56 protein-coding genes and 1 riboswitch (1 of these 57 running past the window's edge) are annotated in these 57,671 nt (G+C 45.2%); of the genes, 35 read left to right on the top strand and 21 right to left on the bottom strand.

All coding sequences use genetic code 11. The features are described 5' to 3' along the window. The 3 genes in view from mreD to KIH43_RS05305 are tightly spaced (at most 24 nt apart) and all read right to left on the bottom strand, a layout consistent with a single transcriptional unit that may run on beyond the window. Positions 1–415 carry the 5' portion of a rod shape-determining protein MreD gene (mreD, locus tag KIH43_RS05315; RefSeq protein WP_297718491.1) on the bottom strand. It extends 110 nt beyond the left edge of the window, so 415 of the gene's 525 nt are visible here — the first part of the coding sequence; it begins with the start codon at positions 413–415; its stop codon lies beyond the left edge, outside the window. After that, positions 412–1,344 (bottom strand): rod shape-determining protein MreC, encoded by a 933-nt coding sequence (mreC, locus tag KIH43_RS05310; RefSeq protein WP_296967941.1) that lies wholly within the window; start codon positions 1,342–1,344, stop codon positions 412–414. The genes mreD and mreC overlap by 4 nt, the downstream gene beginning before the upstream one ends. 24 nt (positions 1,345–1,368) lie before the next feature. After that, complete coding sequence (locus KIH43_RS05305) at positions 1,369–2,412, bottom strand: rod shape-determining protein (RefSeq protein ID WP_297718488.1); 1,044 nt, start codon at positions 2,410–2,412, stop codon at positions 1,369–1,371. A gap of 61 nt (positions 2,413–2,473) precedes the next feature. Here KIH43_RS05305 and gatC point away from each other — a divergent pair, with 61 nt between their 5' ends. From gatC to KIH43_RS05245, 12 genes are all read left to right on the top strand, one after another. Then, positions 2,474–2,767 carry an Asp-tRNA(Asn)/Glu-tRNA(Gln) amidotransferase subunit GatC gene (gene gatC, locus KIH43_RS05300; RefSeq protein ID WP_297718485.1) on the top strand — a complete coding sequence of 98 codons (294 nt, stop codon included), beginning with the start codon at positions 2,474–2,476 and terminating at the stop codon, positions 2,765–2,767. Then, complete coding sequence (gene gatA, locus KIH43_RS05295) at positions 2,764–4,281, top strand: Asp-tRNA(Asn)/Glu-tRNA(Gln) amidotransferase subunit GatA (RefSeq protein WP_297718482.1); 1,518 nt, start codon at positions 2,764–2,766, stop codon at positions 4,279–4,281. Before gatC ends, gatA begins: the two co-directional genes overlap by 4 nt. Further along, entirely contained in the window at positions 4,281–5,750 is a 1,470-nt protein-coding gene (gene gatB, locus KIH43_RS05290; RefSeq protein WP_297718512.1) for an Asp-tRNA(Asn)/Glu-tRNA(Gln) amidotransferase subunit GatB, read from the top strand. Before gatA ends, gatB begins: the two co-directional genes overlap by 1 nt. A gap of 38 nt (positions 5,751–5,788) precedes the next feature. Continuing rightward, positions 5,789–6,463 (top strand): DUF484 family protein, encoded by a 675-nt coding sequence (locus tag KIH43_RS05285; protein ID WP_297718479.1) that lies wholly within the window; start codon positions 5,789–5,791, stop codon positions 6,461–6,463. Beyond that, positions 6,444–7,445, top strand: coding sequence for a tyrosine recombinase XerC (locus tag KIH43_RS05280; RefSeq protein WP_297718476.1), 1,002 nt, complete (start codon positions 6,444–6,446; stop codon positions 7,443–7,445). The genes KIH43_RS05285 and KIH43_RS05280 overlap by 20 nt, the downstream gene beginning before the upstream one ends. A gap of 69 nt (positions 7,446–7,514) precedes the next feature. Continuing rightward, on the top strand, positions 7,515–8,576 hold the full coding sequence (locus KIH43_RS05275; protein ID WP_297718474.1) for a GTP-binding protein: 1,062 nt from the start codon (positions 7,515–7,517) through the stop codon (positions 8,574–8,576). Between the two features lie 247 nt (positions 8,577–8,823). After that, on the top strand, positions 8,824–9,201 hold the full coding sequence (dksA, locus tag KIH43_RS05270; protein WP_071466393.1) for an RNA polymerase-binding protein DksA: 378 nt from the start codon (positions 8,824–8,826) through the stop codon (positions 9,199–9,201). Between the two features lie 12 nt (positions 9,202–9,213). Continuing rightward, a complete protein-coding gene (gene argB / locus KIH43_RS05265; RefSeq protein ID WP_296967927.1) occupies positions 9,214–10,116 on the top strand; it encodes an acetylglutamate kinase in 903 nt (300 codons plus the stop codon). A gap of 10 nt (positions 10,117–10,126) precedes the next feature. Then, positions 10,127–10,777 (top strand): nucleoid occlusion factor SlmA, encoded by a 651-nt coding sequence (gene slmA, locus KIH43_RS05260; RefSeq protein ID WP_297718471.1) that lies wholly within the window; start codon positions 10,127–10,129, stop codon positions 10,775–10,777. Continuing rightward, positions 10,774–11,913 (top strand): homoserine O-acetyltransferase, encoded by a 1,140-nt coding sequence (locus tag KIH43_RS05255; RefSeq protein ID WP_296967923.1) that lies wholly within the window; start codon positions 10,774–10,776, stop codon positions 11,911–11,913. The genes slmA and KIH43_RS05255 overlap by 4 nt, the downstream gene beginning before the upstream one ends. Then, positions 11,913–12,500: a methionine biosynthesis protein MetW gene (metW, locus tag KIH43_RS05250; protein ID WP_297718468.1), complete on the top strand. Its 588-nt coding sequence runs from the start codon at positions 11,913–11,915 to the stop codon at positions 12,498–12,500. The genes KIH43_RS05255 and metW overlap by 1 nt, the downstream gene beginning before the upstream one ends. Positions 12,501–12,515: 15 nt before the next feature. After that, positions 12,516–13,835: an MFS transporter gene (locus KIH43_RS05245; protein ID WP_297718467.1), complete on the top strand. Its 1,320-nt coding sequence runs from the start codon at positions 12,516–12,518 to the stop codon at positions 13,833–13,835. 18 nt (positions 13,836–13,853) lie between these two features. On the opposite strand, the gene KIH43_RS05240 is transcribed toward KIH43_RS05245, so the two are convergent. Next, positions 13,854–14,636 (bottom strand): exodeoxyribonuclease III, encoded by a 783-nt coding sequence (locus tag KIH43_RS05240; protein WP_296967919.1) that lies wholly within the window; start codon positions 14,634–14,636, stop codon positions 13,854–13,856. Between the two features lie 8 nt (positions 14,637–14,644). Here KIH43_RS05240 and pyrE point away from each other — a divergent pair, with 8 nt between their 5' ends. Beyond that, positions 14,645–15,313, top strand: a complete 669-nt coding sequence (gene pyrE / locus KIH43_RS05235) for an orotate phosphoribosyltransferase (protein WP_296967917.1) — start codon at positions 14,645–14,647, stop codon at positions 15,311–15,313. A 4-nt stretch (positions 15,314–15,317) separates the two neighbouring features. Here the strand turns inward: pyrE and dapF are convergent, their stop codons facing one another. From dapF to KIH43_RS05220, 3 genes are read right to left on the bottom strand one after another with little or no spacing between them, the layout of a single operon-like run. After that, complete coding sequence (dapF, locus tag KIH43_RS05230) at positions 15,318–16,205, bottom strand: diaminopimelate epimerase (RefSeq protein ID WP_297718509.1); 888 nt, start codon at positions 16,203–16,205, stop codon at positions 15,318–15,320. Positions 16,206–16,229: 24 nt separating this feature from the next. Then, a complete protein-coding gene (locus KIH43_RS05225) occupies positions 16,230–17,129 on the bottom strand; it encodes a lipid A biosynthesis acyltransferase (protein ID WP_297718464.1) in 900 nt (299 codons plus the stop codon). A 16-nt stretch (positions 17,130–17,145) separates the two neighbouring features. After that, entirely contained in the window at positions 17,146–18,009 is an 864-nt protein-coding gene (locus tag KIH43_RS05220; RefSeq protein WP_297718462.1) for a lysophospholipid acyltransferase family protein, read from the bottom strand. A gap of 202 nt (positions 18,010–18,211) precedes the next feature. On the opposite strand from KIH43_RS05220, the gene metK reads away from it, so the two are divergent. From metK to metF, 3 genes are all read left to right on the top strand, one after another. After that, positions 18,212–19,378: a methionine adenosyltransferase gene (gene metK, locus KIH43_RS05215; protein ID WP_173956573.1), complete on the top strand. Its 1,167-nt coding sequence runs from the start codon at positions 18,212–18,214 to the stop codon at positions 19,376–19,378. Positions 19,379–19,462: 84 nt separating this feature from the next. Continuing rightward, a riboswitch (S-adenosyl-L-homocysteine riboswitch) is annotated at positions 19,463–19,568 on the top strand. A 61-nt stretch (positions 19,569–19,629) separates the two neighbouring features. Further along, positions 19,630–21,075, top strand: coding sequence for an adenosylhomocysteinase (ahcY, locus tag KIH43_RS05210; protein WP_296967909.1), 1,446 nt, complete (start codon positions 19,630–19,632; stop codon positions 21,073–21,075). Positions 21,076–21,105: 30 nt separating this feature from the next. Next, positions 21,106–21,933 carry a methylenetetrahydrofolate reductase [NAD(P)H] gene (gene metF, locus KIH43_RS05205; protein ID WP_297718457.1) on the top strand — a complete coding sequence of 276 codons (828 nt, stop codon included), beginning with the start codon at positions 21,106–21,108 and terminating at the stop codon, positions 21,931–21,933. Here metF and KIH43_RS05200 read toward each other — a convergent pair. After that, positions 21,925–22,542, bottom strand: a complete 618-nt coding sequence (locus KIH43_RS05200) for a 5-formyltetrahydrofolate cyclo-ligase (protein WP_296967904.1) — start codon at positions 22,540–22,542, stop codon at positions 21,925–21,927. The genes metF and KIH43_RS05200 overlap by 9 nt on opposite strands. Positions 22,543–22,637: 95 nt before the next feature. Here KIH43_RS05200 and KIH43_RS05195 point away from each other — a divergent pair, with 95 nt between their 5' ends. From KIH43_RS05195 to KIH43_RS05185, 3 genes are read left to right on the top strand one after another with little or no spacing between them, the layout of a single operon-like run. Continuing rightward, positions 22,638–24,596: a lytic transglycosylase domain-containing protein gene (locus KIH43_RS05195; protein WP_297718454.1), complete on the top strand. Its 1,959-nt coding sequence runs from the start codon at positions 22,638–22,640 to the stop codon at positions 24,594–24,596. A 19-nt stretch (positions 24,597–24,615) separates the two neighbouring features. Next, positions 24,616–25,521, top strand: a complete 906-nt coding sequence (locus KIH43_RS05190) for a complex I NDUFA9 subunit family protein (RefSeq protein ID WP_297718451.1) — start codon at positions 24,616–24,618, stop codon at positions 25,519–25,521. A gap of 2 nt (positions 25,522–25,523) precedes the next feature. Continuing rightward, the gene (locus KIH43_RS05185) at positions 25,524–26,648 is read left to right on the top strand and encodes a polynucleotide adenylyltransferase (RefSeq protein ID WP_297718447.1); all 1,125 of its coding nucleotides are present in this window, start codon (positions 25,524–25,526) and stop codon (positions 26,646–26,648) included. A 3-nt stretch (positions 26,649–26,651) separates the two neighbouring features. Here KIH43_RS05185 and KIH43_RS05180 read toward each other — a convergent pair whose 3' ends face one another. Continuing rightward, positions 26,652–27,839, bottom strand: coding sequence for an SAM-dependent methyltransferase (locus KIH43_RS05180; RefSeq protein ID WP_297718445.1), 1,188 nt, complete (start codon positions 27,837–27,839; stop codon positions 26,652–26,654). Positions 27,840–27,864: 25 nt separating this feature from the next. Between KIH43_RS05180 and KIH43_RS05175 the strand changes: the two genes are divergently transcribed. From KIH43_RS05175 to KIH43_RS05140, 8 genes are all read left to right on the top strand, one after another. Further along, the gene (locus tag KIH43_RS05175) at positions 27,865–28,674 is read left to right on the top strand and encodes an SDR family oxidoreductase (RefSeq protein WP_297718442.1); all 810 of its coding nucleotides are present in this window, start codon (positions 27,865–27,867) and stop codon (positions 28,672–28,674) included. Between the two features lie 16 nt (positions 28,675–28,690). Next, entirely contained in the window at positions 28,691–29,086 is a 396-nt protein-coding gene (locus KIH43_RS05170; protein WP_296967894.1) for a dihydroneopterin aldolase, read from the top strand. Positions 29,087–29,110: 24 nt separating this feature from the next. Continuing rightward, a complete protein-coding gene (gene ttcA / locus KIH43_RS05165; RefSeq protein WP_297718438.1) occupies positions 29,111–30,019 on the top strand; it encodes a tRNA 2-thiocytidine(32) synthetase TtcA in 909 nt (302 codons plus the stop codon). Next, positions 30,016–31,542: a bifunctional UDP-N-acetylglucosamine diphosphorylase/glucosamine-1-phosphate N-acetyltransferase GlmU gene (gene glmU, locus KIH43_RS05160; RefSeq protein WP_297718435.1), complete on the top strand. Its 1,527-nt coding sequence runs from the start codon at positions 30,016–30,018 to the stop codon at positions 31,540–31,542. The genes ttcA and glmU overlap by 4 nt, the downstream gene beginning before the upstream one ends. Continuing rightward, complete coding sequence (gene glmS / locus KIH43_RS05155; RefSeq protein WP_296967888.1) at positions 31,542–33,374, top strand: glutamine--fructose-6-phosphate transaminase (isomerizing); 1,833 nt, start codon at positions 31,542–31,544, stop codon at positions 33,372–33,374. The genes glmU and glmS overlap by 1 nt, the downstream gene beginning before the upstream one ends. Positions 33,375–33,507: 133 nt before the next feature. Beyond that, positions 33,508–35,049 carry an efflux transporter outer membrane subunit gene (locus KIH43_RS05150; RefSeq protein WP_297718432.1) on the top strand — a complete coding sequence of 514 codons (1,542 nt, stop codon included), beginning with the start codon at positions 33,508–33,510 and terminating at the stop codon, positions 35,047–35,049. Positions 35,050–35,218: 169 nt separating this feature from the next. Next, a complete protein-coding gene (locus tag KIH43_RS05145; RefSeq protein WP_296967973.1) occupies positions 35,219–36,358 on the top strand; it encodes an efflux RND transporter periplasmic adaptor subunit in 1,140 nt (379 codons plus the stop codon). A 7-nt stretch (positions 36,359–36,365) separates the two neighbouring features. Beyond that, positions 36,366–39,401, top strand: coding sequence for an efflux RND transporter permease subunit (locus KIH43_RS05140; protein WP_296967885.1), 3,036 nt, complete (start codon positions 36,366–36,368; stop codon positions 39,399–39,401). Between the two features lie 19 nt (positions 39,402–39,420). On the opposite strand, the gene KIH43_RS05135 is transcribed toward KIH43_RS05140, so the two are convergent. The 3 genes from KIH43_RS05135 to KIH43_RS05125 are packed head-to-tail and all read right to left on the bottom strand — an operon-like array spanning position 39,421 to position 40,910. After that, complete coding sequence (locus tag KIH43_RS05135; RefSeq protein WP_297718429.1) at positions 39,421–40,086, bottom strand: glutathione S-transferase N-terminal domain-containing protein; 666 nt, start codon at positions 40,084–40,086, stop codon at positions 39,421–39,423. A gap of 19 nt (positions 40,087–40,105) precedes the next feature. Beyond that, entirely contained in the window at positions 40,106–40,606 is a 501-nt protein-coding gene (locus KIH43_RS05130) for a flavin reductase family protein (protein ID WP_297718426.1), read from the bottom strand. 7 nt (positions 40,607–40,613) lie between these two features. Then, entirely contained in the window at positions 40,614–40,910 is a 297-nt protein-coding gene (locus tag KIH43_RS05125) for a hypothetical protein (RefSeq protein WP_296967882.1), read from the bottom strand. Between the two features lie 96 nt (positions 40,911–41,006). Here KIH43_RS05125 and KIH43_RS05120 point away from each other — a divergent pair, with 96 nt between their 5' ends. Together KIH43_RS05120 and KIH43_RS05115 are read left to right on the top strand one after the other, a co-directional pair. Next, the gene (locus KIH43_RS05120) at positions 41,007–41,990 is read left to right on the top strand and encodes an MDR family oxidoreductase (RefSeq protein ID WP_296967880.1); all 984 of its coding nucleotides are present in this window, start codon (positions 41,007–41,009) and stop codon (positions 41,988–41,990) included. 4 nt (positions 41,991–41,994) lie between these two features. Continuing rightward, complete coding sequence (locus KIH43_RS05115; protein WP_297718423.1) at positions 41,995–43,080, top strand: MBL fold metallo-hydrolase; 1,086 nt, start codon at positions 41,995–41,997, stop codon at positions 43,078–43,080. Here the strand turns inward: KIH43_RS05115 and KIH43_RS05110 are convergent. Beyond that, entirely contained in the window at positions 42,992–43,459 is a 468-nt protein-coding gene (locus tag KIH43_RS05110; protein ID WP_297718523.1) for a PhaM family polyhydroxyalkanoate granule multifunctional regulatory protein, read from the bottom strand. The genes KIH43_RS05115 and KIH43_RS05110 overlap by 89 nt on opposite strands. A gap of 73 nt (positions 43,460–43,532) precedes the next feature. Here KIH43_RS05110 and KIH43_RS05105 point away from each other — a divergent pair, with 73 nt between their 5' ends. After that, positions 43,533–44,597, top strand: a complete 1,065-nt coding sequence (locus KIH43_RS05105; RefSeq protein WP_297718420.1) for a homocysteine S-methyltransferase family protein — start codon at positions 43,533–43,535, stop codon at positions 44,595–44,597. Further along, the gene (metH, locus tag KIH43_RS05100; RefSeq protein ID WP_297718417.1) at positions 44,594–47,344 is read left to right on the top strand and encodes a methionine synthase; all 2,751 of its coding nucleotides are present in this window, start codon (positions 44,594–44,596) and stop codon (positions 47,342–47,344) included. Before KIH43_RS05105 ends, metH begins: the two co-directional genes overlap by 4 nt. Here metH and KIH43_RS05095 read toward each other — a convergent pair. Beyond that, positions 47,341–47,658: a DUF1840 domain-containing protein gene (locus KIH43_RS05095; protein ID WP_297718414.1), complete on the bottom strand. Its 318-nt coding sequence runs from the start codon at positions 47,656–47,658 to the stop codon at positions 47,341–47,343. The two genes, metH and KIH43_RS05095, sit on opposite strands and share 4 nt — an antisense overlap. Positions 47,659–47,693: 35 nt before the next feature. Here KIH43_RS05095 and argS point away from each other — a divergent pair, with 35 nt between their 5' ends. The 3 genes from argS to KIH43_RS05080 are packed head-to-tail and all read left to right on the top strand — an operon-like array spanning position 47,694 to position 50,722. After that, complete coding sequence (gene argS, locus KIH43_RS05090) at positions 47,694–49,421, top strand: arginine--tRNA ligase (RefSeq protein WP_297718411.1); 1,728 nt, start codon at positions 47,694–47,696, stop codon at positions 49,419–49,421. Between the two features lie 35 nt (positions 49,422–49,456). Continuing rightward, positions 49,457–50,068: an SPOR domain-containing protein gene (locus KIH43_RS05085; RefSeq protein WP_296967871.1), complete on the top strand. Its 612-nt coding sequence runs from the start codon at positions 49,457–49,459 to the stop codon at positions 50,066–50,068. Between the two features lie 9 nt (positions 50,069–50,077). After that, on the top strand, positions 50,078–50,722 hold the full coding sequence (locus tag KIH43_RS05080) for a thiol:disulfide interchange protein DsbA/DsbL (RefSeq protein ID WP_296967869.1): 645 nt from the start codon (positions 50,078–50,080) through the stop codon (positions 50,720–50,722). Between the two features lie 32 nt (positions 50,723–50,754). Here KIH43_RS05080 and KIH43_RS05075 read toward each other — a convergent pair whose 3' ends face one another. Genes KIH43_RS05075 through KIH43_RS05055 form a run of 5 tightly spaced genes read right to left on the bottom strand, consistent with a single transcriptional unit; the run spans position 50,755 to position 55,572 of the window. Further along, positions 50,755–51,531 (bottom strand): SDR family NAD(P)-dependent oxidoreductase, encoded by a 777-nt coding sequence (locus KIH43_RS05075; RefSeq protein ID WP_297718407.1) that lies wholly within the window; start codon positions 51,529–51,531, stop codon positions 50,755–50,757. A 14-nt stretch (positions 51,532–51,545) separates the two neighbouring features. After that, positions 51,546–52,823 (bottom strand): cyclopropane-fatty-acyl-phospholipid synthase family protein, encoded by a 1,278-nt coding sequence (locus KIH43_RS05070; protein ID WP_297718404.1) that lies wholly within the window; start codon positions 52,821–52,823, stop codon positions 51,546–51,548. Next, the gene (locus tag KIH43_RS05065) at positions 52,820–53,605 is read right to left on the bottom strand and encodes a DUF1365 domain-containing protein (RefSeq protein ID WP_297718401.1); all 786 of its coding nucleotides are present in this window, start codon (positions 53,603–53,605) and stop codon (positions 52,820–52,822) included. The genes KIH43_RS05070 and KIH43_RS05065 overlap by 4 nt, the downstream gene beginning before the upstream one ends. Next, the gene (locus KIH43_RS05060) at positions 53,606–54,994 is read right to left on the bottom strand and encodes an FAD-dependent oxidoreductase (protein ID WP_296967862.1); all 1,389 of its coding nucleotides are present in this window, start codon (positions 54,992–54,994) and stop codon (positions 53,606–53,608) included. Further along, positions 54,991–55,572, bottom strand: a complete 582-nt coding sequence (locus KIH43_RS05055) for a glutathione peroxidase (RefSeq protein ID WP_297718399.1) — start codon at positions 55,570–55,572, stop codon at positions 54,991–54,993. The genes KIH43_RS05060 and KIH43_RS05055 overlap by 4 nt, the downstream gene beginning before the upstream one ends. 92 nt (positions 55,573–55,664) lie before the next feature. Here KIH43_RS05055 and rfaE2 point away from each other — a divergent pair, with 92 nt between their 5' ends. After that, positions 55,665–56,153 carry a D-glycero-beta-D-manno-heptose 1-phosphate adenylyltransferase gene (gene rfaE2, locus KIH43_RS05050; RefSeq protein WP_296967859.1) on the top strand — a complete coding sequence of 163 codons (489 nt, stop codon included), beginning with the start codon at positions 55,665–55,667 and terminating at the stop codon, positions 56,151–56,153. Between the two features lie 18 nt (positions 56,154–56,171). Here rfaE2 and KIH43_RS05045 read toward each other — a convergent pair whose 3' ends face one another. Together KIH43_RS05045 and KIH43_RS05040 are read right to left on the bottom strand one after the other, a co-directional pair. Continuing rightward, positions 56,172–56,984, bottom strand: coding sequence for a type III pantothenate kinase (locus KIH43_RS05045; RefSeq protein WP_297718396.1), 813 nt, complete (start codon positions 56,982–56,984; stop codon positions 56,172–56,174). Further along, a partial coding sequence (locus tag KIH43_RS05040; protein ID WP_297718394.1) for a biotin--[acetyl-CoA-carboxylase] ligase occupies positions 56,981–57,671 on the bottom strand: 691 nt, incomplete at its 5' end. The genes KIH43_RS05040 and KIH43_RS05045, both read right to left, overlap by 4 nt.

The raw sequence follows: 57,671 nt of genomic DNA, 5'->3' as shown, positions 1-57,671 counted from the left end.
TTAATGCCCACCAGTACAGCTCACCACTCAATATCCAATGAACTAGCACGGGGAATAAGGAGACTAGCAAAAAGATTGGCAGTAAATGTAAAGCTTGCGAAACCACTGTAAGAGCTACTATGCGTCGGTGCCACGAGATTGCAATATAGGCAACCAGTGAGTAGGTAAAGGCATGCAGCCCTAATAGATCAGAGTTATGCACATCCATCAACAAGCCAAATACAAAAGCCCAAATAACTCCGACATATCGATGCTGATGAATATTCCAAAACACTATACAAAGAATTAGCCAGTCTGGAACCCAACCATAATTACCAATGGGTAAGAGGTTGAGCATGAGTGCGCAAAATAGGCTGAAATAAATAAACAGCGGATTGACTGGCCGCAGAATATATCCACTTTGAAAGTCGATCATTGCATACCTCGAGATCGAGTTTGGCGACGGCCCGGAGTATTAGTAAGTGGCGCGCCATTGGCAGATTTATTCAGAGTAGGTGCCTTTGCGTCAAATTGAGGGTCATACAACAATGCTAGCGCTTGACGATAGCGATTGACCGCGGCTACTGGCACACAAAATACGTTAGAGGAGTTTTTGTCTATATTGCGCTCTATTTTGCTAATCACTGCTACAGCAAAGCCTGGAGGGTAAACACCGTCAATTCCTGAGGTCAATAAAATATCTCCGACCTCTAGATCACTTGCCACGGGCAGGTAGCGTAACTCAAGAGGGTTTCCTCGCCCAGTTCCAAAAACGGCTGCTCTCAACCCATTTCGAGCGACTTGAACAGGGACGGCAAAATCGCGATCCTCTAAAAGAGATACTTCCGCAGACCGCTCATACAAGCGCACGACCTGTCCCAAAATACCAGCATCGTTAGCGATGGGGTTACCCAACTTTAAACCATCATTACTGCCACGATTAATGACGATTCGTTGTGAAATGGGGTTGGGTGGATTGAACAGAATCTCTACTGGTAGAGTTTTGAACGGCACTTGTTTTTGTAGGGCCATTAACTCGCGCAAGTTTTGATTTTCAACCATTAAAAATTCAGATTGATTGGCGAGCAATGAAAGTTCAGCTTGGCGAACTTTCATGATTTGATTTTCCTGATCAAGAGTTGCGCGTGTGGTGAAGTAATCTGACAATGCTTCAAATGCATTGCGCGGCGCCATCATGACATATTCGAGTGGGCGCAAAATCCAATTCACATTACTGCGAATAGGATCGAGTGCTTTAAAACGAAAATCGATCAGCATCAGAGCGATGCTGATCGACAGACAGACAATCAGTTTAAGTAAGGCCGGAATGCCCTGTCTGAAAAGTGGTGGAGCGCTATGTTGCAATTCCCTAATCGACGTGTATGTCGCTTACTCGTGCGAGAACACTCCGCCCAACTTATCCATGCGCTCAAGTGCAATTCCGCAGCCACGAGCGACGCAAGTTAAAGGATCCTCAGCCACATGGATAGGCAAACCTGTTTCTTCTAGTAATAGACGATCTAGGTCGCGTAGTAAGGCTCCGCCGCCGGTAAGCATCATGCCGCGCTCTGCAATATCCGATGCCAACTCGGGTGGAATCTGCTCAAGCGCTGCTTTAACAGCCGTAACAATTTGATTTAATGGATCAGTGAGCGCTTCCAAAATTTCATTGCTAGTAACAGTAAAGCTACGTGGAATGCCTTCAGATAGATTGCGCCCTTTTACTTCAAGTTCGCGCACTTCAGTACCAGGGAAAGCGGAGCCAATCGTTTTCTTAATTAATTCTGCAGTTTGTTCACCAATCAGCATGCCGTAGTTACGACGGATGTAGTTGGTAATCGCTTCATCAAATTTGTCGCCGCCAACGCGCACAGAGCCTTTGTAAACCATGCCACCCAATGACATGACGCCTACTTCAGTTGTGCCGCCACCAATATCAACAACCATTGAACCAGCTGCTTCAGAAACAGGTAAGCCAGAACCAATTGCAGCAGCCATTGGTTCTTCAATGAGAAATACTTGTGATGCACCAGCGCCTAATGCTGATTCGCGAATGGCGCGACGCTCAACTTGAGTTGAACCGCATGGGACACAAATGATGATGCGTGGACTTGGCTTTAAAAGCTTACTTTCATGCACAAGCTTAATAAATTGCTTGAGCATTTGTTCGGTGATTGTGAAGTCGGCAATCACGCCATCCTTCATTGGGCGGATCGCTTCAATATTTCCTGGAACGCGTCCCAACATCGCTTTTGCTTCTTTTCCAACGGCCAAAATGGTCTTTTTGGCGTTTGGGCCGCCTTCTTGGCGAATCGCCACTACTGAAGGCTCATCGAGGACAATACCCCGCTCACGCATATAAATTAAGGTGTTGGCGGTTCCTAGGTCGATGGCTAGGTCATTAGAAAAGTAGCTACGGAAAAAACCAAACATGATGTAATGGGAAAATAGAAAGTGTTAATGAAAATATATGAGAATGATACTCTAGCGCCCCATGAAACTTGATGATGTCCAGCGCATTGCGCACCTTTCCAGGCTTGAATTAAGTCAGGCAGAAGCCGAGGCAGTTTTGCCTCAATTACAGGCCGTTTTTTCCCTTGTTGAAGAAATGCAAGCTGTTGATACCAGCGGTTTAGAGCCGCTTGCACACCCTATTTTGTTTTTACGCGAATTGGCCCAGCCTATGCGTGTCGATCAAGTCACTGAGTCTGATCAGCGTGCTGCAAATATGCAATCAGCCCCTGCAAAGCAGGATGGTTACTTCCTAGTACCTAGGGTGATCGAATGAGTTGGCACAATACCCCAATAGCTTTGATGGCTAAAGCGCTGGCCGCTAAAGAGGTCTCCAGCAAGGAGCTTACCCAGTACTTTTTGGACCGTATTGAGGCAGGCAAACAGTGGAATGCATACATTGATGTGAATGCTCACTTAAGCTTAGAGCAAGCAAATAAAGCGGATGCACTCATTTCATCTGGTAATGCTGGCAAATTGACCGGCATCCCTGTGGCCCATAAGGATGTGTTCGTTACCAAGGGATGGAAGTCCACTGCAGCCTCCAAAATCTTATCTGGATATCAGAGTCCGTTTGATGCAACGGTGGTGGCTAATCTAGGTATCCCAGACGAAAACCATCCTAATGGCGCCGGTATGGTTTGCTTGGGCAAAACCAATATGGATGAATTTGCCATGGGGTCTTCAAATGAGAATTCTGCCTATGGTCCTGTTTTAAATCCATGGAACAGGGCTCATGTTGCTGGCGGATCTTCTGGCGGTTCAGCCGCTGCAGTTGCTGCTGGCTTAGCCCCCATTGCAACCGGTACAGATACTGGCGGCTCTATTCGGCAACCTGCAGCATTCTGTGGGCTCACTGGCATCAAGCCCACATATGGACGGGTTTCTCGTTACGGCATGATTGCTTACGCCTCCTCTTTGGATCAAGCCGGCCCGATGGGTAAAACGGCCGAAGATTGCGCTTTGTTACTTTCGGCAATGTCGTCACATGATCCAAAAGATTCCACTTCGCTTGCAGACTCTGGTGAAGATTTCGGGCGCTATCTTCATCAAGCGTGGCAGACAGACAATGCAAATCCTGCAAAACCACTAGAGGGCTTGCGCATTGGACTGCCTAAAGAATTTTTTGCAGAAGGTTTGGCTAATGATGTTGCGGCATCCGTCAATGAGGCTGCTAAAACTTTAGAAAGTTTGGGTGCAAAGTTGGTTGAAGTCAGCTTGCCTAAAACCAAGCTTTCTATTCCGGTGTATTACGTTTTAGCTCCAGCCGAAGCTTCAAGTAACTTAAGTCGATTTGATGGTGTGCGATATGGCCATCGTGCAAGTGAATACAAAGATCTTGGCGATATGTATCAAAAATCTCGCACACAAGGATTCGGTGCTGAAGTTAGAAGGCGTATTTTGATTGGTACTTATGTGCTTTGTCATGGCTATTACGACGCATACTACTTACAAGCACAAAAAATTCGCCGCATTATTGCCTCCGATTTTCAAGCAGCGTTTAAAGAGTGTGATGTCATTCTAGGCCCCGTTGCCCCTGATGTGGCCTGGCGCCTAGGTGAGAAATCAAATGATCCTGTGCAAATGTATTTAGAAGATATTTATACCCTCTCTACCAATTTAGCGGGTTTACCTGCAATGAGTGCGCCTTGCGGTTTTAGTGCAAACAATTTACCGATTGGTATGCAACTCATTGGGAACTATTTCTCTGAAGCGCGTTTGTTACAAGTTGCCCATCAGTATCAGCAGGCAACCGATTGGCATTTGCGTTCAGCAAGTGAGGTGGCATGATGCAATGGGAAGTCGTTATTGGTCTTGAGACCCACGCACAACTGCAAACACAATCAAAAATTTTTAGCGGTGCTAGTACACGTTTTGGTGCAGAGCCTAATACACAAGCTTGCGCTGTTGATCTAGCATTGCCTGGTGTATTGCCGGTATTAAATCGTCAAGCCGTTGAGCATGCAATTCGCTTTGGATTGGCGGTTGGGGCAAAAATATCTCCAGCAAGTATTTTTGCGCGTAAAAATTATTTCTACCCAGACTTACCTAAGGGTTATCAAATTAGTCAGTTTGAAATCCCAGTAGTTGTTGGCGGAAAAATTGACATTCTTGTTGGAGATGAAGTTAAGACGGTTGAACTAACGCGTGCGCACATGGAAGAGGATGCCGGCAAGTCTGTTCACGAAGAGGGTTTTATTGGACCTCATGGTGAGCCTTCTAGTGGTATTGATCTGAATCGTGCAGGAACGCCGCTTTTGGAGATTGTTACCGAGCCAGTGATGCGTAGTGCTGCGGAGGCAGTGGCTTATGCCAAAGCACTTCATACATTGGTAGTCTGGTTAGGAGTTTGCGACGGCAATATGCAAGAGGGATCTTTCCGCTGTGATGCCAACGTTTCAGTTCGCCCCAAAGGTCAGACTGAATTTGGTACACGCTGCGAGATTAAGAATTTGAATTCATTCCGCTTCTTAGAAGAGGCTATTCAATATGAAGTGCGACGTCAAATCGAGTTGATTGAAGATGGCGGTACGGTGGTGCAAGAAACACGTCTCTATGATCCCGATCGACAAGAGACCCGCAGCATGCGCAGTAAAGAAGATGCCAACGATTACCGCTATTTTCCTGACCCCGATCTGCTGCCGGTCGTGATTGATGACGCCTGGATCGCCCAGGTTCGAGGCGGGATGCCCGCCCTTCCCGCGCAGCTAAGAGAGCAATGGCAGGGAGAGTTTGGTTTAAGTGCCTACGATACGCAGTTGCTTACTCAAGATCGCGATACTGCCAAAGTATTTGAAGAGCTTTTGGCCATTGTAGGAAAGCCCTTGGCAAAAGCAGCTGCTAATCTGATTGCAGGAGAATTTGCTTCTTCATTAAATCGCGCTGGAATTGCAGCAGCGAATGCACCGCTGAAGGCAACGCATTTGGCTCCCTTATTAACGCGCGTTGCAGATGGCACTATTTCAAACAAGATTGCCAAAGATATTTTTGCAATCCTTTGGGATGAGGCAGTTTCTGGCAAAACCATCAGCACGGTTGATCAAATTATTGACGCTAAGGGACTTAAACAAATTAGCGATAGTGGTGCTCTTGAGGCCATCATTGATCAGGTATTGGCCGCTAATCAAAAGTCCGTTGAGGAGTTTCGCTCTGGTAAAGAAAAAGCTTTTAATGCCTTGGTGGGTCAGATCATGAAGGCCTCACAGGGCAAAGCGAATCCAGGGCAGGTTAATGAGCTCTTGCGCAAAAAGTTGGGCTGAGCAATTAATCTATTAATGAACAGAGTGGAAAGAACGAGATGAGCGCTATTGATCCAAAACAGGCAGAGCAAGAAGAGCTGGTTGCTGAATGGTTGCGTGCAACCCCTGGCTTCTTTGAGCGCTACGCTAGTCTCTTTAATGAGATTCGGATTAAGCATCCCCATGAAGATCGCGCCATCTCTTTGCAAGAGCGTCAGATGACGGTGCTACGCAATCAAAATCAAGAGCTCAATCGTCGTTTAAGCGAAATGTTGCACTTTGGTAGTCGCAACGATAAAACGCAGCAAAGTTTAGTCGCATGGCTATTGCGCTTAATGAAGGCTAACAATAAATCTGATGTTGAGGCAGCCATTACCACGGGCTTGGCAGAAGTCTTTGAAGTCGAGGCAGCGCAGCTGCTCTCGCCTAATTCTGCATTTGGTCCTTGGGTGGATACGCCTTTGTGCGGCTCTGCAAAAGAGTTGGCGGCTGCCAGCTTAGAGCTGCTGGCAAGCCAAACTGATATCTCGCCCGAGTGGCAAAGTATGGTGGCAATCGGTTTGCCATTAGGAAAAAGTGTTGGATTAAGTCAGTCACCAGCAGTGCTGTTGCTTGCGAGTAATGATGAAACTCGTTTTACTGCTGACATGGGTGCGTTTTACCTGCGCCAAATTGCAGAACTCACCGCAGCAGCTTTGGATCGCATCCAGGCTTATGAAGCTAAAGCCGACTGAGCTTCATTCACTCATGCAAGAGTATTTGCATGAGCTTCATGTGTTGCGACAACTTTCAAAACATACGCTGAAAGCGTATGGCATGGATTTGAGCGATTTACAAAATTTTGCGCTTGAGGATGGCGTCGATTTATTGAAAGTGAGTAATGCACACGTACGTCGCTGGGCTGGCCGCTTGCACTCTCAAGAGAAGTCTTCAAGAAGCATCGCTAGAGCACTCTCTGCCTGGCGCGGTTGGTATGAGTGGTTGACTGAAAAAGATGCGCGGCGTGGTGCCGGTGCAGCGAAAGTGGCCAGTCATCTAGTGGCTAATCCGGTGGATGATGTCAAGGCACCTAAGCGACTGAAATCACTGCCTAAAGCGCTCTCTGTTGAGCAGGCTCTAGCTCTGGTTAATCAAGCAGTCAAAGAGGCGGAAGAAAAAAAGGATGATGAGTCTATTCGAGATGCGGCCATTATCGATTTGCTCTATTCCTCTGGCCTACGTTTATCGGAGTTGCTTGGTATCGATGCGATGCAGAGTAAAGAGCGTCAATATGAATCTGCGGGCTGGTTCGATTGGGATGCTGGCGAGGTTACAGTGCTTGGCAAAGGGGGCAAAAGACGCTCAGTACCAGTTGGTGCGCCAGCAATGAAATCTTTGCTGGCTTGGCGCGCAGTACGTGATGCGAAGTCATATGATGAAAAATCTCAGGCCCTATTTTTATCTGCCTCTGGCAAACGACTATCTCCTAGGACTGTGCAGGCGCGCCTTCGTTCTTTAGCAATACGTGCTGGACTACCAACCCACGTGCATCCTCATATGATGCGTCATAGTTTCGCTAGCCACGTTTTGCAATCTTCGCAGGATTTGCGTGCTGTGCAAGAGATGTTGGGGCATGCCAGTATCGCCAGCACCCAAATTTACACATCCCTAGATTTTCAACATTTAGCCCAGGCATACGATAAAGCCCATCCCCGCGCAAAGGCTGGCAAAGACTAAGGAACTAGGTAAGATAGAAGGTTTCCCGCTGGGGAAACGCATGATCAATAGATTTGGATTGGATTATTTATGGCATTAATTCCCGTAACCATTTTGACCGGTTTTTTAGGAAGCGGAAAAACGACTTTGCTAAAACACATCCTCACTGAGGACCATGGCAAAAAAATTGCTGTCATCGAAAATGAATTTGGTGAAGAGAATATTGATAACGATATTTTGGTTCAAGATCACGAAGAAAATATTGTGCAAATGAGTAATGGGTGTATTTGTTGCACCATTCGTGGCGATTTAGTTGAGGCATTAAATGCGCTATGGGAGCAACGCAAAGAGAAAAAAATTCATTTTGATCGTGTAGTGATTGAGACTACCGGTGTTGCTAATCCAGGTCCTGTGGCACAAACATTCTTTATGGATGATGATGTTGCCGACCACTATGTTTTAGATGCTGTAGTAACCCTGGTAGATGCTAAGCATGGTCAACAACAGTTGACGGAGCACGAGGAAGCTCAGAGGCAGGTAGGCTTTGCCGATCAAATCTTTATTACGAAAACGGACTTGGTGTCGCCATCCGAGGTGGAAGCGCTTCGTCAACGTCTCATGCATATGAATCCGCGAGCCCCTATAAGCGCTATCTCAAAAGGGGTGGTGCCATTAGACGCGGTGCTCGATCTCAAAGGCTTTAATCTAAATGCCAAACTTGATATCGACCCGCATTTCTTGGAGCAAGACGATCACGATCATGCCCATTGTGGCCATGACCACTCGCATGACCATGATCACGGTACTTGTGGACACGATCACAGTCATGATCATCACCATGGGCATGCTGGCCATACGGACCGAATTCAGTCGTTTGTTTTTCGTAGTGATAAACCCTTTGATCATAAAAAATTGGAAGACTTTTTGGGTGGCATTTTGGAGGTATTTGGAGAGAAGATGCTGCGCTATAAAGGCGTGCTTTACGTGAAGGGAACCAGTCGAAAAGTGGTATTTCAAGGCGTTCACCAGATGATGGGAAGCGATTTGGCGGGTCCCTGGGGGGCTGAGCCGAAACAAACCCGTATGGTTTTTATAGGCATTGATTTACCAAAAGACACCCTGTTGGCGGGGCTTGAGGGATGTTTGGTGTAAATATATTCGGGTACAATCCGCCGCCACGGCCTAGTTTGATGAAGGTGGATGAATATTCATAAAAGGCTGTAAAAGTTTGGCAGAATGAGGCAATAATGCTTCAAATCTAGGAAAGAATGAGATGACGGTAAAAACAGCAACAAAACCTGCAAGCACTGCAAAAGCCAGTAGCAAAGCTACTAGCGCAAAGTCAGCTAGCGCTAAGGCAGTCAAGGGTGCGCCTTTAACAGAAGCAGAATTGCTCAAAATGTCTGACAAGGACTATATGAATGCTGCGCAGTTAGATTTTTTCCGTCAAAAACTATTAACGCTCAAAGAAGATATTTTGAAAAATGCTTCAGAAACTACTGAGCATCTACGTGAAAATATTTTGGTTCCAGATCCTGCTGATCGCGCAACGATTGAAGAAGAGCACGCATTGGAATTGCGTACACGTGATCGTGAGCGTAAGTTGCTAAAAAAAGTAGAGCAAGCACTTGGTCGCATCGAGTCAGGTGACTATGGTTGGTGTGAAGAGACAGGCGAGCCAATTGGCTTAAACCGTTTAATTGCAAGGCCTACAGCCAATTTATCTCTTGAAGCACAAGAGCGTCGTGAACTCCGCCAAAAATTGTTTGGCGAATAAATTGATTGAGTAATGACTAAGCATTTACCTACTCTTGGCGATATCTCTCCGTTGTTAAAAGCGGAGATACTTGCGGAAGCATTGCCATATATTCGTGCGTACCACGGTAAAACTATTGTCATCAAATATGGCGGCAATGCGATGGTTGAAGAGCGCCTTAAAGAAAGTTTTGCGCGCGATGTGATTTTGCTCAAATTGGTTGGTATGAATCCTGTCGTTGTTCATGGTGGCGGTCCGCAAATTGATGAAGCCCTTAAGAAGATCGGCAAGACCGGTACTTTTATTCAGGGGATGCGTGTCACTGACGAAGAAACCATGGAGGTTGTTGAATGGGTTCTTGGCGGTGAAGTGCAACAAGATATTGTGATGTTGATTAACCATTTTGGGGGTCAGGCTGTGGGCTTGACTGGCAAAGATGGTGGCCTTATTCATGCTAAGAAGATGATGATTCCTAGCGATACAGAGCCGGGTAAAAAAGTAGATATTGGTTTTGTTGGCGAGATTGAATCGATTAATCCCGCTGTGGTTAAAGCATTGCAAGATGATGCATTTATTCCGGTGATATCTCCTATAGGATTTAGTGCAGAAGGTCAGGCCTACAACATCAATGCTGACTTGGTGGCAGGCAAAATGGCAGAGATTTTGCATGCTGAAAAATTGGTCATGATGACCAACATTCCTGGTGTGATGGATAAAAACGGCGTGCTACTCACCGATTTGACTGCCAGAGAAATTGATGGCTTGTTTGCTGATGGCACGATTTCTGGTGGCATGTTGCCTAAGATTTCCTCGGCATTGGACGCTGCTAAGAGCGGCGTCAATTCTGTGCACATTATTGATGGCCGCATTGAGCATTCTTTGTTACTAGAAATCTTGACCGAGCAAGCATTCGGCACAATGATTCGTTCCAGATAAGTAGATAGCTATGCGTGATTCACTAGATCCAGCGAACATCGAAAGCAATAATGCTGACGCTGGTAAAACACGCAAGCGTCCGCGCCCTGGGGAACGTAGGCTACAAATTTTGCAGGTGCTGGCCGAGATGTTGCAAAACCCCAAAGGTGAGCGCGTAACGACAGCAGCGTTGGCTGCCAAAATCGATGTTTCCGAAGCAGCCTTATATCGACATTTCGCTAGTAAAGCACAAATGTTTGAAGGTTTGATTTCATTCATTGAGCAAACTGTATTTGGTTTGATTAATCAAATTAATCAAAAGGAAGAATCAGGGCTAGCCCAAGCTCACGGCATTTTGCAAATGTTGCTGTTCTTTGCTGAAAAAAATCCTGGCATGACCCGTGTGTTGTTGGGCGATGCATTGTTACAAGAAGATGATCGCTTACAGGAGCGTATTACTCAAGTGCTTGATCGGGTCGAAGCTTCTCTAAAGCAAGCGTTACGTATTGCTCAAACTCAAGGTGGCGCATGGTCTAAGTTAGGTCAAGAAGAGGTGAGCATCCGTGCCGCAATGTTGATGAGTTTCGTATTGGGCCGTTGGCATCGCTTTGCCCGCAGTGGTTTTAAGAAATTGCCAACTGACGCCTCTGATGTCAGTTTGCGTCTACTTCTGTCCGAATGAGCGAGCTACATCTCTCTAGAAACACCATACATTTTGCTGAGCCCCTGCCTTTGCAGAGTGGCGCCATGTTGTCTGGTTACGATTTAGTCATTGAAACATACGGCAAACTCAATGCCGACAAGAGCAATGCAGTGTTAGTTTGTCATGCCTTAAATGCATCACATCATGTTGCTGGTCCGAGTCCTGATGATCCTGAAGAACTAGGGTGGTGGGATAACATGATTGGTCCTGGCAAGCCGGTTGATACAGACCATTTCTTTGTGATCGGAATTAATAATCTGGGCTCCTGCTTTGGGTCTACAGGTCCAATGAGCATTAATCCAGCAAGTGGCAAGCCCTATGGCGCCGATTTTCCTGTGGTCACGGTAGAAGATTGGGTGAATACTCAGGCACGCTTAGCCGATAAGCTAGGTATTCGTAAATTTGCAGCGGTGATGGGTGGCAGTCTTGGCGGCATGCAGGCAATGGCATGGGCAATACAGTTTCCAAAGCGCTTGGATCATTGCGTGGTAATTGCCTCCACACCTAAATTGAGCGCACAAAATATTGCATTTAATGAAGTTGCCCGCAATGCGATTTTGTCCGACCCAGATTTTCATGGTGGTAACTATTACGAACATGGTGTTGTGCCAAAACGTGGGTTGCGCTTGGCTCGTATGGTTGGACACATCACCTATTTATCAGATGATGACATGGCCGAAAAGTTTGGGCGCGAATTACAGCGTCCTCATGGCGAGTCTAATGATTATCGTTTCAGCTTTGATGTTGAGTTCGAGGTAGAGAGTTATTTGCGCCATCAGGGGGATAAATTCTCGACCTACTTCGATGCCAATACTTATTTATTGATTACACGGGCGCTAGATTATTTTGATCCCGCTCGACGTTTTGATGGCAGCTTGAATCGCGCCTTAGCAGAGGTGCAGGCTAAATTTTTAGTAGTCAGCTTTTCTACAGATTGGCGCTTCCCGCCCAATCGAAGTCGTGAGATAGTGCAATCTCTTTTAAGCAATAAGAGTGAAGTAACGTATGCTGAAATTGATGCGCCACATGGGCATGACGCCTTTTTGCTAGATGATGAGCGTTATCACAGTTTGGTCCGTGCCTACTTTAATCAGATGCGTGAGGTTCAAGCGTGATGATGAATAAACGCGCCGACTTCGCAGCAATTGCTAACTGGATATTGCCCAATACCGAAGTGCTTGATCTGGGTTGTGGTGATGGTAGCTTTCTCCAGTTTTTGCAAAAGCAAAAGCCTGTTCATGCTTATGGTGTAGAGATTGATGATGCGCGTGTTCTCTCATGTGTGCAAAAAGGTTTGAATGTTATTCAACAAGACCTAGAAGGCGGTTTGGCTTTATTTGAAGACCATAGTTTTGATACTGTTGTTCTCTCTCAAACTTTACAAACCATTCATCAGACAGAAAAAATCTTGCGCGAAGTTGTGCGAGTGGGCAAAGAGTCGATAGTGTCATTTCCGAACTTTGGCCACTGGTCTCATCGCTTGGCAGTAGCTCTTGGGCGTATGCCTGTCTCCAAGAGCCTGCCTTATCAGTGGTACAACACTCCCAATGTACGCGTTTTGACAGTGGCTGACTTTGAAAAGTTGGCTTCAAGCCTAGGCTTACAAGTGATAGATCAATGTATCTTGCACGATGGCCGTCAAGTGACGTTGATGCCAAATCTTTTTGGCAGCCTTGCCTTGTTCCGTGTTCGCCGCGCCTAGGACATCAACATCAAGGTGTTTGCAGCAGTTCAATCTTGGCTAAAAGACTTTCGGGTTTATCTGGAATGGCCTTGCTTGCGAATGCTTTTTTTGGGGTTTTCGGCTGGATTACCTTTATTGCTTGTTCTGGGAACGTTAAGTTTTTGGTTACGTGAGGCAGGCATTGATCGCAGCACCATCGGATATTTAACTTGGGTGGGTTTGATTTATGCATTCAAATGGGTGTGGGCCCCTTTAGTAGATCGAATACAAATTCCATTATTTACTCGGCTGCTAGGCCGTAGAAGAAGTTGGTTAATTCTTGCGCAAGCGCTCATTATTTTGGGGCTTGTTGGAATGTCGACATTGGATCCAAAAATTGCGCTCAATGCGATGGTGTGGTGCGCCCTTTTAGTGGCTTTTGGCTCAGCCACTCAAGATATTGCATTAGATGCTTTTCGTATCGAATCCGCCGACAGCGATCATCAGGCGGCTTTGGCGGCAACCTACCAAACGGGTTATCGCTTGGCGCTCATTTGGGCTGGGGCGGGTGTTTTGTGGCTTGCAGCTAGGGCAGAAACGGGTGTTGGCTACGATGCAAGTGCATGGCAATTTGCCTACCTTTGTATGGCCGGATCTATAGGGGTCGGTGTTTTAACGACTTTATTTAGTAAAGAGCCTGCCGCATATGAACTACCAAAAGCGCGCAATGCAAAAGCCTGGCTTTATCAAACCTTAATTGAACCCTTTGCTGAATTTATTAGGCGCTATCGTTGGCATGCAGTTTTGATCTTGTCGCTAATTGCAATCTATCGCATTAGTGATGTTGTGATGGGCATTATGGCAAACCCATTTTATGTCGATATGGGTTACACCAAAGATGAAGTGGCTGCTGTCAGTAAAGTCTTTGGTGTGGTGATGACGCTGCTGGGTGCATTTTTAGGTGGTGTGCTTACATTGCGTTATGGCGTCTTGAAAATATTATTTTTGGGGGCGGTTTTATCTGCCGTTAGTAATGTGTTGTTCGCTTGGTTAGCCAACCAAGGGCATGACTTGCATGGACTGATTTGGGTAATTTCTGCTGACAACTTGAGTTCAGGTATTGCGAGTGCCGCTTTTATTGCTTTTTTATCTTCGCTCACGAACATTCGATACTCTGCTACTCAGTATGCTTTGTTTAGTTCAATGATGTTGCTTTTGCCAAAGTGGCTAGCCGGCTTCTCCGGTGTATTTGTTGACCATTATGGATATCAAGCCTTTTTCTTCGGAACCGCAATCATTGGTGTGCCGGTATTGATACTGATTTGGGCGACGATGCATTTCAAGATTGTTCAAGCCCCTCAAGAAGAGAAATAATTTTCTCTCTTAGGTTGGCTAAACCTTCCAATCGTAATCAACGATCAGCGGCGCGTGATCTGAAAATTTTTCGTCTTTATAGACAGAAGTTTTCTTTGCTGTGGCTGCTATGCCAGGGGTGCTAATGTGATAATCAATACGCCAGCCAACATTCTTAGCATAGGCTTGGCCGCGGTTACTCCACCAGGTGTAACAAGTTTCGCTGGCGTTGGGTTCTAGATGGCGATACACATCTACATAGCCGACGTTATCAAACAGATTGGTGAGCCAGGCGCGTTCTTCTGGTAGGAAGCCAGAATTTTTAACGTTGCCTTTCCAATTCTTTAAATCGATTTCGTGGTGAGCAATATTGACATCGCCACAGAGCACAATTTCTCGCCCAGACTTTTTAAGTTTGATAAGGTGAGGCAAGAAGCTGTCTAAATAACGATATTTGGCCTCTTGGCGCTCGGGTGAGCTCGATCCAGATGGCATATAAACGGAAATAATCGACAGATCTTTAAAGCGTGCCTCGACATATCGACCTTCAGCATCAAATTCTGCATTGCCATATCCATACAAGACATCATCTGGCTTGTGGGGTGTATAGATCCCGCAACCGCTATATCCCTTCTTTTCTGCGTGGTGAAAGAAGCCATGTAGCCCATCAGGATTCAAAATGGCATCTTCGAGATCATCGCGTTGGGCCTTAAGCTCTTGTAAACAAATGAAGTCCGCCTTTTGTTTGATGGCCCAGGGTAGAAATCCTTTTTTCACTGCTGAACGTATACCGTTGAGGTTCGCTGAAATGATGCGTAACATGTAGGCCTATGAGCTCAAATAATTCAAATCAAGATAACTTTATTCGTTTTGCCTTAGAGGCAAAGGTTTTGTCCTTTGGGGAGTTTAAAACTAAAGCGGGCAGACTCTCACCATATTTCTTTAATGCCGGTGGTTTTGATGATGGCGCGCGTTTGGGCGCATTAGGTCGTTATTACGCAAAAGCCTTGCAAGATTCAAAGTTGCCATTTGACATGCTGTATGGACCTGCTTATAAGGGCATTACGCTTGCTGCGGCTACAGCAATTGCTTTGGCAGACAATGGTGTAAATGTGCCTTATGCCTACAACCGCAAAGAAGCAAAAGATCACGGTGAAGGTGGGGTATTGGTGGGAGCGCCAGTCAAGGGAAGAGTGGTCATTATTGACGACGTCATCTCAGCAGGCACCTCCGTGAGAGAGTCTGTCGATCTTATTAAAAAAGCTGGAGCAGAGCCAGCCGCAGTTCTTATTGCTCTCGATCGCATGGAAAGATCGGGAACGGCAACCGAGATTGGCGATAAATCAGCGGTGCAAGCAGTTGAGCAGGAATTCGGCTTGCCAGTGATTTCAATTGCAAATTTAACCGGCTTGATGTCTTTCTTGACGGCATCAAGCGATAGTCAGCTAAATCATTATTTGCCTGCAGTTAAAGCCTATCGCGATAAGTACGGCATCTAACGTTTTAGATTTCTGTTTCGCCTTCAAAAACGGTGACAGCAGGACCAATCATGATGACGTTTTGTACAACATCATTCACGATGCCATTCCAAGAAATTTGAAGATCGCCACCGCGCGTATGTACCTTCACCGGCGAATCCAGTAGCCCTCTGCGAATACCTGAAACGACTGCTGCACATGCTCCAGTACCGCATGCAAGCGTTTCGCCAGCGCCGCGTTCATAGACACGAAGCTTAATTTCATTGCGGTTGATGATTTGCATGTAGCCGGCATTCACCCTTTTTGGAAATGCTGGGTGTCGCTCAATTTCAGCTCCCTCCAAAAGAACGGGGGCGCTTTCAATATCACCAACTACTTGAACGGCATGGGGGTTGCCCATAGAAACAACGCCTACAAAGCTCCCATGCATTGCTGGATGCTCTAGTGGTAAAGCATATAGAGTTTCATGAAACTCTTGCATGCTGGCTAAGCCATTTGGAATAAATGGAATATTGTTTGGCTCAAAAATGGGGGCGCCCATATCCACTTCAACTTGACCGTCATCATGTGCTTTGAGGGTAAGAACAGTGTGTGCAACTTCAACGCGCAAAGGATTTTTTTGAGACAGACCCTGATCCAGAACAAAGCGTACAAAACAGCGCGATCCGTTTCCGCACTGCTCCACTTCGCCGCCATCAGCATTAAAGATGCGATATTTAAAGTCCGCATCAGGTCGGTCGGTTTTTTCCACCAATAAAATTTGATCAGCGCCAATGCCAAATTGACGGTGGGCCAAAGACTGCCATTGTTGTTGTGAGATCCCGCTTAAATCTTGATGAATGCCATTGAGCACAATGAAGTCATTACCAGCACCGTGCATTTTGGTGAAGCGGATTTTGCGTTTGGCATGCATTGTTTGGGTGCTCACAGTATCTCTTTATTGGTAAAAGCTGGGCTCGCCAGGAGGGCGATGCTTGAAGCGTTTATGTACCCAATAGTACTCTGCTGGTCTTTGTCGAACAAGTTTCTCGATACATTGATTTAGGCGAGCGGTATCTGCCTCTGGGTCTTCACTAGGAAAATTGTCTAGTGGCTCATCAATCGTACAGATGTAGCCCGTTTTATCTTGATTTAACAAAGTTGTCATGAGACAAACTTCTGCCCCACTTAATTTCGCCAAACGGGAAACTGAAGTGACGGTGCTGGTAGGAATATTAAAAAACGGCACAAAAATAGAATCTCGTGGACCTAAGTCAATATCAGGCGCAATCACGACAAAATTACCATCGCGTGTTTCTCGTATGAGATCACGCAACCTACTTTGTCTTTCGATTGACTTTGCCCCAAATCGATCACGCCATTCAACCATCTTTTGATTAAAAAAAGGATTTTTCATTTTTTGATAAAGACCGGCGCCACGTGGCCAACCATTTTTCTTGGCCAGCGCAGAGAGTGCCATGAAGCCACCCTCGAGCCCTACAAAATGTGGATTCACCAAGATTCTTGGTTTGCGATCTCCCAATGGCACGCGAGAGTCAAGCTCAACAAATGAAAGGATTTGATCGCTTGTTCCAAGCCACACTCTGCTTCGCTCGATCACACTTCTGCCAAATAACTTCCAATGTTCTAACGCGAGCGCATCAATTTCTGGCTCTTTCAGATGTGGAAAACATAAACGGAGGTTGGTTTTTACTACTCGCGCGCGACTGTTGGGAATATGTGCTGCTAACCATCCCAAGCTATAGCCAACATAAACGGTGATGGTGTAGGGAAGAAAAGCAAAAAGGCGCAATAAGCTGAGCCCTAAAAAATTGAAAAGATTGGATAACCAGGCCATTTGAATAAAGTGATAGTTACTGAGCGTTAGGCGGCAATTCTGCTCCAGCTGGATGCTTGTAGCGGTTGTATGACCAAATGAATTGTTCTGGTGCAACGAGGACTGCATTTTCAATCGCAGTATTTAATTGTGCGGCTGCCAAAGTAGCATCTTCAGGAAATGGCGCCAGTCTATTTGCTTGCATCAACCAGCCCTCACCCAGTGACTTGCGCTTGGCTGTGAACATGACTACTGGCGTATTGTTGCGATTGGCAAGCCTTGCGGGAAGAGGCGTGGTGTAGGCAGGTCTACCAAAGAAAGGCACCCATACTCCTTCTCCTCCGCTGGGAACTTGGTCTGGAAGAATCCCGATGGCTTCACCGCGTGTCAACGCTCTTGTCATTTGACGTACGCCATTGAGGTTGGTGGGAACAAAATGCATATTGGGATAAGCGCGCCCTTCTTCAACGACTTCATTAAGCCATTGTTGGCGAGAGGGCCGATACAAAATAGTAGCTGGAAAATGTTGCGCTAGGACCCTTGGAATAATTTCAAAGCCACCAAGATGTGGGGTTAGCATGACTAACCCATGCCCCTCCTTAATGGCAGATTCAACGACGTCCCAATTTTGTATTTCAACTAATTGCAAAGCCTTGTTTGGGTTTCTCCAAATCCATAGGCTGTCGGAAAACAGCATGCCCGATGCTCTTACTGCTTTCCATAGTTGAAAAGGTAGATGATGAATTTTTGTGACAGACTCATACTGAGGTCTAAAGAGAGATCGATAGTGGCTAGAGCCCACATAGGCGAGAAGACCCAACAATGCACCAAACGCCTGCACTACCGAGAGAGGCATTGCTGCAATGCTATTAAGGCTAATTTTGAGTAGGGTTTTTCGCACCCCCCAATGATATTCAATGCCGCTGTATTGACCAAATTTATGGGTGTCTTGGTGAATTTGGCTTTTTTCAGATAAAATCGATGTATCGCTGAGTTAAGACAACTTGCAGGGCGATTCAAAAATTCTGCTAAAGCGTCGCCGTTGTAGTTCCAGGCACGTCGAGTTGTCCTATAGATCGTGTTAATTTTTAAAGGAATATGCAATGGCAAATGATTACTTCTTTACCTCAGAGTCAGTCTCTGAAGGTCACCCCGATAAAGTAGCGGACCAAATCTCAGATTCAATTTTGGATGCCATCTTGGCCCAAGATCCTACTGCACGCGTTGCTGCAGAAACCTTATGTAATACCGGTCTGGTAGTGCTCGCAGGAGAAATTACTACCAATGCAAACGTAGATTACATACAAGTGGCACGCAATACTTTGCGTGAAATTGGTTACGACAATACTGCTTATGGCATCGACTACAAAGGTTGTGCAGTCCTGGTGGCTTATGACAAGCAAAGTCCAGACATTGCCCAAGGTGTTGATAAGGCTCATGACGATGGCCTAGACCAAGGTGCTGGTGACCAAGGTTTAATGTTTGGTTACGCTTGTGATGAAACGGCGGAACTCATGCCACTACCGATCCATTTGTCACACCGTTTGGTTGAGCGTCAATCACAGCTGCGTCGTGATGGACGTCTAACTTGGTTGCGCCCAGATGCGAAGTCACAAGTTACTCTGCGTTATGTAGATGGCAAGCCTGACTCAATAGATACCGTTGTTTTGTCTACCCAACATGATGAAGATATCTCCTTGGAAAAATTGCGTGAAGCGGTAGTTGAAGAAATCATCAAACCTGTATTACCTAAACATTTGATTAAGGGCGCAATTAACTTCTTGGTAAATCCAACAGGTCGTTTTGTGATTGGCGGTCCACAAGGTGATTGTGGCTTGACTGGTCGCAAAATTATTGTGGATACCTATGGCGGCGCAGCTCCTCATGGTGGCGGTGCATTCTCAGGCAAAGATCCTTCAAAAGTGGACCGCTCTGCTGCCTATGCAGGACGTTATGTAGCTAAGAACGTAGTAGCTGCAGGTTTAGCAAGCAAATGCTTGATTCAGATTTCTTATGCAATTGGTGTTGCAAAACCTACATCAGTGATGGTGAGTACTTTTGGTACTGGCAAGATCTCTGATGAAAAGATTGCGCAATTGGTGTCTGAGCACTTTGATTTGCGTCCAAAAGGTATTGTGAAGATGCTGAATTTATTGCGTCCGATTTATCGGAAAACTGCAGCTTACGGCCACTTTGGACGTGAAGAGCCAGAATTTACCTGGGAGCAGACTGATAAAGCGGCTGCATTACGTGCAGCAGCAGGTCTTTAAGCATTTAAGGGTGTTCTAAGGCCCTTAGAAGTGGTTTTGTAGTTAAAAGGCGAAATATGGCGTAATTGTTTACAATTACGCCATACCTTCAAGGAGCGTTGCAAGGAATGTTAATCTTCAATATTTCCCCAGGCTTGAAGGGAGTGATTTTCGAAATGGAAATTGCTAATTGCAACTGCGCTCGCTAACCCATGATTCAACGGCTAGCGAGTTTGTACTCCAGCATTGGATCGTATTTAGCTGGAGCATTCATGAATACCGTTACTGACTTAAAAAACTTTGTAGCAACTCGTTGCGCAATTGCTGATATTTCATTGGCTGACTTTGGCCGCAAAGAGATCGCCATTGCTGAAACTGAGATGCCGGGCTTAATCGCTATTCGCGATGAGTTTGCAGCACAACAGCCCCTACGTGGCGCGCGGATTACTGGTTCATTGCATATGACCATTCAGACTGCAGTATTAATCGAGACCCTCGAGGCTCTTGGTGCAGAAGTGCAATGGGCGTCTTGCAATATTTTCTCAACCCAAGATCATGCTGCAGCAGCTATTGCCGCTAATGGCACCCCTGTATACGCAATTAAAGGCGAAACACTGGAACAGTATTGGGACTTCACTCATCGCATTTTTGAATGGGCTGATGGCGGTTATACCAATATGATTTTGGATGACGGTGGCGATGCTACTTTGTTGTTGCATCTTGGCGCCCGTGCTGAGAAAGATCAAGCTTGTTTAAATCACCCTACTAGCGAAGAAGAAACTATTCTTTTTGCAGCGATCAAGAAAAAACTAGCAGAAGATCCAACTTGGTATTCCACACGCTTGGAAAAAGTGAAGGGCGTTACTGAAGAGACCACTACAGGCGTACACCGTCTCTACCAAATGTTTGCTAAAGGTGAATTAAAGTTCCCAGCGATTAACGTGAATGACTCAGTAACTAAGAGCAAGTTTGATAACCTCTATGGTTGCCGCGAATCATTGGTTGACGCTATCAAGCGCGCAACGGATGTGATGGTGGCAGGTAAGGTTGCAGTCGTTTGCGGTTACGGTGATGTAGGTAAAGGCTCTGCACAGGCTCTACGTGCCCTGTCAGCCCAAGTTTGGGTTACTGAAATTGATCCAATCTGCGCCCTGCAAGCAGCCATGGAAGGCTATCGCGTCGTCACGATGGACTACGCGGCAGATAAAGCAGACATCTTTGTTTCAGCTACTGGTAACTACCATGTGATCACGCATGACCATATGGTGAAAATGAAAGATCAAGCAATCGTTTGTAATATTGGTCACTTTGATAATGAAATCGATGTAGCTGGTATTGAAAAGTACAAATGGGAAGAGATCAAACCTCAAGTTGATCATGTGATATTCCCAGCCACCAATGGTCAGCCTGAAAAGCGTTTAATCATTTTGGCTAAGGGCCGCCTTGTAAACCTCGGTTGTGGCACGGGTCACCCTTCTTATGTAATGAGCTCTTCATTTGCCAATCAAGTCATTGCGCAAATTGAGTTGTGGAATGCAGTGGGTACTAATAAATACCCAATCGGTGTTTACACCTTGCCAAAGCATTTGGATGAAAAGGTTGCACGCTTGCAGCTCAAGAAACTCAATGCCCAACTGACTGAATTGACTGATCAACAAGCCGCATATATTGGCGTAACGAAGGAAGGCCCATACAAGGCTGACCACTATCGTTATTAATCCAATTTATCTTTTATCAGGCCCAAAATCATGGAATTAAGCGTCGAGTTCTTTCCTCCAAAAACACCGGAAGGTGAGAATAAGTTGCATCTTGTGCGAGAGCGTTTCAGTGAAACGCTCAAGCCTTCGTTTTATTCCGTGACTTTTGGTGCCGGCGGTTCCACCCAATCTGGCACTCTTAAGGTGGTAAGTGATATTCATGCTGCTGGCGCTGTTGTTGCTCCCCACTTATCTTGCGTAGGTAGTTCGCGTGAAAGTGTGCGTGAAATGCTCAAGCAATATCAGACGCTTGGCGTAAAGCGTATTGTGGCTTTACGTGGTGATTTACCTTCTGGAATGGGTCAGTATGGTGAGTTCCATCACGCCAATGAATTAGTGGAATTTATCCGCTCTGAGACCGGTGATTGGTTTCATATTGATGTTGCTGCTTATCCGGAAACTCATCCGCAGGCAAAGTCGCCTGCAAGCGATGTTGATTTCTTTGTGCAGAAGATGAAAGCTGGTGCTAACTCCGCTGTTACACAGTATTTTTACAATAGTGATGCCTACTTTCGTTTTGTTGATGAGGCTTATGATTTGGGTGTTTCACAGCCAATCATTGCTGGCATCATGCCGATTACCAATAGCAGTCAATTGTTGCGCTTCTCCGATGCATGTGGCGCAGAGATTCCACGTTGGATAAGATTGCGTCTGCAGTCTTATGGCGATGATATTGCCTCAATACGTGCATTTGGCGAAGAAGTGGTAACGGATTTATGTGATCAACTTCTCACCGCTGGAGCCCCGGGTTTACATTTTTATTCTCTGAATCAGGCCGATGCTGTGCTTGCCATTGCCGAGAATTTGGATCTAACGTAGTAAGCCTGATTCAGTAATCAGGAAGTCTAGGGGCTCGTCGTGAGTTTGCGCAGCCCATTGACTGTCATCTAGTTTTTGCCAATCAAAGCCAATACCAATGCAAATGAGATTGGGATTTTTTTGGCGGAGCGTGGAAAGTGTGCGGTCAAAATAGCCGCCACCGTAGCCTAGGCGCCAATAATACGTTTTGTCATTCGCAGTCGAGCTCGACCATCCCACGCAAGGAATCAAGATGCAGTCAGGATGTATTGCAGGCCTAGCTATATTGCTAGGATCTGGCTCCGGTATCCCGTATTCGCTTGGAACCAAGCTATCACCTTCTTGCCATTCATAGAAATCAAGATGTTTGTCTGGGCGAGCTACAGGAAGTGCTAGCAGTCGCCCAATAGCGCTTTTCGCCCAGATCGATAAAGCAGGGCGTAAATCGATTTCGTCTTGAATAGGCCAGTACAGCGCAATCGACCTAAAAGCTGCACCCTCCTTTACCAAAAAATTATTCAGACTGGCTATAAGAGCGGCAGATGCTTGCGAGTAATTCGCCCCAACCGCAAAATCTTTGCGTTGTTTTAATAATTCTTGGCGAAGTGTTTTTACTGAATTCCCGTGCATATCGACCATTATCAGGTGAAAATTAACAAATATAGTAATTAACTTAGTGACCAAGCGTAATTTGAGCGCTTGGCTGATTGATACAGGGTTAGATAGTGAGAAAGAAGTTAAAAAATAGCGCAGTTTTCCGATGGACCAAAGTCATGATGTTGGGTCTTGCCTTACTCATGTCATCGGCCTATGCAGAAAAAACAAAGAAACCACATCTACCAAAGTCGTATGAAAGCAAAGTGGCTCCTCCAGAGATTAATGACACTGATCGGATGTTTATCGACTTACGAGAGGCTGCTAAAAAGAATGATGTTTTTCGCACACAGCAATTAGCATCGAATTTAGTGAACTACCCCTTTGATGATTATGTGGCGTACTTTCGGATTAAGCCTCAGCTCTTTGATAGTGCTGGTGGTGCTCGTAATGATTACAGTGCTGATGCACAAGTAGTCGCATTTTTAAATCAGTACCAAGGTACTGCCCTAGCCGATCGTTTACGCAATGACTGGCTCCTTGTATTGGGAAAAAGAAAAGACTGGTCGCGTTTTGATGCTGAATATGCCAAGTTTGTTTTGGATGACGATACGCAAGTGAAATGCTATTCATTACTATCAAAGTTATCGCAAGGTGAAAACCCAACAAAGCTAGCTGTTGATGCGCGTTCAATATTGTTAGACCCCAGTTATTTTGGTCAAGCATGCCAAGAATTAGTGCCTGCATTGGTGGCAGCTGGGGGTATGACCCCAAGTGAAGCAAAAGCAATCGGACGTGCTGCTAGTGAAAGAGGTTTTGACACTATGGCTAAGCGCTTAGGCGGCGATGATCCTATTGGGGAAATAGTCAAAGTTGCCAAAACAGACCCATCAAAAGCATATCGAGACTTTCTGCAAACATCATCGCGTTATAGCAAAGAAAATCAAGCGGTTGCTTGGGGTGTCATAGGTCAATTTTTGGCTAAAAAATTAGATCCCAATGCCGATGACGCCTATCGTTTCCAGCAAGAACTTGGTTATAACGAATTGCTCTCAGTGGAATCGCAAGAGTGGAAGGTGCGCGCCGGCTTGCGGGCTAAAGATTGGACTCTTGTTAAAAATGCGATTGATGGCATGAACCCCGTTGTGCGCGCAAAAGATCCCGCATGGACTTATTGGTATGGTCGTGCTCTCAAGGCTGAGGGTCAGGAGGCAAAAGCAAAAGATAGTTTTGAAATGATTGCAGACCAATACAACTTTTATGGTCAGTTGGCTCGAGAAGAGTTGGGAAAATCAAATCATGCGCCAGCTCGTACTAAGGTGACTGAGCAAGAGATTGATGCAATGGCAACGCGTAAAGGGTTCATAAGGGGAGAACGCTTATATGCGATGAACTTACGTTTTGAAGGTAATCGTGAGTGGAATTGGGAGTTGCGCAATATGACCGATCGGCAGTTGTTAGCCGCCGCTGAATACGCAAAGCGAATCAATTTGTATGATCGGGTGGTCAATACTGCTGATCGCACCAAGCAAGAGCATGATTTTCATCTGCGCTACCCCACTCCATTTCGTGAGGAGCTCTCACCCATTGCAAGGCAAATTGATCTGAATCTTGCCTGGGCATATGGCTTGATACGTCAAGAGTCTCGCTTCATTATGAATGCATCCTCTTCGGTTGGCGCATCGGGTTTGATGCAAGTGATGCCCAATACTGCTAAATATGTAGCTAAGAAAATAGGAATGACCAATTACACCAACGATAAGCTTAGCGATACCAATACCAATTTGACCCTAGGAAGTAACTATCTCAATATGGTTTTAATAGATTTAGATGGTTCTTGGGTATTGGCATCGGCCGCTTATAACGCAGGCCCATCTCGCTCAAAGGCTTGGCGCGAAAAGCTCACAAGCCCTACAGAGGGGGCAATATTTGCAGAAACAATTCCTTTCAATGAAACGCGTACTTATGTAAAAAATGTATTGTCAAATGCAAATTACTATTCATCGGTGATGAACGGACAGGTGCAATCATTGAAACAGCGATTGGGCATCATCTCGCCAAAAACTGCTACACCATCTGAATTACCTTAGAGGCAATAACGGGGAAAACATGCAATATGACATTTTGTTGATTGGTGGCAATGGATTTGTTGGACGTGCTTTAGCGGCGCAACTGCAGCTTGCTGGATATTCTGTATTGATTCCGAGTAGTCATCCTGCAATGGGGCGCGAATTGCGCATGCTACCCAAAGTGCATATTGAAGAGGCTGATGTTCATGATTTTGACGAGCTGCAGTCTCTCTGCGCTCGTGTAAAGCCCGGTGGTGCAGTGATCAATTTAGTAGGCGTGTTGCACGATAGGCCTGCACAGCCCTATGGCAAGATCTTTAAAGCCGCGCATGTGGATCTTCCTAAAAATATTATGACTGCAATGCAAATGCATGGCCTTAAGCGTTACTTGCACATGAGTGCCCTTGGTGCTAATTCAAATGGCCCTTCAATGTATCAGCGTAGCAAAGGAGACGGGGAGGCTGCTGTAAAGGCAAGCGATTTAGATTGGACAATCTTTAGGCCATCAGTAATTTTTGGTGCGCAGGATCAATTCATCAATCTATTTGCCAAGCTCACAAAATTATTTCCTGCGATGCCTTTGGCGAATCACCAAGCTCAGTTTCAGCCGGTGGGTGTTGAAGATGTAGCAACAGCATTTGTAAAGTCGTTAACCATGCCAAAAACCATTCATCAATCCTATGATTTGGTGGGCACTAAAATTTATACAATGCGAGAGATTGTGGAATTGGCGGCGCGCAAAGCTAAAACCACTTGCGCCATTATTCCTGTGCCTGCGTTTGTGGGGTATCTCCAAGCATTGGCTTTTGAGTTTTTGCCGGGGCCTACTTTGATGTCTCGCGACAATATTGCATCAATGCAGCTACCTAACGTTTTGCCGGCCAATGGAATTGATGCCCTTGGCGAGGTTTTTAAAATCAGTCGACGTAGTCTAGAAGGCATCTAGCAATGAAAATTTATGCCGTTGGCGGCGCAATTAGAGATTCCTTAATGGGTCTACCTATGCACGATATTGATTACGTGGTGGTGGGTTCAAGTGTTGAGGAAATGCTTGCCAAAGGCTTTCGTCCTGTAGGAAAAGATTTCCCAGTTTTTCTACACCCAATTACTCAAGCTGAATATGCATTGGCGCGAACTGAGCGCAAAACTGGAAAGGGTTATAAAGGATTTCACTTTTATGCTGACCCTTCGGTGACTCTTGAGCAAGACTTGCAGCGACGTGATTTAACGATTAATGCGATGGCTCAAGAGGTAGCTGCTGATGGAAAATTGATTGGTCCTATCTTAGATCCTTATAACGGGCAACAAGACTTAGCCGCCAAAATATTTCGACATGTATCCGATGCATTTGCAGAGGATCCTTTGCGCCTCTTGCGAATTGCGCGATTTGCGGCACGGTTCCCTGAATTTATTGTGGCAGACGAGACCATGCTTGCCTTAAAGGCGATCGTTCAAGCGGGCGAGTTAAATGTTTTATCTCCTGAACGTATATGGCAAGAGCTCGCAAAGGGGTTGGTAGCTAAAAAACCGATGCATATGTTTCAGGTGTTGCTCGATACCGGCGCATCAAAAGATATGCTGCCGTTGCAATTAAGCGAGCAGTTAGCCAATGAAAGCTTTCGGCAGAAGTTAATGACCCATTTGGATGAAGCTGGTAATCATTTGGATGAGCGCTGTGCAGCTCTTCTTATGCAGTTACCTGCGAGCGTAATACGATCATGGGCAGAATGTGTTCGAATGCCGATAGAGACCCGTGATTTCAGTGAAATCTTTTGCGAATTGACAACATTAATCAACAAGAGTCAGGAATCATTTCAGGCAGTTGATGTTTTGGCTTGGTTTAATAGAGCGGATGTTTGGCGTAAACCTGAACGTGGACAAGCGCTTCTCAATCTTGCTCAAAAGATGGGATTTCATGTTTCATCTTTGATTCGGGCAATGCGCGATGCTCAGGCGCTCAATACTGCTGATGTGATTGCTGGTGTTGCGGCGCAGGATCGCTCCAATGGTGAGCGGATAGGCAGCGCTTTTGAGGTGGCTCGCCTAGCAGCAATATCTGCAGCGTTGGGCTAATACCTAAAGTCGATTTCTACCGCGTAATCCTGGTAGATCCTGTAAAGACATTCCTGGCAATAATGGTTTTAAATTCTTTGAAAACGCAAAGGCTTTAAATAGCTCACCCATTTCTGCCTCGGATAGTAATTTTTGTAATGCATTAGATATTGGTAAAAAAGTTTCCGGATTACTTGGGTCACCGATTTCAAGTGCAATATCTCCAATGCCGGCATCTAATAAATATCCTGCTTGATTGGTAAGAAATACATCATCTGTATTTTCTGCAAGAGCGCTTTGAGCGATTTGCAACCACTCCACATGCGTTGTGAGATCGCACAGGCCGGGTAAATAAAACGGATCTTGAATGGCGTGGTGACGGTGATGCGCCATCAGCGTACCTTGCAAACGCTGTGGATGGTAATACTCGTTCTCTGGGAAGCCATAATCAAAGCTTAAAAATAATCCAGTATGTAATTGCTTGGCAACGTGATGCATCCAGGCATTCGCCGGGGCATGTAGTTCAGTAATATAGCCCTCAGAAAAATTTCCATCTAATAGTGCTTTTGGTAATAACTTTTGATCAACCGGCGATCCTACTCTCCAAATGAGTTGACTATTCTCAATTGCAACACCATGCCAATACCAAAAGCCATTTTGATAAATCACCATGTCACAAGGTATTGCATCAATTACTTCATTTGCCAGAATGATGCCTTTGTAATTTTTCGGTAACTCACTGAGCCATTCACACTGTGTTGGACTGTGAATTTGCTCAATGGTTTTAGTCATTCGCTCTTGTTGGCGCTGTGCTAAGTCTGGAGAGATCTCGATGATGTCGTAGCGATCCAATACAAAACCAAGATCTTGAAGTCGTGTCAGGATGGAGGTGGCTAATTTGCCGGTTCCAGCACCAAATTCTAAAATTTGCGTGGGTAATCCATTTGCCCTCAGTCCATCGAGTACTGGTATTAGCGTGGAGCAAATCGCTGCGCCAAACAAGGGGCTTAGCTCAGGGGCGGTTGTAAAGTCTCCGCCGGGCCCTAGCTTATGAGCCCCTGCACTGTAATAACCCATGCCTGGTTCATAGAGGGCCATTTCCATGTAGCGAGAAAAGGGCATCCAACCCCCTTGGGAGGCGATTTGTGCTGCTATTTTGGCCTTTAGAAGCTCGCTGTGCTCTTTTTCTAGGCTGGTCAAGGTAATATCCATACCTCGCTAGTCTAAGAGAATTTAATTGAACCCCAGTTCAAATACCCCCTCCCGGAAAAATAAGGCAGTTTTGGTCACCGGCGCCGCCAAGCGCCTTGGTCGGGAAATTGCCTTGCAATTTGCTCGCGAGGGCTGGGATGTGGCTGTTCACTACGGGCAATCAGTAACTGAAGCTTCTGATACCGTTAAAGAAATTCTGGCTTTAGGAGTAAGGTCCGTTGCCTTTCAGGCAAATCTAACGAATGAATCTGCAGTGCAACAGCTTTTTGCAGTGGTAACCAAAGAATTTGCGAACCTGCATTGTTTGGTAAATAGCGCCTCCATTTTTGAATACGATCGCGCAAATTCAGAAAAGCAACTCAGCAGCCATAGTTTGCAATCTCATATGCAGGTGAATTTAACTGCGCCCATACTGCTTGCACAGCTCATGTTTGATTATCAAAAATCACAACAACGTTCTATTGAAAATATTCCAAGTGTGATTCAGTTGCTTGATCAAAAATTAATTAATCTCAATCCTGATTATTTGTCTTACACACTTTCAAAAGCTGCACTAGCAACCTCGGTAGAAGTTTTAGCAATGGACTTTGCGCCTACCCTGAGAGTGATTGGTTTGGCTCCTGGCATTTCATTGCCATCAGGTAATCAAACGGATGATGGATTTGCTAAAGCTCATCAAATGACACCGCTGGGTAAATCTTCTACCCCGCTTGATGTTGCAAAGGCCGCGGTGTTTTTAGCCAATGCCAATGCAATCACTGGAACAACCTTGTTTGTGGATGGTGGCCAACATCTTCTACCTTCGTCACGCGATGTGATGTTTAAAACAAACTAATACCCCTAAGTTCATCATGCATGCCATTCTTTCTCATCCAGCCCTAATTGATTGTCGTCGTTTATTTTTACGCGACTATGAGATCTACATCAATATCGGAGTACATGATTTTGAGAAAAAAGCTGAGCAACGCGTCATTCTCAATGTCGACTTATATGTGCCACTTGCAGTGAATACACCTACTCATGATCAGCTCGATGAAGTAGTTGACTACGATTTCATGCGTGAAACGATTAAGGAGCGCGCTTCACGGGGACACATTCAATTGCAAGAAACTTTTTGCGACGATATTGTGACTGCTATGTTGCAGCACCCAAAAGTCTTAGCAGCCAGAGTGAGTACCTCAAAGCCTGATGTATACCCAGATTGCTATTCTGTAGGGGTTGAAGTGTTTCGCATGAAACAGGTCTAAAAGATCCAGAAGAATTAAATTGTTATGGGCGATATTCGTAAAGTCATTTTTGAAGAAAATAAGTTAGAGAAAAAACTTTGTCGTTTAGTTGGTCAAGCCATTGGTGATTTTGGAATGATCGAGGATGGCGATAAGGTAATGGTGTGCGTATCTGGTGGTAAAGATAGTTATGCCATGCTGGATATCTTGATGAAGCTGCGTGAGCGTGCGCCGATTAACTTCGAAATTGTTGCGGTCAACTTAGATCAAAAGCAACCTAATTTTCCAGCCGAAGTATTGCCTAACTACCTTAAGAGTTTGGACATTCCTTTTCACATAGAGGAGCAAGATACCTACAGCATTGTGAAGAGAGTTATTCCTGAAGGAAAAACAACCTGCGGGCTTTGCTCTCGCCTACGTCGAGGTATTTTGTATCGCGTTGCTGATGAGCTGGGTGCAACAAAGATTGCATTAGGACATCACCGTGATGACATTCTAGAAACTTTGATGCTCAATATGTTCTATGCGGGCAAGTTAAAAGGAATGCCCCCTAAATTACGGTCCGATGATGGCAAGCATATTGTGATTCGTCCACTTGCTTATGTTCCTGAAAAATTGCTTGAACGCTATGCGGGAGATATGAACTTTCCGATTATTCCGTGTGATCTTTGCGGCAGTCAGCCTAACTTGCAGCGACAAGTAATGAAAGAGATGTTGCGAGATTGGGAAAAAAAGCATCCAGGTCGTGTGGAGAATTTATTTCGCGCAATGCACCACATCGTTCCTTCCCATCTCATGGATACAGAAGCCTTTGATTTTCAAAATTTGGAAATTTCAACAGAGCTGACTGGAATTGCGGCCAGATCTGCTGGTGATAAGGCGATTGATGAGGTGGATTTAGATGAATTAGCTTGTGGAACTATGATTCAGGGGACTTATAATCCTCCTTTATGAATATCGTCATCTTGGCTGCGGGGCAAGGAAAGCGGATGAAATCTGCATTGCCCAAAGTCCTGCAAACTTTGGCAGGAAAGCCGCTCCTTCAGCATGTCTTGGAAACTGCCGTAAGCCTTCAAGGTAAGTCCTCTAAAAATGGCCCAGTAGTGGTGGTGGGACATGGCGCAGCCGAAGTGAAAGATTTTATTGCGGGCATCGCTAAATCCAATTCTGCATTTAATAAGGTCACCACTGCGTTACAAGCTGAGCAAAAAGGAACAGGTCATGCACTTTTACAAGCATTGCCTAAGCTCGATGTGAGTGTGCCTACTTTAGTGTTGTATGGAGATGTGCCCTTAACTACGCAGAAAACTTTAAACACGTTGGCTAAATTGGCTGATGGCGTCCGAGGTAAAGATTCTGCATTGGCCCTTCTCACACAGAACTTAAGCAATCCATTTGGATATGGGCGCATAGTTCGTGATACGGATGGCGCTGTAAAAGCCATTGTTGAAGAAAAAGATGCTTCATCTTCTCAAAAAGCGATTCAAGAGATTAATACTGGCATCATGGTGTTGCCGACACAATCTTTGAAAAAATGGCTAAAGTCTTTGCGCTCAAGCAACGCTCAAGGAGAGTATTACTTAACTGATGTGATCTCGATGGCTGTTCAAGATGGGGTGCCTATCCGCACCACTCAGGCTGATCAGGAGTATGAAACTGTTGGAGTGAATAGTCGCGATCAACTTGCCGCTCTTGAGCGTTTGCATCAACACAACATTGCAAAACAACTCATGGATGCAGGAGTATCGCTTGCGGATCCCGCGCGCATAGACGTGCGCGGCACTCTTGAGTGTGGCTCGGATGTATTTATCGATGTTGGATGTGTATTTGAAGGTTGTGTGACGCTGGCATCTGGTACGAAGGTTGGACCATACTGCGTTATTCGCAACAGTGTCATTGGTAAAAATGTTGCAATTCATGCTTATAGCCACCTAGATGGCGCTAAGGTTGGCAATCAATCTGTGATTGGCCCGTACGCACGTCTTCGTCCTGGTGCTGATTTATCAAACGATGTGCACATTGGTAATTTTGTTGAAGTAAAGAATAGCAAGATAGCGGCTAACAGCAAAGCCAATCACTTGGCATATGTTGGAGACTCTCTTGTTGGCTCTAGAGTCAATATTGGCGCAGGCACCATTACTTGTAACTACGATGGCGTGAACAAGCATCAAACCATCATAGAAGACGATGTATTTATTGGTTCAGATACTCAGCTAGTTGCACCAGTTCGAGTGCGCCGGGGTGCAACCTTGGGTGCCGGTACAACCTTGACCAAGGATGCGCCCGCAAATCAATTAACTGTCTCCAGAGCTAAGCAAGTTTCTTTGCAATGGCAGCGACCAGTTAAGCAAGAGAAAAAGTCTGCAACAAAGAAAGTGACGATTAAAAAATCGGTTTCCAAAAAATTAACTACTAAAAAGCCTGCAAAAAAAGCAATGAAGACTGCAAGCAAGGCAGTAGCGCGAGGTAAGAAGTAATGTGTGGCATTGTCGGGGCTGTATCTCGTAAAAATATTGTTGATGTTTTGGTAGAGGGATTGCGTCGCCTCGAGTATCGCGGCTATGACTCTTGTGGTTTTGCTGTGATTAATAGCGATGCTTCACAACATCCTATTCAAAGAGCGCGTACCACTGCCCGCGTATCTGAGCTTGCTGATCAAGCAAAAGATTTTCAAGGCACTCTAGGAATTGCTCATACCCGTTGGGCTACTCACGGTAAACCAGATACCCAAAATGCGCATCCACACATTTCAAATAATTTGATTGCGGTGGTTCATAACGGCATTATTGAAAATTATGAAGTGCTACGTTCTGAGTTAAAAGCCGTTGGTTATGAATTTACTTCTGAGACTGATACTGAGGTTATTGCCCACTTAATTCATCAGGAGTATAAAAATTCAGGGCAAAAAGATATTGCCCAATCCGTCAGGGCGGTATTGCCCAAGCTTCATGGTGCATATGCTATTGGTGTGATTGCCCAAGATAATCCCACCACTTTAGTGGGTGCTCGAGTAGGTTCGCCTTTAGTAATAGCACTTGGTGAAAAAGAAAATTTCTTAGCATCTGATGCACTTGCATTGGCTGGTCGCGCACACTCAATGATGTATTTAGAAGAAGGCGATGTTGCAGTTTTAAATGCAGATAGCGTAATAGTGGTTGATCAGGCTGGCCACTCTGCAAAACGCGAAGAAAAGCCAATGCCGGCTCAAGCAGATTCTGTTGATCTTGGCCCTTACCAGCATTACATGCAAAAGGAAATTTTTGAGCAGCCAAGAGCAATTGGAGACACTCTAACCAATATCACTTCGTTTGGGCCAGAGTTATTTGGCGCCAGCTCTAATGAGTGGAATGCATTTGATCAAATTTTAATTTTGGCTTGTGGAACGAGTTACTACTCTGCATGTGTTGCAAAGTATTGGTTAGAAGACATTGCCGGTATCCCGACGCAGGTTGAAATAGCTAGCGAATATCGCTATCGAACAACAGTACCAAACCCTAAGACTTTAATAGTAGTTGTTTCACAATCAGGCGAGACTGCAGACACTTTGGCTGCTTTGCGCCATGCTAAATCTCTTGGCCATCAATATACGCTTGCAGTCTGTAATGTTGCGAGTAGTGCGATGGTCCGTGAAACTAATTGGCATTTTTTAACTAAGGCAGGCGCTGAAATTGGCGTAGCTTCCACCAAAGCGTTTACGACTCAGTTGCTGGCGCTTTATCTTTTGGCCATTTCCATCGCTAAACGTTCAGGCAAAATTTCTGCTGAAAAAGAAAAAGACATTTTGCGTGAATTACGCCATTTGCCAAAAGCACTGCATGCGGTATTGGCTCTGGAGCCACAAATTATTGCCTGGAGCCATGCTTTTGCGAAATGTGAGAATGCGCTCTTTTTGGGAAGAGGGTTGCACTATCCGATTGCTTTAGAAGGCGCTTTAAAGCTCAAAGAAATTTCTTATATTCACGCCGAGGCTTATCCCGCAGGCGAGCTAAAGCATGGGCCTTTAGCGCTTGTAACGGATAAGATGCCGGTGGTGACCGTTGCGCCAAACGATGTGTTGTTGGAAAAGCTTAAATCCAATATGCAAGAGGTCAAAGCACGCGGTGGAAAGCTGTATGTTTTTGCTGATCAAGATACAGAAATTGTAAGTAGCGAAGGAATCAATGTGATTCGTCTGCCAGAGCACTACGGCAACTTATCCCCGATTCTCCATGTGGTTCCCCTGCAACTGCTGGCATACCATGTCGCTTGTGCGCGTGGCACTGATGTAGATAAGCCCCGAAACTTGGCAAAGAGCGTTACTGTCGAGTAAATTTTGACTTTAAGTCATTAAGCAATCTAGCGTACCCACTTCACGATATTAATCAGGCTGTTGCTAAGCCTGGAAGTCTTTTTTGTGTTCAAATAACTCTAATAAAGACCAAAGCAAATTCTATTTGTAATACATGTTGCACCCAAAAACGCACCGTCCCTCACATTTGCATCTCATTGCGCTAGTTTGCGTTGGTGTGATTTCTGGGTGTGCTGTTGGCCCTGATTTTAAGCAGCCTGATGCCCCTAAAACATCTTCTTATACAGAAGGCCCATTAACTAAAAAGTTGGCAACTGCTCCTGGGGTGCCTGGTGGCACAGACCAAGAATTTGTTGAGGGCGCAGATATTGAGGCGCAGTGGTGGGAGCTGTATAAATCGCCTGAGCTTGATACGCTGATTAAAAAGGCATTGCAACAAAATCCTAACCTTGGTGCAGCAGATGCTGCCTTGCGGGCTGCTCAAGAGAATGTCAATGCGCAAATTGGAGGACTGTATTTTCCTCAAATAGGGGTTGGTGCCAATGCTTCAAGGCAACTTCAGCCATCTGCTATTTACGGCTTACCCTATGGTTCTGATACCTATAACCTCTATAACACCTCAGTCAATGTCACTTACAAGCTCGATGTATTTGGTGGCGCAAGACGAGCGGTAGAGGGTGCAAGAGCGCAAGCTGAAGTTGCACAGTTTCAATTGGAGGGTGCCTATTTATCGCTAACAGCAAACGTTGTAACAGGCGCCGTCAGAGAAGCGGCATTGCGTGCGCAGATGCAAGCAACAGAAGAAATTCTCAAGGCACAAACTAATTTAGCTGAAGTCACAGAAAAGCAATTAGCGATTGGTACGGTATCAAAAGTAGATGTCACTTCTCAACGAACCTTAGTGTCTACTTCTCAAGTGGATTTAGTGAACTACGAACGTAACCTCGCTTTTGCACGCAATCAATTAGCAGTGCTTGTGGGTGAATTACCTAGTAACTCTGATATTGCAAAGTTTGATCTTAGTAAGCTGCATTTGCCAGAAAAATTACCCTTATCTGTGCCATCAAATTTAGTGCGTCAACGGCCCGATGTAAGAGCAGCAGAAGCACAATTAAAGGCGCAAAATGCCTTTGTTGGTGTGGCCACTGCAAATCTATTACCTCAATTTAATATCACTGGTTCCATTGGGTCTGCCGCCTTAACTTCAGCAGCTTTATTTGGACCTAATTCAGCACTTTGGGCATTGGGTGGAGGAATATTGCAACCTCTATTTCAAGGTGGACAATTATTGGCACAGCGTCGCGGCGCTATTGCTAATTATGAACAGGCAGCTTTTCAGTATCAAGCAACAGTGTTAAATGCTTTTCAAGAAGTGGCAAATGCATTGAGAGCGCTTGAGACTGGCGCGCAAGCACTGAAAGCGGCATCTGATGCTGAGCGTTATGCCTATGAAACATTAGATCTTGTGCAACAGCAATACAAATTAGGCACGGCGAGTTATTTAGCAGTGTTGTATTACCAAAATCAGTATCAACAGGCCAAAGTGAAATCCGTTGCTGCGCAAGCAACACGATTCTCAGATACCGCAGCATTATTTACTGCACTCGGCGGTGGCTGGTGGAATCGTGAAGGCCCTGCTTTTCAACCCAAATCCATAGCAAACAAAGAGCAAAATGAAACTTCTGGAAACAATTAAGAGCAAACTGATTGCTGCCATTATTGCCATCTGGGCGTGGATGAAGTTAAAGGCAGAGCAATGGAAATTGCGTGAAAAAGTCATTGCGCTATGGGAAAAAGCGAAAGCTTTCTATGCCCGCATGGGCGCCAAATGGCGCGGCACAAAGGCGTATGCCAAGCTGATGGCAATGGAGCCATTGCAACGTCGTATGACTGTTATGTTGTGTGGCGTTTTCTTATTGCTTGGATTGATTTTTGCATTTAATCAATTCAAAACGTTCATGATTAAGAATTTCATTGCAGGAATGGGGTTGCCGCCAGCAACCGTTTCTACGATGGTGGTGGCCACTTCAGAATGGCAACCAAAGTTGAGTAGCGTAGGTAACGTCCGTGCATTTAGAGGCGTTGAACTCAGTACGGAAATTGGTGGTCTGGTATTGTCTGTCCCAATTAAGTCAGGCCAAGACGTCAAAGAAGGTGATTTGCTGATTAAGTTAAATGATGCTTCCGATGTTGCGCAGCTCAATTCTCTAAAGGCAATGGCTGATCTTGCTAAAGTCATAAACGAGCGGGATAAGCAACAGCTTGCCATTCAAGCCATTAGTAAGAACGTCTTTGATACAAGCGCAGCTGACGCAAAGTCTAAGCAGGCACAGGTTGAAGCACAAACAGCCTTAGTTGCAAAGAAAAATTTAAAGGCACCGTTTAGTGGGCGCGTGGGGATCGTTTCTATTAATCCTGGTCAATATGTCAATCCCGGGGATAAGTTATTAACTTTGCAAACGCTTGATCCCATTTTTGTGGACTTTACATTACCGCAGAGCAATGCTGAGCAAATTCAAGTGGGTCAAGATGTTGAAGTAACAACAGACGCATTTAAGGATGCTAGCTTTTCAGGCAAGATTACTGCCGTAAGTCCTAAAGTTGATACCAACACTCGAAATATCCAGGTAGAGGCGCAACTAGCAAATCCGGATAAGAAAATTTTGCCTGGAATGTTTGCCAATGTGAACATTAAGTTAGGCGATCAAGTGAAGTTATTAACTTTGCCACAGACTGCCGTGACCTATAACCCATATGGCTCAACAGTATTTTTGGCCAAAGAGACTGGTAAGAAAGATAAACAAGGTAAGCCTGCGCTTGAGGCTCAGCAGGTCTTTGTCACCACGGGCAGCACGCGTGGTGATCAAGTAGCTATTCTCAAAGGTATTAATGAGGGTGATACGGTTGTTACAAGTGGTCAGCTCAAACTCAAGAATGGCACACCTTTAATTATTAACAACAAGGTGCAGCCTGCTAATTCACCTAATCCTAAGCCACAGGAATAAATAGCAGATGAATTGGACCGATATATTCATCCGCAGACCAGTGCTATCACTGGTCGTGAGTGCGCTCGTATTGGTGTTTGGTTTAAAAGCGATCGGCTCTTTGCCAGTCAATCAATACCCGCAAACACAAAATGCAATTGTCACCATTACGACTGCTTACTATGGAGCAGATCCTGAAACGATTGCAGGATTTATTACTCAACCACTTGAAGCTTCCATCGCGCAAGCTCAAGGGATTGATTATTTATCCTCATCTAGTATTAGTGGCGTCTCTACTATTATCGCTACGCTCAAGCTGAACTACGACTCTAATTCTGCGTTGACTCAGATTCAGACGCAAATTAGCGCAGTAAAAAATCAATTGCCCCCACAAGCACAGCAGCCGATATTGACAGTGCAGATTGGGCAGTCTACGGCCGCCATGTATATGGGTTTTTACAGCGATCAGCTGCCAAATAATGCCATCACAGATTATTTGCTACGCGTTGTGAAGCCCAAGCTCGATTCGGTTGAGGGTGTGCAAAATGCCGAAATTATCGGTGGTAGAAAGTTTGCCCTGCGAGCATGGCTAGATCGTGAAAAGATGGCAGGTCTTGGTGTCGGTCCTGATGATGTATATGGCGCGTTGTCTGCCAACAACTATTTATCTGCAGTGGGCAGCACTAAAGGCGATATGGTTGCGGTTGACCTGGTTGCGGGTACCGATTTACATACCTTAGAAGAATTCCGTAAGTTGGTAGTGAAGAAAGATGGCGTCAATATTGTTTACCTAGATCAGGTGGCTAATGTTTCATTAGGCTCAGAAGACTACAACACGAATGTCGCATTTAGTGGAAAGCAGTCAGTCTTTATTGGTATCAAAGTAGCCCCACAGGCTAATCTTTTGGATGTTGCGCAGCGCGTAAGGGACGTTGTTCCCGATATTCAAAAGCAATTACCAATTGGTATGAATGGCAAGATTGTTTACGACTCTACCGAATTTATTACTAGCTCTATTGATGAAGTGATTTCAACCCTGGTAGAGGCGTTGATCATTGTGACTTTAGTGATTTATCTCTTTTTAGGAAGTGTGCGTGCTGTAGCAGTGCCGGTAATTGCAATGCCCTTATCTCTCATTGGAACTTTCTTCTTGATGCAAATTTTGGGGTACTCCATTAATTTGCTGACTCTCTTAGCCTTGGTCTTGGCTATTGGATTGGTGGTGGATGATGCCATTATTGTGGTTGAGAACGTCGATCGACACATGAAGGAAGGTAAGTCGCCATTAGAGGCCTCTCTCATTGCTGCTCGAGAGCTTGGCAGCCCAATCCTAGCGATGACTGTAGTGTTGATTGCTGTGTATATTCCTATTGGTTTTCAGGGCGGTCTAACAGGTGCGTTATTTACTGAGTTCGCTTTCACGTTAGCAAGTGCGGTAGCAGTATCAGGATTGATTGCGTTAACCCTATCGCCGATGATGTGTTCTCGTATTTTTACCGAAGAGCAAGAAGCGTCTTCGTTTGTAAAAAAGATTGATCACATTTTTGATAAGGTGCATCACAGTTATCAATCTACCTTGCGCGATTTACTAAGTACTTGGCAGGTCATTATTGTGATGGGCGTCATTCTGTTGGGTGGCGTGACGTATTTGTATGCTACTGCTCGAGCAGAACTTGCTCCTACTGAGGATCAAGGCATTGTTTTGATGCAAGCATCTGGACCGCCCAATAGCACTGTCAATCAAATGCAGACTTATGCTGATCAAATTTATGCGATTGCTGCGGCAGAGCCAGAATATGAGCAAGCATTTCAGATTACTAGCCCAACCTCCAGCTTTGGTGGCATTCTATTAAAGGATTGGAGTCAACGTAGCCGCAATGCTACGAAGTTTCAAGAAGATTTACAGCAAAAATGGAATTCGATTGCTGGAGCTCGTATTGCTGCTTTTCAGTTCCCTGCTTTGCCTGGCGCGCAAGGCTTGCCAGTCCAAGTGGTTATCAATACGACTGAGCCTTATGATCAGCTCAACGAAGTATCTCAGGCTGTGTTGGATAAAGCCCGCCGTAGTGGAAATTTCTTCTTTGTGGACTCTGATTTAAAGATCGATAAGCCACAAGATGTATTGGTGATCGATCGTGAAAAAGTGGCTGCATTAGGCATGACACAGCAGCAAGTGGGCGCCGCTTTATCGGCTGCTTTGGGCGGTGGATTTGTAAATTACTTCTCGGTTTCTGGTCGCTCATACCGCGTCATTCCCCAAGTAAAACAAACGGATCGTCTCAATCCAGACCAGATTTTGGATTACTACATACGGACACCAAGTGGCGCCATGATTCAGGCACGAACAATAGCGAGCATCAAACAAAGAGTGGTTCCCCAATCTATCAATCACTTTCAGCAGCTAAACTCAGCAACCATTTCAGGGGTGAGTACACCCTTCATTTCTCAGGCCGACCTATTAGAGTTCATGCGTCAAACTCTGAAAGAAGTTGCTCCTAATGGTTACAACATGGACTACGCCGGCCCTTCGCGGCAATTTATGGCTGAGTCGGGTGGATTTTTAGTCACCATGTTTTTTGCAATCCTGATTGTCTTTTTGGTTCTCGCAGCTCAGTTTGAAAGTTTCCGCGATCCGATTGTAATTTTGGTATCAGTGCCTCTCGCGTTATTTGGAGCGCTTATTTTTATTAATCTTGGGTTTACAACACTGAATGTCTACACGCAGGTTGGCTTGGTTACATTGATGGGCTTAATTAGTAAGCACGGCATCTTGATTGTGGAATTTGCCAATGAACTTCAAGAGGCAGGTCGTAGCAAGTTGGATGCAATCGTTGAAGCGAGCAGTGTTCGTTTAAGGCCAATTTTGATGACTACGGCCGCGATGGTGTTGGGTGTAGTGCCCTTGGTGATTGCATCGGGTGCTGGTGCTGCTGGAAGAAAATCGATGGGAATTGTGATCTTTACAGGTTTGTCGATTGGTACTTTATTTACTTTATTTGTCGTGCCTGCAATGTATCTCTTTATGGGCGCGGATCACCATCAGAAAAAATTCAAGCAGGAATAGAGGTGCAAAGAACTCAAGATTACTTAGCAATAATATTGAGTTCTTTTTCTGCGAAATCCATAAAGTAAGTAGTTTCTTTGAGTTGCGCTAGCCAGCGATCAATATTATTAAATTGTGGCTTTATCCCAGTTTGTTGGGGAAATGCTTCATTCATCAAAATCCAGCGATGCACGCACAGCGCTAAAACAATATCCCCGAGATGAAATTCATCCCCCGAGCAATAAGCCTGAGATTGAAGGGTTTGATCTAGCAGTGCAAATAGCTGATTGGTATCTTGATAGGATTTCAGGATGCTTACGTAATCACGGTCAGCTTCGGGCACTCTAGTCAATCCGATGAATGCAGGCCGTAAAGTTGGCCACATAGTACCAACCTGCCAATCCATCCATTTTTCTGAACCATACTGTGATTTAACGTCATGCGGAAAGCGGTGTTGCATGTCATGCTCAGCAGCCAAGTAGCGCAAAATGGTATTGGACTCCCATAACACTAGGTCGCCTATTTCAAGGGTGGGTACTAATCCATTGGGATTGAGTTTTAAAAATTCTGGTGATCGAACGATGCCAAATTGCAGCCCAGCATCAATCCGCTCAAAATTCTTGCCCTCTTTAAGGCCCAGTTCTGCGAGGCACCATAGCACCTTTAATACATTGATGGAACTTTTACGACCCCATAAGCGCAGCATACAATTTCCTTGTAAATGCTCAAGTGGATTTGATTTCAGAAAAATCGAGACCGACAAATTTGCTGCGAGCAAAGATGAGAGGCTCTTTCTCCGGATGATTTTTTAGGCTAATAACTTTTGCAACAATGATATTGTGATCGCCACCCACATGAACGGAAATGGTTTCACATTCGTAATATGCAACACAGTGATGAATTTCTGTAAGGCCGCTAGGGCTCAAGCTGTGATCAATGCGCTCAAACTGATTTATTTTGACGGTAGCAAAATGCATCGCTAAGTCTTCTTGGGTCCGCTCTAGCACATGGATTAGATGCTTTTTGCCAACCTCAACCCAAGGCATTAAACGTGAATGTTTTTTTAGGCTCCAAAGAATCAGCGGAGGCTCTAAAGAAACGGTATTAAAAGAGCTGATCGTGATGCCGTGCGGATTCAGATCCTCATCAACGCAAGTAATAACGGTGACCCCGGTCGCAAATGAAGCAAATCCTTTGCGAAGTTCCTGTGAGGTAAACGGTGCCATTAAGTTGTTACTTTGCGGCAGCTTTAGTATTTTGTTCAATGGTTGTTCCAGGAATGGGAATTAAAGTTTCGTTTTCCTGGGGTTTAACGCACTTAAAGCGATATTCAGTGCCAGCCTTAGAAAGAAAGCTAGCGCCTTCATAAAAATCATTTCTGCAGGTATTGGTAGCAAAATCCATAACATCTTGAGGATTGGCGCTAGAGGTGATTAAACGCATGTTGCCCATGGACATATTAATTTTGCTTGAATAGCAGCCGGCGAGTAAAAAGCTAGAAAGTGTGGTTAATAGTAGAATTTTTTTCATGGATACCTCCATAATCAACAATGCTCGTTAGGATAAACCTATTAGCCAAATGCTGTGGGAAAAGACCAATATTCAAAATAAGACAAAGGAAGACAGATGTTTAAAGCAATAGTGATCAATAAGGATGATCGAGGCTATAGGGCGGAATTGAGCTCTGTTGATGAGGCAAACCTTCCTGAGGGCGACGTGCGGGTAAAGGTGGCCTATTCAACCCTCAATTACAAAGATGGTCTTGCCATCACTGGTAAAGGCCCTATTGTGCGAAGTTTTCCAATGGTCCCAGGGATTGATTTTGCTGGTGAGGTATTAGAAAGCGCTCATCCCGACTTTAAAGTTGGCGACCAAGTCTTATTAAATGGTTGGGGGGTTGGAGAAGGCCATTGGGGTGGATTGTCTCAGCAAGCCCGCGTCAAGGCTGAATGGCTGATACCTTTGCCAAAGGGTTTTACGCCAAAACAAGCCCTGGCTATTGGAACGGCAGGCTATACCGCGATGTTGTGTGTAATGGCCTTACAAAAGCATGGGACCAAACCAAGTGATGGCGAAGTGTTGGTGACGGGCGCTGCTGGTGGTGTTGGTAGTTTTGCAATTACGTTGTTGAGTAAATTGGGCTTTACTGTAGTGGCAAGCACAGGACGTGCAGCCGAAGCAGAGTATTTGAAAAAATTAGGTGCCTCAGAAATTATTGATCGCGGATCAATGTCTGAGCCAGGTAAGCCTCTAGCAAAAGAGCGTTGGGCGGCTGTGGTCGATAGCGTTGGTAGTCATACGCTGGCAAACGCTTGTGCACAAACGAAAAGCAATGGGGCTGTTGCAGCATGCGGTCTTGCGCAGGGCATGGACTTTCCAGCGACGGTAGCACCTTTTATTTTGCGTGGCATCACTTTATATGGCATCAATAGTGTGACCGTTGCTCGAGAAAAACGTATTGCTGCCTATGAACAGTTAAGCCAATTGGTAGACCTGAAAACGCTTGATGAGATTTCTCATGAGATTACCTTGGAAGAATCTTTAAAGTACGCAAATGACTTAATGGCGGGAAATGTGCGCGGTCGTTTAATAGTGGACGTGAATAAATAAAACTATGGCTATTGAGCAATCCAATCCGCGGTTAAGTGAGATTTATTACCCTTTGGGCGACAAAGTTCCTCAACTGGGGGAAAGTGTCGAAGTAGCTCCAGGGGTGCGTTGGATCAAAATGCGCCTACCGTTTGCTTTAGATCACATTAATTTATGGCTTTTGCGCGACCAATTGAACGGCGTGGACGGTTGGACTATCGTCGATTGTGGCATTGCAAATGATGAAACGAAAGCTTTGTGGGAGCAGATTTTTGCAACCCAGCTAGAGGGCTTGCCAGTCCTACGGGTCATTGTCACGCACATGCATCCAGATCATGTGGGTTTATCTCAGTGGCTCTGTGAAAAATGGAATGCTCCTCTGTGGATATCCATGACAGATTATTTAACAGCACAGTGGTTAAGTTGCAAAGAAGGGGGCGCAGCGATTGGTGCGCGTGCGGGGAGCGGTGGTTCAGCAGACCATTTTCAGAAGCATGGTTTAACTTCTCCAGAGGATTTGGAGAAGATTCGGGCGCGTTTTAACTACTACAGCAATATGGTCCCTGGAGTGCCACGTCAATATCGTCGGATTGTTGATGGTGAGCTGATATTGATTGGTGGAAATGTTTGGCAAGTCATTATGGGATACGGACATGCACCTGAACATGCATCACTTTTTTGCAAAGAGCTTGGAGTTTTGATTTCTGGTGATATGTTACTGCCCCGCATCTCTACCAATGTCAGTGTATTTGACGCCGATCCTGACGCTGATCCTCTTGGTTTGTATCTGCAATCTTTAGAGAAATATTTAGTATTGCCAAACGACACCTTGGTATTGCCTTCACATGGCAAGCCCTTTACTGGCATGAAGCAAAGAATTGCACAGCTGCGCCATCATCATGACGACCGTTTAGCTGAGACGCTTGGAGCATGTAAAAAACCGGCAACTGCTCGTGAGATTGTGCCGGTTTTGTTTAAGCGCGAGTTAGATATTCACCAACTCACTTTTGCTATGGGTGAGGCTATTGCTCATCTGAATTACCTACTTCGTCGAGGAAAGTTGGATCGCCAACTTTGCGAGGACGGCGTTTTGCGGTTTTCCGTGGTTTAGCTTTCACCCTAGTGGTTTGACTGCTGTCATCATCTTTAGGCGCAGCAGTTGGGCTAGTCGCAGCAGCACCAGCTGCCGATACCGCATCTCCAAACGATTTGAGAGCCATCATAGTGGCGTGCTGTACCTCAAGACCTTGAATGGTGGACTTCAGAATATTGAGATTGAGGTTAAGCCAGTTCTCAACGCTTTTGAGGTCTTTTATGCGTTTTTCTAGCTCTTCCAAATCCATGCCTGGAAAGGCAGCTCCAAATCCACCAGCGGCTTTCGATGCGTCAGTGGTAAACGGAAATTGACCGGCTTGAGCGGCGGCTCCTTGTCCCCACATCGTTTTAAACATATCAAGGCTTTGATTAAATTCTGGAATAGTTCCAAACATAGAGGCTCCGGGATAAAAGAAAGTGGCTTTTCCAATAGAATAAGGGATTCTAGAGATTAATCCTGGCTAAGTAATGCAATTTAATGGTTTGTCCCAGCCCTATACGCGCGGTCAGGCACTTCCTGAGCTGTTGAAGCAGCGCATCCTCATTTTGGATGGGGCTATGGGCACAATGATCCAGCAGTACAAGCTGAGCGAAGCTGACTACCGTGGTTTGCCAGGAAACACACGCTTTGTAGATCACTCTGGCGACCTTAAGGGCAACAATGAACTCTTGGTGCTGACGCAACCCCAAATCATCAGCAAGATTCATGAGCAATACTTAGAGGCTGGCGCCGACATTATTGAGACCAACACGTTTGGTGCAACTTCAGTAGCGCAAGAAGACTACAAAATGGCTGGTTTGGCGCGCGAAATGAACGAGGTTTCTGCAAAATTGGCGCGTGCCGCTTGTGAAAAATTTAGCACCCCAGAGAAGCCACGTTTTTCTGCAGGGGCTATTGGGCCTACACCAAAGACTGCAAGCATCTCGCCGGATGTCAATGATCCAGGCGCACGCAATGTGACATTTGATGCTTTAAGAGCCTCTTATCGCGAACAAATCGAAGGTTTGTTTGCGGGTGGTGTTGACTTATTTTTAGTGGAAACGATTTTCGACACGCTCAACGCAAAGGCAGCCTTGTTTGCGCTCGATGAATTTTTTGAGGAGACAGGCGAGCGTTTGCCAGTAATGATTTCTGGAACAGTGACTGATGCCTCTGGACGTATTCTTTCAGGTCAAACAGTAGAGGCATTTTGGAACAGCTTGCGCCATATAAAACCTCTCACTTTTGGTTTGAATTGCGCTCTTGGTGCCGCACTAATGCGCCCATATATTGCAGAACTCTCTCGTATATGTGACACAGCGGTGTCTTGCTATCCCAATGCAGGTTTGCCAAATCCTATGAGTGATACTGGCTTTGATGAAACGCCAGATATCACTTCAAGTCTAGTGGATGGTTTTGCTAAAGATGGTTTAGTCAATTTGGTTGGCGGTTGTTGTGGAACCACTCCAGATCATATTCGTGCAATTGCTAACGCGGTTGCTAAACGTAAGCCGCGTGCCTTTTATCGCGAAAAGGCTGAGGAATCGGCATGAGTAATCGGGATAAAACAGCAATTCCGGCCATGAAGCTTTCTGGTCTTGAGCCATTTAATGTGACCACGGATGTAGGCTTTGTCAACATTGGTGAACGCACGAACGTCACTGGATCAAAAGCGTTTGCACGCATGATTTTGAATAATCAATTTGATGAGGCGCTGGCTGTAGCGCGTCAGCAAGTGGAAAATGGCGCCCAGGTGATTGACATCAATATGGATGAAGCCATGTTGGATTCAGAAGCGGCAATGACACGCTTTTTGAATCTGATTGCTTCTGAGCCAGATATTGCCCGTGTACCCATCATGATCGACTCTTCAAAATGGAGCGTCATTGAGTCAGGATTGAAATGTATCCAAGGTAAACCTATTGTCAACTCGATCTCTTTAAAAGAGGGTGAAGAGCCTTTTCGCAAACAAGCGCGATTAATTCGTCGCTATGGAGCCGCTTCAGTTGTGATGGCCTTTGATGAGGTTGGGCAAGCTGATACTTTTCAGCGTAAAACGCAAATCTGTCAGCGTAGCTATGACATCTTAGTCAATGAGATTGGATTTCCGGCAGAAGACATTATTTTTGACCCCAATATCTTTGCGATCGCAACGGGCATTGAAGAGCACGATAACTATGCGGTAGATTTTATTAATGCCACCCGTTGGATTAAAGAAAATTTGCCAGGCGCTAAAGTGAGCGGCGGTGTATCTAATGTGAGTTTCTCGTTTCGCGGAAATGATCGCGTACGTGAAGCAATTCATACTGTATTTTTGTATCACGCAATACAAGCCGGTATGGACATGGGCATTGTCAATGCGGGTCAGCTAGGTGTGTATGCGGACTTGGATCCCGAGCTGCGTGAGCGGGTTGAAGACGTAGTTCTTAACCGCTTTAAAGAAAAAGATGGTCAAACGCCAACTGAAAGATTGTTGGCGATAGCCGATCAATTCAAGGGTGACGGTACCAAACAAGCAGAAAACTTAGCGTGGCGTGAGGCGCCTGTCCGCGAGCGATTGACGCATGCCTTAGTTCATGGAATCACTACATTTATTGAGCAAGACACCGAAGAGTTGCGCGCAGACATTATGGGCGCCGGTGGTAGGCCTATCGAAGTCATTGAAGGTCCTTTGATGGATGGCATGAATGTAGTTGGCGATCTATTTGGCGCTGGCAAAATGTTCTTACCTCAAGTGGTCAAGAGTGCTCGGGTGATGAAGCAAGCAGTTGCCATACTGATTCCCTACATTGAAGAAGAAAAGCGCCAGCATATTGCTGCAGGTGGCGAGGCAAAAGCGAAGGGCAAGATTGTCATGGCCACTGTCAAGGGTGACGTGCACGATATTGGCAAAAACATTGTGACGGTTGTCTTGCAGTGTAATAACTTTGAAGTGGCTAATATGGGCGTGATGGTGCCTTGCGCAGAAATTCTGAAGCGGGCCAAAGAAGAGAATGCAGATATTGTTGGATTGTCTGGTCTGATTACGCCATCACTGGAAGAGATGACCTATGTTGCGCAAGAAATGCAACGCGATGATTATTTCCGTGAGCGCCAAATTCCACTGATGATTGGTGGGGCTACTACCTCACGAGTGCATACCGCAGTCAAAATTGCTCCCCATTACGATGGTCCGGTAGTTTATGTGCCAGATGCCTCTCGTTCAGTTTCTGTTGCCTCTAGTTTGCTATCTGATGAGAGTGCAAAGAAATTTATTCAAGACTTGCGCGATGACTATGAGCGTATTCGTGAACAGCACGCCAATAAAAAGTCAGTCCCAACGATTTCTTTGGATGCGGCACGTCAAAATCGCGAGATGATTGATTGGGGTTCCTATGTGCCAGAGAAGCCCAAGTTTATTGGTCGTCGTGTATTTAAAAACTTTTCTCTAGGCGACATTGCTAAGTACATCGACTGGACGCCATTTTTTCAAACGTGGGATTTGGCAGGAAAGTTTCCCGCAATTTTGGATGATGAGGTCGTGGGTGAAGAGGCACGTAAGGTATATGCTGATGCCCAAGTCATGCTGGATAAATTAATCAAAGGCCAATGGCTGCAGGCAGACGCAGTAGTTGCTTTTTATCCCGCCAACACCGTGGGGGACGACATTGTTTTGTATAGCGATGAAGCTCGTCAACATCCTCTCTTTGTGTGGCATAACTTGCGCCAGCAAGCAGAGCGACCCATTATTGATGGGGTACGCAGACCAAATCGCTGTCTAGCGGATTATGTGGCGCCCAAAGATTCTGGTGTAGCAGACTATTTGGGGTGCTTTGCCGTTACCACTGGCCATGGTGTGGAAAAGAAAGTGGCGCAGTTCCAGGCAAAGCATGATGATTACAGCGCCATTATGTTGAAAGCGCTTGCAGATCGATTGGCTGAAGCATTTGCTGAATTGATGCACCATCGAGTGCGCACAGATTTATGGGGCTATGCGACAGACGAAATTTTGACAAATGATCAAATGATTAATGAAGAGTATCGTGGTATTCGCCCTGCTCCAGGATATCCAGCATGCCCAGCACACGAGGTAAAGCAAGACTTATTGCGTGTCATCGGCGCACAAGATATTGGTATGACGTTAACCGAGTCTCTTGCCATGAATCCAGCCTCTAGCGTGAGTGGTTTTTATATGGCTCACCCTGATGCGCAATATTTCAATGTTGGGAAAATTAGCGCCGATCAAATTGAGGATCTAGCGAAACGTCGTGGGCAGTCAATTGAAGAAGTTCGCCGACAGCTTTCCAGTTTGGTGGATTAAACACCCCACATTACCGGCTCTTTTTTTGCATTCGCTTGTTTCATGAGTTCTAAGAACGGATAGGCCCTCTGACCAAGACGATCTGCTAACTTAGGTTTTTCTTTCCCCTCATCCATTTCATTCTTGACCTTGGCCCGCTCTTCAAGATCTTTCAGTATTGCTGTCTCCAGAGCTGTAATCAGCGCAGGGAGCTGTTCTTCGGTAAGAATCCCTCTAGGCTCTAGTGGGCGCCCCAAAATATCAAATATGCGTTGGGTTAAGTCTGCCAACATAATGACATCTGGACCAGCTTTGGAGCGAAATTGATAGATCATTTCCGTAGCTTACCACCTGATAAACTCACTTATCTATGTTGCTGACTAATAAAAATCGTCTCATTGAGATGCTGAGCGAGGCTCTGCAGGGCCTTGCCAAGGAACACGGCTTTTCGGATGCGCCGACACCCCGCCTTGAGCGCCCTAAAGCAGTAGAGCATGGTGATATTGCTTGTAATATCGCCCTCCAACTTTCTAAGGCATGGAAGCAAAATCCTCGGGAGCTGGCGCAGAAATTGGTAGACCGCCTCCAAACTCAACCGGGCTTTCATCAGTTAATTGCTTCTTGCGAAATCGCTGGACCGGGCTTTATTAATTTTCGTTTGAGCAATCAAGCAAAAACTGCAGTAGTTGGTGAGATATTTTTAGCAGGCAACCATTTTGGCCAATCCAATATAGGAAATGGCCCATCATCAAGCGCCATGATTGAGTTTGTTTCTGCCAATCCAACGGGTCCATTGCATGTGGGTCATGGTAGACAAGCAGCTTTAGGTGATGCATTGGCAAATTTACTTGCTACACAAGGCATAAAAGTACACCGTGAGTTTTATTACAACGATGCTGGCGTACAAATTGCTAATCTTGCTTTGTCAGTGCAAGCCCGTTTAAATGGTTTGAAGCCAGGTGATCCTGAGTGGCCTGAGCAAGCTTATAACGGTGAATATATTGCTGAGATCGCAACGGCATTTAAGGCTTCGCCAGAATTTAATGATGACTTAGAAGCTATTCGTAAATTTGCTGTGGCATACCTGCGTAATGAACAGGATATTGATTTAAAAACCTTTGGCGTTCAGTTTGATTGCTATTACCTTGAGTCCTCTTTATATACGGACGGAAGTGTGAATCAAATTGTTCAAGATTTGCAAACTATTGGCAAAACATATGAATCCGAAGGTGCGCTATGGCTTAGAACAACAGATGATGGCGATGATAAAGATCGCGTCATGCGTAAGTCTGATGGTACCTATACGTATTTTGTTCCTGATGTGGCTTATCACGCAAGCAAATGGAAGCGCGGTTTTAGTAAAGTGATTAACGTTCAAGGTAGCGATCATCATGGAACGATTGCTCGTGTTCGCTCAGGGTTGCAAGGCGTAGCTCAAAAACGAGGCTGGGAAATACCAAAAACCTATCCTGACTATGTATTGCACAAAATGGTTACAGTAATGCGACATGGTGAAGAAGTAAAAATTTCTAAGCGCGCTGGTTCCTATGTCACCGTACGAGATCTTGTTGAGTGGTCCGGAGGCGTTCATTCAGAAATGACTCCAGAAGAAAGAGAGTTAGCATTACAACGTGGTCGTGACGCAGTACGTTTTTTCCTAATCTCTCGTAAAGCAGATACTGAGTTTGTATTTGATATTGATTTAGCCCTGCAACAGAATGATGAGAACCCTGTTTTCTATGTGCAATATGCACATGCAAGGATTAACTCGATTTTGCAGCAATGGAATGGAAAAACATCCGATCTTGCCAGCGCAGATCTATCGTTATTGCAAAGCAAGGCATCTGATCACTTGTTGCGGCGTTTGGCTGAATATCCACAAGTGCTTGCGGATGCTGCCGCCGAACTTGCCCCACACGCTTTAGCTTTTTATTTACGAGACTTGGCTGGAGACTTCCATGCGTTTTATAACGCTGATCGAGTACTGGTTGATGATGAGTCTTTAAAGTTAGCTCGCCTTGCTCTGTTGTCGGCAACCCGTCAAGTTCTACAAAATGGCCTGAGAGTTTTGGGAGTATCTGCTCCAGCAAGGATGTAGTAGCAAAGTGTGAAGTGAATAGGTAAGATGGGGAAATGATGAGAAAACCGAATCAACAATCTAGCTTCATGAAGGAAAACACGATTCCAAAAGACCACTCTCAATATGGTGGAACTATTTTGGGTTTTGTTCTGGGCCTAGGTGCGGGGCTGGGTATAGCCCTGGTGATTGCCTTTTATCTTTCCAAAAATACTCCTCAGGAAAGGCCGGGTGTTAGGGCGCCAAATTTGCCCATGACAATTAAGCCATCCACTCCAGTTGATAGTGAGTCAGCGCCCGCTGAACCTGTAGATTTAAATAAGCCCTTGCAAGGGAAAAGCCCAGCTCCAGCATCAGCTGACCCTATTGGCGACTTGGTAAATAGCAAAAAGTCTGCAGACAATGCTCCTGCAGCATCGACCCCCAAGGGTGACGCAGTCTATTTTTTGCAGACAGGCGCTTTTGCTAAGCGTGCAGATGCAGATGCTCAGAAAGCAAGCTTGGCAATTCAAGGAATTCAGACGCAACTGAGTGAAGTCACTAGTGATGGCAACACATTGTGGCGCGTTCGTTCGGGACCATATAGTAGCGTTGAGGAAAGTAATCCCGCAAAAGAAAAGCTCAATAGCATGGGAATCAAACCCACTTTGATTAAAGCAAGTAAGTAGGACATAAAGATGATTTTATTAACCAAAAGAATATTCATTGCATCTATCTTCATTCTATTGAGTGGCGTTGTCGGTGCGCAGAGTCAAAAAATAGAAGAGGGTTTTGACTATCGCATCTTGCCTGTGCCACAACCAGTAGAGACCAAAGGCAAGGTAGAAGTGATTGAGTTCTTTTGGTATGGCTGCCCGCATTGCTATGATTTTGAGCCAGAGCTTAGTGCTTGGGTAAAGCGTCAACCTAAAGATGTCGTATTTCGGAGAATTCCGGTAGCGTTCCGTGATGATCTGTTGCCCCACAGTCAGCTTTTTTATGCGCTTGAGGCGATGGGTAAAGGCGATGCATTAAATGAAAAAGTAATGTATGCCATGCATAAAGAAAATAAGCGTTTACTTGCTGAGCCTGAAATAGCAGATTGGGTTGCATCTCAAGGCGTTGATCGTAATTCCTTTTTGGCCACTTATCGCTCCTTCGCAGTGGTTTCCAAGGCTAGAGCGGCCAAGCAATTGGCTGAAGCCTACCGTATTGATGGGGTACCCACGATTGTGATGCAAGGCAAATATGTCACCTCACCTTCGATTGCGGGAACTAAGGCGAAGGCAATTGCTGTCATGGATTATCTTGAAGAGAAAATCCGTAAAGATAAATACAAATAGTTTTAGGTTTTGAATAAAGGCCTAGTGAAGTATTAAATTTTCACAAAGCGCCGCACAATCCAAAAATACAGTGGGTACGGCAGGATTCGCAAGAACTTTAAAAATCTTGAGAATCTTTTTGGGAAATGAATATCAAATTCACCCTTTTGAATACCACTTAGAATCTCATCTGCCGCTTCTTGGGCACTAATTAATGCTGGCATCTCAAAATCATTTTTTGCAGTTGCCTCTGTTGCCACAAAGCCTGGTGAAATCATATGAACGCTGATGCCTTCTGGCAGCAGATCGTAGTAAAGCGTCTCACAAAAATGAATGATGGCTGCTTTACTAGGGCCATACGCAAGCGCCTTAGGTAGCCCACTGTAGCCAGCAACACTACCGACGATGGCAATATGCCCAGAGTGTCTTCTTAGCATTTCAGGGAGTACCAGCGCAACCGCTCTCATGGGACCTAGCAGATTGGCTTCAATCGTTTGTTCGGCAATCTGAAAATCAAAGTCGGTAGCGCGTTGCGGGGTATATATACCAGAGACAAACAACAATAAATCAATCGATCCCCAAGTGTTGAGAATGGTTTCATATCCTTGCTCTAATTGTTCCTGATTAGTGATATCAAGCGGGACAACTAGGACGTTATTGATTGTTGCATGTGCAGCGATGGCATTTAAACGCTCTACCCTGCGACTTGATAAAGCAACTTTTGCACCTTGATGAATAAGGGCTTTGGCACAGGCCTCGCCAATTCCGCTGGAAGCGCCAATGATCCAAACATGCAGATTGGTAAAACTGTCAATTCCCTTTTGATCCATGCGAAACGTATACCTTATGAAGATTGTTTTGCTTGATGGCTCAGTGTAAATTGCACGACATCAATATTTTTGAGTGAAAATCCAGCAGCGCAATACATGAGATAAAAATTCCAAAGTCGAATAAATGCCTCATCAAATCCCAGTTGCCGAACTTCTTGAAGTTTTTGATTGAAACTGTCACGCCAAATACACAATGTTTTGGCATAGTCTTGGCCAAAAGCAAATTCATCCTCAATTTGCAAGCCAGCATTATTTGCATGTGCTTTAAAGCTAGTGCGGGAGGGCAACATCCCCCCAGGAAAGACATACTGTTGAATGAAATCGGTATTGTGACGATAGCGTTCGAATAAGTCTTCGGCAATCACAATGGTTTGAATGCAGGCTTTGCCATCCTTTTTGAGGCATTGAGCTACGGTTTGGAAGTACTCTGGCCAGTGCTTTTCTCCAACTGCTTCAAACATTTCTACTGAGGCAATACCATCAAATTGCTCTTTGCAATCGCGATAGTCTTGAAGTCGCACTTCAAAAGTGGCGGGCGAATGGAGGGCGGCGCTAATTTTTTGTAAGCGATGATCTGCAAAGGCCTTTTGTTCAGTAGATAAGGTAAGCCCTGTAATAGAGCGTTGGCTTAACAGAGCTTCCTCCATTACCCCACCCCAACCACAGCCAATTTCCAAAATATGCGCACCAGTTTTAGTGTGAAGTGAATTTAGAATACGCTTGATTTTGGATCGCTGTGCATCTGCAAGCGTTTGTTTGTCGCCATCCGAAAACCAGGCGCTGGAGTAACTCATCGTGGGGTCAAGCCACAAACTATAGAACGCATTTCCTAGGTCGTAGTGTGCATGAATATTTTTGCGGCTACCAGTTTTAGTGTTGTCACGTAGCCAATGCTTAAGACGATAAAAAATAGAGCCTGACCAACTGCCATAAATAGCCTTTTCTAGAATCAATCGATTTTGAATGGCAAGTTCAAGAATAGATTTGAGGTTCGATGTATTCCATTCCCCACGAATATAGCTTTCCGCAAACCCAATATCCCCATGGGAAAGAATTTGCTTAAAGACTGACCAATCATGAATTTGAATATCAGCGCTAAGTGAGTCTTGACGGTTGCCAAACTCCATCACATCACCATTTGGCAATGTTAATGTTAGGCGGCCACTCTGTAGCCCTTGGAGTATTTTGAGTAGTGTCTGGGTGCTGATATCTCTTTCAAAAAGGCTTTTCTTAGCTTTTTGAGAGCTAGAAAAACTAAGGCGTGATAGTAATGATTGTCCGGGGCGATTCATCTGCTGATCTCAAATTCTGGCGGTTTTGGTTTTGAATAAAAGGGTACACCTTTTATCCACAATTTCAATGCTTGCCAATGAATGCGAAAAATTACGCCTAAGCTCATGAGTGGGTAGCGCACTAAAGCGCTATAAAGATGATGTCTATTGAGAGGCTTGCTGGTCCCGCTAATGCTAGTGTTAATAAGAGGAGTGCTATCTTCGTGAAGTTCAATGCGGGCTACAGAGTTCGCCCCAGATTGGCTATCTTGAGAAAATAGGAAGCGAAAAAGATACTCTCCACGTACTTCGCAAAAAGGGGACACATGAAATACTTTCTTACTCTTTAAAGATTCACCAGAAAGTATGGGCTCTCCGGAGTCTTTATAGAGCAAGTAACAGTGGCGTTCGCCAAAGGTATTGTTGACTTCGGCCAGCACTGCCTGAACATTACCATCTGAGCGTGTACAAATCCAAAAGCTAACAGGGTTAAATACATAACCAAGAACTCGGGGGAATGTGTTTAACCAAATTTCTCCATCGACATGATTGATATGATTTTCTTGCAAGATATTTTCAATCCAGGCAAGGCTGTCTGTGTCCCCTAAACCATGATCTTTATCATAAAAGGAGCAAATACCAAATGTATTATCTTTAACCCCGTAATCGCTCAGAATTTTTGGATTGTCTTTCCTTGATCTCATTGGAATAGACAAGGTAAAGACACCATAACCAAATGAATTGGTCGCAGGCCTTAAGCGTCGATGCTTTACTTGACCAAAATTAATCTTTGCAAAGTTCATTTAACGAGCATCTTGTTGATAAGCGTTATCCAGTGGTGCGCGTAGGCTTTCAATTAAGGCCTCGGCAACCAACTCTCCTGAGCGCAAGCCATCTTCATGAAAACCAAACCCTGTCCACGCGCCACAGTACCAAATGGATGATGTACCTTGGATGAGAGGCAATTCTTTTTGCGCTTGAATGGCGCGCATATCAAAAATGGGGTGAGCATAGTGAATTTCTTGATGCACTAATTTTGCATCTGGCTCGGATGTGGGATTTAAGCTCACAACAATAGGAATGTTTTGTAAGGAATCTGGAAGCGGTTGCAAGCGATTAATAAAGTAATTTACGCTGACATGCTGTTTAGAAGATGGCGCACTACCGGATTTTGCAGTGTAATTCCATGCCGCCCAACAGCGCTTAGCTTCAGGTAAAAAACGAATATCAGTATGCAATATGGCGCGGTTATGTTGATAAGGAATTGCAGCCAGAATATTTTTAGCCTGTTGGTCGATCCCGTTTACTAGATTGAGTGTCTGATCGCTATGACATGCCATCACTACTTCATCAAACCAAGCTGATCCTGATGGGCTGATGACTTCAACTTGGCCATCCCTGTTTTGACCGGCATTCACTTGTAATACGGATTCGCGTTTAATTGCAACATGGTGCTTTTCGAGAGCATCCACAATGCGTTTGACATACTCACGTGAGCCCCCTTTGATAGTGAGCCATTGGGGGCGGTTTTGAATTTGCAATAGACCATGATTGTGACAAAAACGAATCATGGTTTGAATTGGGAACTCCAGCATTTGATCTACTGAGCATGACCAAATTGCTCCAATCATAGGCAAAAAATAATTTTCTCTAAAGCTTAAGCTAAATCGATTGCGATCTAAGAAATCGGCAATCGTTTCATCGGGCTCTTTGTAGTGATGGCCTTCTGAGATTTGCTGTTTTGCTAACGAAGTTGCAAGTCGATTAAAACGCAAAATGTCATATGCCATTCTCCAAAATGATGGAGATAGTAAATTAGAGCGCTGACCAAAGAATGAGTTGATATCGGTGCCTGCCCACTCAATTGTTGGTCGTATGGGATTTTTTTCTGAAGCGTCAATAGATACGGAAAATGACATTTCAGAAGGAGCAATCGGCGCTTGAATTTCTTCAAACAATCGAACGAGCCTTGGATAAGTCTTGCGATTGAAAACCAAAAAGCCTGTATCAACGCCATGACTGATTTGTTTTCCATCTACCTCTGTTGTGAAATCAACGGTATTGCTGTGTCCGCCAATGTGATCTCCGCCCTCGTATAAGGTTAACTCGATGTCACGTTGTTGTCTTAAGGCATAAGCGCAGCCTAGACCAGAGATTCCAGCGCCAATAATGGCAATTCTTTTTTTTATCACTGGACTTTTTCCTCTAGAAGTTTTTCAATTTGGTTAGTGATGCTGCTACTTGTTGGCTTAGTAACACTCCCGAATGCATCGACCACGTTGCCATTGCGGTCGATTAGATATTTATAGAAATTCCATTTTGGGGTAGTGCCTGTTTTGGCAATTAACATCTTAAAAAGTGGGTTTGGGTTATTACCTGAGACAACGCTTTTAGAAAACATTGGAAATTTCACGTCATACGTATTTTTGCAAAATTCTGCAATTTCTTTATTGCTACCTGGTTCTTGTTGGCCAAAATCATTAGAAGGAAAGCCGAGTACAACAAAGCCACGATCTTTATATTTTGCATAGATCTTTTCAAGTCCTTCGTACTGACTGGTGAAGCCACAGTAACTAGCGGTATTAACAACGAGAATGACTTTGCCCTGATACTGGCAAAGATTTTGCGGCGCCTCGTCCTGGAGTCGAGGAAATGTATGAGAGAGTAGTACGCTGCAATTAGGGGCGGCATGGACAGCCCCAGAGCCTAAAAATAGGTAAATCAAGGTCAAAATCCAGCGCGTAAGGGGAATGCTACGTACAGGGGTCATATCATCTCCGCGTTTTCTTGTTATTCATCACGAAGTCTAAGACATTCTGGGTAATATCGCTGAGCGACGAACAAAACTATTAATATTGCAATATGACTTCTTTACCTCCACCATCTTTTGAGTCTAAAGTTTGCTCAGCTGAGCAACTTAAAGCTCGAATCGCCCTGTTACCAAGGCCACTTGTGTTTACAAACGGTGTATTTGATATTTTGCATCGTGGTCACGCAAGCTATTTAGATCAGGCCAGAGCATTGGGCGCAAGCTTAGTAGTTGGCGTAAATTCAGATATGTCAGTCAAAATGCTTGGCAAGGGTGATGACAGGCCGATTAATGTAGAAGCGGATCGCTTGGCTTTGTTAGCGGCGCTCGAAAGCGTTGATATGACCATTCTTTTTACAGAACAAACCCCAGTCAATTTGATTGAGAAAATTCGTCCTGATATCTATGTCAAGGGGGGCGATTATCAAATTGATGATTTGGCAGAAACGCACTTAGTAAAAACTTGGGGCGGCAAAGCTATTGCAATCCCCTTTTTGTATGAGCGTTCAACGACGAGCTTGCTAGGAAAAATCCGCAAATAAGTAATTCGATTGATGATGTTAGGGGTTTTGAGTAAGCCAAGCCCAAAGCCCTCGAAGGACTAAGCCCTCACTAATTTCCACCTTAGTGCCTTGAAAGCTGTTCGAGTGTGCAATAGCATTCATTAATACTTTGGCATTTCCACCGTCAAGCCAAATTCTCTCAACCCCCAGATGCATCTCATTTGCTAGCGTAAGCGCATACTGGATAGCGCCAACCTGTGCGGCATCGCAGCCACCAATGATGGCGTCGTTTGTAGAGGTGCCAAACCCATGAAGTAGTTCATTTCTCTGGGCTAGTGGGAGTGCGGCGGTATGGCTTTCCAAGCTCTTTTGCATGAGATCAAGGCCAGGCAGAATCCAGCCGCCATAATGCACGCCATTAGATCCCAGCAAATCAATGGTGGTTGCAGTGCCAGCATTGACAATTAAGGAAGTAGACTTAGATAGCGCGCGCGCAGCAATGATTGCAGCCCAGCGATCTGCCCCTAATTTACTTGGGTCTTGATACAGGCTACGAAGACCCTCATAAGCGCTATCGCCGCGAAGTTGTCTCCAATGAAGATCTACCCATTGCGGAAATAGCGCACGCAGATGATTAATAGCTTCTGTTCCGGCAACGCAACTAAAACCGATGACATCAGGTTTGGGTAAAGTTTTAGAAATGTAATCTGCAAGCTCTTGACGGTGTGCTGGAGATTGCAAAGATTGGGTGTTAATTGAACCAGAATACGGCCACAATTTTTTTTGTTGGTCTGATGGGTGTTGGGATGACTCAACAGCAGCCCATTTCAGGCGAGTATTGCCCACATCAAATAATAAATACATGCTCATGATTGCAATCTTAAAGAAACATCGCCAGCGTATATAGCTACCGTCTTGTTCTCTTGTTCAAGTAGTAAAGCGCCGTTTTTATCAACACCTTTTGCGATGCCATAGATGGATTCTTGACTGATGCCCGAGATCATGACCCTCTCATTTAGAAAGGCATCCCACTTGAGCCAATCCTCTTGGTATGCAGAAAAGCCATGTTGATCAAATTGTTTGAAGTGATTCGTAAAAGATTCGATCAATGCAAGCCATAGCACTTCAGTATCTGGAAGGATGTGTTGGGGTGGTAACAATTGCTCAAGGGAGCTTGCTTTGAGTTCAGTTTGCTCTAGCATTGCCTCAATCGCTGTTGTGTTTCGCAAGTTGATCCCCACCCCAATAATCATCCAAGTAGGGTCGCCCGCTTTAGCTTGGCCACCTTCAATCAAAATACCTGCCAATTTGGCATGGTTGAGTAAAAGATCATTGGGCCATTTCAGGCGAAGGCCGGCTTGATGAAGGTCTGATGGTTTGAGATGGCAGGCATGTGCAATGCCCTCGATGACGGCTAAGCCGACCAACAGGCTAAGGCCAGTGAGTTCTGCGGGACTTCTTTTAAACGGATAGGCCATCGAGAAACAGATCGAATCTTGCGGATTGGCAACCCACGCCCTGCCAGCCCTCCCCTTACCCTGTCTCTCATACACATCT

Origin of the sequence: Polynucleobacter sp. (genome assembly GCF_018500155.2) — a bacterium.
In the GTDB taxonomy this organism is placed as follows: Bacteria; Pseudomonadota; Gammaproteobacteria; order Burkholderiales; family Burkholderiaceae; genus Polynucleobacter.
This window is presented reverse-complemented; position numbering and strand designations above follow the sequence as displayed.

Coding starts and splice junctions, on each gene's coding strand:
- gatA (WP_297718482.1), top strand. CDS start 2,764: ATGAGTTGGCACAATACCCCAATAGCTTTGATGGCTAAAGCGCTGGCC.
- dksA (WP_071466393.1), top strand. CDS start 8,824: ATGTCTGACAAGGACTATATGAATGCTGCGCAGTTAGATTTTTTCCGT.
- KIH43_RS05285 (WP_297718479.1), top strand. CDS start 5,789: ATGAGCGCTATTGATCCAAAACAGGCAGAGCAAGAAGAGCTGGTTGCT.
- KIH43_RS05070 (WP_297718404.1), bottom strand. CDS start 52,823: ATGAATCGCCCCGGACAATCATTACTATCACGCCTTAGTTTTTCTAGC.
- KIH43_RS05200 (WP_296967904.1), bottom strand. CDS start 22,542: ATGCACGGGAATTCAGTAAAAACACTTCGCCAAGAATTATTAAAACAA.
- rfaE2 (WP_296967859.1), top strand. CDS start 55,665: ATGACTTCTTTACCTCCACCATCTTTTGAGTCTAAAGTTTGCTCAGCT.
- glmU (WP_297718435.1), top strand. CDS start 30,016: ATGAATATCGTCATCTTGGCTGCGGGGCAAGGAAAGCGGATGAAATCT.
- KIH43_RS05085 (WP_296967871.1), top strand. CDS start 49,457: ATGATGAGAAAACCGAATCAACAATCTAGCTTCATGAAGGAAAACACG.
- KIH43_RS05280 (WP_297718476.1), top strand. CDS start 6,444: ATGAAGCTAAAGCCGACTGAGCTTCATTCACTCATGCAAGAGTATTTG.
- metF (WP_297718457.1), top strand. CDS start 21,106: ATGGAATTAAGCGTCGAGTTCTTTCCTCCAAAAACACCGGAAGGTGAG.
- KIH43_RS05055 (WP_297718399.1), bottom strand. CDS start 55,572: ATGACCCCTGTACGTAGCATTCCCCTTACGCGCTGGATTTTGACCTTG.
- KIH43_RS05045 (WP_297718396.1), bottom strand. CDS start 56,984: ATGAGCATGTATTTATTATTTGATGTGGGCAATACTCGCCTGAAATGG.
- argS (WP_297718411.1), top strand. CDS start 47,694: ATGTTGCTGACTAATAAAAATCGTCTCATTGAGATGCTGAGCGAGGCT.
- KIH43_RS05130 (WP_297718426.1), bottom strand. CDS start 40,606: ATGGCACCGTTTACCTCACAGGAACTTCGCAAAGGATTTGCTTCATTT.
- glmS (WP_296967888.1), top strand. CDS start 31,542: ATGTGTGGCATTGTCGGGGCTGTATCTCGTAAAAATATTGTTGATGTT.
- KIH43_RS05145 (WP_296967973.1), top strand. CDS start 35,219: ATGGAGCCATTGCAACGTCGTATGACTGTTATGTTGTGTGGCGTTTTC.
- metH (WP_297718417.1), top strand. CDS start 44,594: ATGAGTAATCGGGATAAAACAGCAATTCCGGCCATGAAGCTTTCTGGT.
- KIH43_RS05170 (WP_296967894.1), top strand. CDS start 28,691: ATGCATGCCATTCTTTCTCATCCAGCCCTAATTGATTGTCGTCGTTTA.
- KIH43_RS05110 (WP_297718523.1), bottom strand. CDS start 43,459: ATGTTTGGAACTATTCCAGAATTTAATCAAAGCCTTGATATGTTTAAA.
- KIH43_RS05305 (WP_297718488.1), bottom strand. CDS start 2,412: ATGTTTGGTTTTTTCCGTAGCTACTTTTCTAATGACCTAGCCATCGAC.
- KIH43_RS05255 (WP_296967923.1), top strand. CDS start 10,774: ATGAGCGAGCTACATCTCTCTAGAAACACCATACATTTTGCTGAGCCC.
- KIH43_RS05120 (WP_296967880.1), top strand. CDS start 41,007: ATGTTTAAAGCAATAGTGATCAATAAGGATGATCGAGGCTATAGGGCG.
- KIH43_RS05065 (WP_297718401.1), bottom strand. CDS start 53,605: ATGAACTTTGCAAAGATTAATTTTGGTCAAGTAAAGCATCGACGCTTA.
- KIH43_RS05190 (WP_297718451.1), top strand. CDS start 24,616: ATGCAATATGACATTTTGTTGATTGGTGGCAATGGATTTGTTGGACGT.
- dapF (WP_297718509.1), bottom strand. CDS start 16,205: ATGCATGCCAAACGCAAAATCCGCTTCACCAAAATGCACGGTGCTGGT.
- KIH43_RS05095 (WP_297718414.1), bottom strand. CDS start 47,658: ATGATCTATCAATTTCGCTCCAAAGCTGGTCCAGATGTCATTATGTTG.
- KIH43_RS05180 (WP_297718445.1), bottom strand. CDS start 27,839: ATGGATATTACCTTGACCAGCCTAGAAAAAGAGCACAGCGAGCTTCTA.
- KIH43_RS05240 (WP_296967919.1), bottom strand. CDS start 14,636: ATGTTACGCATCATTTCAGCGAACCTCAACGGTATACGTTCAGCAGTG.
- ahcY (WP_296967909.1), top strand. CDS start 19,630: ATGAATACCGTTACTGACTTAAAAAACTTTGTAGCAACTCGTTGCGCA.
- slmA (WP_297718471.1), top strand. CDS start 10,127: ATGCGTGATTCACTAGATCCAGCGAACATCGAAAGCAATAATGCTGAC.
- KIH43_RS05275 (WP_297718474.1), top strand. CDS start 7,515: ATGGCATTAATTCCCGTAACCATTTTGACCGGTTTTTTAGGAAGCGGA.
- KIH43_RS05140 (WP_296967885.1), top strand. CDS start 36,366: ATGAATTGGACCGATATATTCATCCGCAGACCAGTGCTATCACTGGTC.
- gatC (WP_297718485.1), top strand. CDS start 2,474: ATGAAACTTGATGATGTCCAGCGCATTGCGCACCTTTCCAGGCTTGAA.
- KIH43_RS05105 (WP_297718420.1), top strand. CDS start 43,533: ATGCAATTTAATGGTTTGTCCCAGCCCTATACGCGCGGTCAGGCACTT.
- gatB (WP_297718512.1), top strand. CDS start 4,281: ATGCAATGGGAAGTCGTTATTGGTCTTGAGACCCACGCACAACTGCAA.
- KIH43_RS05115 (WP_297718423.1), top strand. CDS start 41,995: ATGGCTATTGAGCAATCCAATCCGCGGTTAAGTGAGATTTATTACCCT.
- argB (WP_296967927.1), top strand. CDS start 9,214: ATGACTAAGCATTTACCTACTCTTGGCGATATCTCTCCGTTGTTAAAA.
- KIH43_RS05080 (WP_296967869.1), top strand. CDS start 50,078: ATGATTTTATTAACCAAAAGAATATTCATTGCATCTATCTTCATTCTA.
- KIH43_RS05075 (WP_297718407.1), bottom strand. CDS start 51,531: ATGGATCAAAAGGGAATTGACAGTTTTACCAATCTGCATGTTTGGATC.
- metK (WP_173956573.1), top strand. CDS start 18,212: ATGGCAAATGATTACTTCTTTACCTCAGAGTCAGTCTCTGAAGGTCAC.
- pyrE (WP_296967917.1), top strand. CDS start 14,645: ATGAGCTCAAATAATTCAAATCAAGATAACTTTATTCGTTTTGCCTTA.
- KIH43_RS05150 (WP_297718432.1), top strand. CDS start 33,508: ATGTTGCACCCAAAAACGCACCGTCCCTCACATTTGCATCTCATTGCG.
- KIH43_RS05135 (WP_297718429.1), bottom strand. CDS start 40,086: ATGCTGCGCTTATGGGGTCGTAAAAGTTCCATCAATGTATTAAAGGTG.
- metW (WP_297718468.1), top strand. CDS start 11,913: ATGATGAATAAACGCGCCGACTTCGCAGCAATTGCTAACTGGATATTG.
- KIH43_RS05185 (WP_297718447.1), top strand. CDS start 25,524: ATGAAAATTTATGCCGTTGGCGGCGCAATTAGAGATTCCTTAATGGGT.
- ttcA (WP_297718438.1), top strand. CDS start 29,111: ATGGGCGATATTCGTAAAGTCATTTTTGAAGAAAATAAGTTAGAGAAA.
- KIH43_RS05125 (WP_296967882.1), bottom strand. CDS start 40,910: ATGAAAAAAATTCTACTATTAACCACACTTTCTAGCTTTTTACTCGCC.
- KIH43_RS05225 (WP_297718464.1), bottom strand. CDS start 17,129: ATGGCCTGGTTATCCAATCTTTTCAATTTTTTAGGGCTCAGCTTATTG.